We start from the raw sequence: 57477 nt of genomic DNA, 5'->3' as shown, positions 1-57477 counted from the left end.
CACGTCGCCCGCCTTGACCGCCTGTCCGGGCGCGACGGCAAGCGCCGATACGACGCCGGGCATCGGCGCGCCGACATGCCCCTCATTGCCGGGTTCGGCCTTGCGGCGCGCCTTGGCGGCGGAAGCGCCATGCGCCCTGTCCGGCACCTTGAAGCGGCGTGGCTGGCCGTTGAGCTCGAAGAACACGGTGACCATGCCCTTGTCGTCGACCTCGCCGAACGCCTGGCAGCGAACCACCAGCGTCTTGCCCTTCTCGATGTCGAGGAAGATCTCGTCTTCCGGCTTCATGCCGTAGAAATAGGTTGGCGTCGGCAGCACGCTGACAGGCCCGTAGGTCTCCTGCGCCGCCGCGAAGTCGGTGAACACCTTCGGATACATCAGCCAGGAGGCGAATTCATACTCCGAGAGCTTGCGGTCGAGCTTGCCCTCGATGTCCTTGCGGCTCGCCTTGAGGTCGGCGGGCTTCAACAGCGAGCCCGGTCGAACCGTAATCGGCTTCTCGCCCTTCAGCGCCTTCTTCTGCAGCGCAGCCGGCCAGCCGCCGGGCGACTGGCCGAGATCGCCGCGCAGCATCGACACGACGGAGTCCGGGAAGGCGATGTCCTTGGCCGGGTTCTCGACATCGGCGACGGTGAGATCCTGGCTGACCATCATCAGCGCCATGTCGCCAACCACCTTGGACGAGGGCGTCACCTTGACGATGTCGCCGAACATCAGGTTGACGTCGTGATAGGCCTGCGCCACCTCATGCCAGCGCGTCTCGAGCCCGAGCGAGCGCGCCTGTTCCTTGAGGTTGGTGAACTGGCCGCCCGGCATCTCGTGCAGGTAGACCTCCGAGGCAGGTCCCTTGAGATCGCTCTCGAAGGCTGCGTACTGGTTGCGCACCGCTTCCCAGTAGAAGGAAATGCGGCGGATCCATTGCGGATCGAGACCGGGGTCGCGCTCGGTGCCCTTCAGAGCCTCGACGATCGAGCCGAGGCAGGGCTGCGAGGTGTTGCCGGAGAAGGAATCCATCGCTGCGTCGATAGCGTCGGCGCCGCTCTCCACCGCCGCCAGCACCGTCGCCGCCGACAGCCCTGACGTGTCGTGCGTGTGGAAATGGATCGGCAGGTCGGTCGCCTCGCGCAGCGCCTTGAACAGCACGCGCGCCGCGGCCGGCTTCAACAGGCCGGCCATGTCCTTGACGGCGATGATATGCGCGCCGGCCGCCTCCAGCTCCTTGGCCAGCCCGACGTAGTATTTGAGGTCGTATTTCGCCCGGGCCGGATCGAGGATGTCGCCGGTGTAGCACATCGCCGCTTCGACCAGCTTGCCCTCGGCGCCGACCGCATCCATGGCGACGCGCATGTTCTCGACCCAGTTAAGGCAGTCGAAGACGCGGAACAGATCGACGCCGCCGGCCGCCGCTTGGGCGACGAAATGCTGGACGACATTGTCGGGATAATTGGTGTAGCCGACGCCGTTGGCGCCGCGCAAAAGCATCTGCAGCAGAAGGTTGGGCGCCGCCTCGCGCACTTTGCTCAGCCGCTCCCACGGATCCTCGGTGAGGAAGCGCATGGCGACGTCGAACGTCGCGCCGCCCCAGCATTCCAGCGAGAGCAATTGCGGCAGCGCCCGCGCATAGGTGCCGGCGATGCCGGCGATGTCATAGGTGCGCATACGCGTGGCGAGCAGCGACTGGTGGCCGTCGCGCATCGTCGTGTCGGTGACCAGCACCTGGCGCTCTCCGCGCATCCAGGCCGCGAACTTCTCGGGACCGAGCGCGTCGAGCCTCTGCTTGCTGCCGTCCGAAATATGGCCGTCGAGATAGGGCACCACGGGTGCCGCCGCATTCGCCTTCGGCATCGGCCGGCCGCGCGTCTCCGGATGACCGTTGACGCTGACATCAGCCAGGTAGTTGAGCAGCTTGGTGGCGCGGTCCTGCCGCTTCACCTGCTCGAACAGTTCCGGCGTCGTGTCGATGAACCTGGTCGTGTAGGAATTGTCGGCGAAGCGCGGGTGGTTGATGATCGCTTCGAGGAAGGTGAGGTTGGTCGCGACGCCGCGGATGCGGAACTCGCGCAGCGCCCGGTTCATGCGCGAGATCGCCTCGCCGGGCGTCGGCGCCCAGGCCGTCACCTTTTCGAGCAGCGGATCGTAGAAGCGGGTGATGACCGCGCCCGAATAGGCGGTGCCGCCGTCGAGCCGGATGCCGAAGCCGGCCGCCTCGCGATAGGCGGTGATGCGGCCATAATCCGGGATGAAATTGTGCTCCGGATCCTCGGTGGTGATGCGGCACTGCAGCGCGTGGCCGTTCAGCCTGATGTCCTTCTGCGCCGGCACGCCCGATTGCTTCGTGCCGATGGCGAAGCCGTCGAGGATGTGGATCTGCGCCTTGACGATGTCGATGCCGGTCACCTGCTCGGTGACGGTGTGCTCGACCTGGATGCGCGGATTGACCTCGATGAAATAGAACTTGCCGGTGTCGGCGTCCTGCAGAAACTCGACCGTGCCGGCGCCGATATAGCTGGTCTCGCGCGCGATCTTGAGCGCATAGCCGCAAAGCTCCTGGCGCAGCTCCTCGCTGAGATAGGGCGCCGGCGCACGCTCCACGACCTTCTGGTTGCGGCGCTGGATCGAGCAGTCGCGCTCGAACAGATGCACGGCATTGCCATGGGTGTCGCCCAGCACCTGCACCTCGACATGACGGGCGCGCTCGATCAGCTTTTCGAGATAGACCTCGTCCTTGCCGAAGGCGGCTTTGGCCTCGCGCTTGCCTTCCATCACCTCGCGCGCGAGGTCGGCCTCGGCGCGAATGGCGCGCATGCCGCGGCCGCCGCCGCCCCACGAGGCCTTGAGCATCACCGGATAGCCTATTTGGGCGGCGAGCTTCTTGACCTCGTCCATGTCGTCCGGCAGCGGATCGGTTGCCGGGACGACCGGGACGCCGACTTCAATCGCCAGGTTCCGCGCGGCGACCTTGTTGCCGAGCCGGCGCATCGTTTCCGGCTTCGGGCCGATGAAGGTGACGCCGGCCTCGGCGCAGGCCTCGGCGAATTCCGGGCTCTCCGACAGCAGGCCGTAGCCGGGATGGATGGCGTCGGCGCCCGACAGCCTGGCGACCCGGATCACCTCCTCGATCGACAGGTAGCTCTCGATCGGACCCATGTCCTTGGCCAGATGCGGTCCGCGGCCGACCTGATAGCTCTCGTCGGCCTTGAAGCGGTGCAGCGAATATTTGTCCTCCTCCGCCCAGATCGCCACGGTTTTGAGGCCGAGCTCGTTGGCCGCGCGGAACACGCGGATGGCGATTTCGGACCGGTTGGCGACGAGGATCTTCGTGATGGCCAAGGAGTAGGCTCCAGCAGCGGAAGGGAGATGAACCGGCGCAATGATTAACGTGAAAATGCTGCAGCGCAAACAAATTTGCGCGACAGCTAAAACGATTTAAGTCGCCTGTTTGCGCCAAATCGTCATTGCTGTTCTTCGAACACGGATCATGGGTGGTGGACGGGTATTGCCCGAGGCGCGGCGCGAGCTTCCGGTTGGCCTCGCCCGCAAACGAAAATGCCCGGCGCGAGCGCCGGGCATCCCCGAAAAGTCGGCTCGAGTTTGCCGGCTTATTTCTCGAAGTAGCTGTACTTGCCGTCGTCGCCCTTCTTCCATTCATAGATGACATAGTCAGGACGGGTGATGTCGCCCTTGCTGTCGTAGCCGATGTCACCGATGGCGGTCTTCCAGGTGTTGGCCCTGATCGTCTCCGCAACCTTCTGCGCGTCGTCGGCCGAGCCGGTCTTGGCGATGGCCTGGGCGATGATCTGCACCGCGGCATAGGAGTAGAGCGTGTAAGCTTCCGGCTCGAAGCCGTTGGCGCGGAACTTCTCGACCACTTCCTTGGCGGCCGGATTCTTGCGCGGATCCGGAGCGAAGGTATTGAGCGTGCCGGCAACGGCGTCGCCCGCGATCGAGGCCAGTTCGTTGGAGACGATGCCGTCGCCCGAGAACAGCGGCGCCTTCAGGCCCTGATCGGCCGACTGACGGATGATCAGGCCGGCTTCGGTGTGCAGGCCGCCCCAGTAGATGAGCGTGACGCCGTTTTCCTTCATCTTGGCGATGAGGGCCGAGAAGTCCTTGTCGCCGACATTCACGCCTTCGTACAACACTTCCGTGATGCCGTTGGCGTTGAGGTTCTTCTTGGTCTCGTCGGCGAGGCCCTGACCATAAGGCGTCTTGTCGTGGATGATGGCGATCTTGGCATCCTTGAAGTTCTTGGCGATGTAGTCGCCGGCCACCTTGCCCTGCTGGTCGTCACGACCGCAGGTGCGGAAGGTGTTCCACATGCCGCGCTCGGTGAACTTCGGGTTGGTCGCGGCCGGCGTGATCTCGAGCATGCCGTTTTCCTGGTAGACTTCCGAGGCTGGGATCGACACGCCGGAGTTGAAGTGGCCGTCGACGAACTTGACGCCGTCGGCGACGAACTTGTTGGCGACCGAGATGCCCTGCTTGGGATCGGAGACATCGTCACCGATCTCGAGCTTGAGCTGCTGGCCGAGGATGCCGCCCGCCGCGTTGATGTCGGCGACTGCCTGTTCCGCGCCCTTCTGCAACTGCGCGCCGAAGGCGGCGTTCGGGCCGGTGATCGGACCGGCGACGCCGATCAGGATGTCGGCCCACGCGCTGCCGCTGAACGCGACGAACGCGGTCAGCGCCACGGCGGACAAAAGTGATTTTTTCATTGAAACGCTCCCATTTACGGAGTGGGCGTGGATGATACTTTCATGCGATGCCCACCCTTATCGCAGAAAGCATAGAATGCCGATTTTCAGGCACTTGTCACGCCGATTCATCCCCGAAAACGGCGTAATGGTGAACGTCAACCTTTCGGTTTCCAGCTTAACAAGGAAGCTCTTTCATAGAGCCAGTTATACTGCGTGACCATTTGGTTGGTGCGCGTGTATTGATAGCCGAGGAAGCCCAGTATCATCAGGACGATGGTGTCGACGATATAGTAATGCAGCGAGAACATCGTGCCGCCGAACAAGGCGTGATGGATGAATCTGACGCCGATACCGAGTCCGAGCAGGAAGAAAAACAGCCGCAGATACGTGCTCCAGGTCTGAGCCGCCGCTTTGCCTGTCATCCATGCCGCCCCGCCGCCAAGCAGGCCTGTGACGAACAGAAACTGCCAGATCGAGGCTTCTTCGTAGATAATGCCCTGCATGATCGATGTCCCCAGATCTTAGCATGATCCCGAAAAGTTGCAGACTTTTCGGAGAAGATCATGCTTCAAGAACAAAACCTTAGAGCGAGATGGCGATCCTGGGAAAGTCATCGCGCTCTAATGATGTCCGCCTTCGAGATAGGCGGCGCGCACTTCCGGATTGGCGAGCAATTCCTTGCCGGTGCCGCTCATCGTCACATTGCCGTTGACCATGACATAACCGCGCGTGGCCAGCTTGAGCGCGCCGAAGGCGTTCTGCTCGACCAGGAACACGGTCAGCCCCTGCGTCTTGTTGAGCTCGCGGATGGCGTCGAAGATCTGCTTGACGATCAGCGGAGCGAGGCCCAGCGAGGGCTCGTCCAGCAACAAAAGCTTCGGCCGCGCCATCAGCGCGCGCCCGATCGACAGCATCTGCTGCTCGCCGCCCGACAGCGTGCCGCCGCGCTGGGCGATGCGCTCTTTCAGCCGCGGGAACAGCGTGAACACCCTCTCGACGTCCTCGTCATAATGCTTGAGGTTGTCGAGGCTGGCGCCCATCTGCAGATTTTCCATCACCGTCATGCGCGGAAAGATGCGTCTGCCTTCCGGGGATTGCGCGATGCGCAGGCGTGCGATCTCATGCGTCGGCATCTTGGTGATGTCGGTACCGGCGAAGGTGATGGTGCCGGTGCGGGCGCGCGGCGCGCCGAAGATGGTCATCATCAGCGTCGATTTGCCGGCGCCGTTGGCACCGATCAGTGCCACGATCTCACCCTGGTTGACGCTGACATCGACGCCGTTCAGCGCCCGGATGTTGCCGTAGTAAGTCTCGACACCCTTGATGTCGAGCAGCGTTGTGCCGGCCATTATTTACGCCCTCCACGCGTCGCGGGCTTGGCCGCTGCTTCTTTCGCCAGCGTCTTCGCCTGGCCGATCCAGTCTTCGCGGGCAATGCGCCCGTCAAAGGCGAGATAGGCTTCCGCGGCCTCGATGTCGGCCTTCTTCCAAGCCGCTATCTGGTCGAAATGGAAGATGCCGTGCTCGTTGAGCTTGCGCTCGTTGACCGGGCCGATGCCTTTGATGCGGATCAGGCTGTCCGCCTTGCCGCCGCGCGGCGCGTCGAGGCGATTGGAGATGCCGCCGGCTTTCGCCGGCGCCTTGCCGGGCGCCTTCTTTGCAGGGGCTTTCGCCGTCGGCTTGCCTTTCGCGGCGGCCGACTTTGTCGCTGGCGCTGGAACCGGTTTGCTGGCTATCGATGCGGCGCGCGCGTCGACTTGCGCCGCCTTCGAGGCGCCCTTCGACACCGTGACCCGCTCGCCCTCATTACCATGTTCGACCGAATCGGAAACCGGCCCCGCCATCATCGAGGCGGAATTTCCCGGCCCATGCGCGGAATCGGGGCCGGTATCGAGCTGCTCGATCACGTCCTCGTCGCCGACCTCGGTCAGCACCGTCTCGACCTCCTCGTCGTCGACGCCGAGATAGGCCGCGATGACGCGCGGATCGGTGCGGACCGACGCCGGATTGCCGTCGGAGATCTTGCGGCCGTATTCGAGCACGACGACATGGTCGGAGATCTGCATCACCACCGACATATCGTGCTCGATGAGCAGGATCGACGTGCCGGTGCTCTTGATGCCCATCAACAGCTCGTTGAGCGCCGCAGATTCCTTCGGATTGAGGCCGGCGGCCGGTTCGTCGAGGCACAGAAGCTCCGGCCCCGTGCACATGGCGCGCGCGATTTCCAGGCGCCGCTGCGCGCCATAGGGCAGGTCGCCGGCCGGATCGTCGGCGCGATCGACAAGATCGGCCTTCTCCAGCCAGTGCCTGGCGAGCTCGATCGACTCGGCCGAGGCCTGGCGATAGCTCGGAAAGCCGAACAGGCCGAGGAGAGTATAGCCCGAAGCCTTCATCAGCTTGTTGTGCTGCGCGACCAGGAGGTTCTCCAGCAGCGTCATGCCCGAGAACAGGCGGATGTTCTGGAAGGTGCGCGCCACCTTGGCGCGGGCCGGGATCTCGTGGTTGGGCAGGCGCTCGAGCAGATAGGTCGAGCCATCCCCCCGGTTCAGCGTGATCATGCCTTCAGACGGCTTATAGAAGCCGGTGATGCAGTTGAACACCGTGGTCTTGCCGGCGCCGTTCGGGCCGATCAGCGCGGTGATCTCGCCGCGCCTGGCCTGGAACGACAGGTCGCCGATGGCGACCAGACCGCCGAACTTCATCGACAGATGCTCGACCTGCAGGATGAAATCGTTCGAGGAAGGGGTCGCGTTCATCAGCCGTGCCCCTCCTTGGTGAAGGAGCTTGAAACCGCTCTTCGCTCCTTCAGGAAGGCCGTCGGCTCGCGGCTGCCGACGAAGCCGCGCGGCTTCCACAGCATGACGATGACCATGGCCATGCCGAAAAGCAGCATGCGGTAGAGTTCAGGCGTGAAATCGGGACCGAAGACCCGCTTCAGGAAGTCGAGCTCCCGCAACGCTTCGGTGCCGCCGATCATCACCAGCGCCGCTACGGCGATGCCGACCAACGAACCCATGCCGCCGAGCACGACGATGGCGAGGACAATCGCCGATTCCAGGAAGACGAAGGATTCGGGGCTGACGAAACCTTGCCTTGCGGCGAAGAACGAGCCGGCGAAGCCGCCGAACATGGCGCCGGTGGCGAACGCCGTCAGCTTGGTGGTGGTGGTGTTGATGCCGAGCGAGCGGCAGGCGATCTCGTCCTCGCGCAGCGCTTCCCACGCCCTGCCGACCGGCAACCGGCGCAGCCTGATGGTAACGAAGGCGGTCAAAAGACAGAGTCCGAGGATCAGATAGTAAAGGAAGATCTTGTAATAGGCGCTCGATGTGGCGATGTGCAGCACCTTGGCGATGTAGTTCGGATCCGAGACGTTGAACGACATCAGGCCGAAGAAGGAGACCTTTGGAATGCCGGAAATGCCGGCCGAACCGTTTGTCACCTCGCGCCAGTTGATCAGGACGAGGCGGATGATCTCGCCAAAGGCAAGGGTGACGATCGCCAGATAGTCGCCGCGCAGCCGCAACACGGGGAAGCCGAGCATGACGCCCCAGAAGGCGGCCATGCAGCCGGCGGCCGGGAGCAGGATCCAGAAGGACAGGCCGAAATGCGTGCCGAGCAGCGCGTAGGCATACGCGCCGACGGCATAGAAGGCGACGTAGCCGAGATCGAGCAGGCCGGCGAGGCCGATGACGATGTTCAGCCCCCAGGCCAGCATCACATAGATCAGGATCTGGATGCCGAAATTGTCGACCCACTTCAGAGAGCCCTGAAACCCTCCCGCTATCGATCCTGTTACCAGCGCAAGCACCAGCACGACGATGATCGGATAGAGCGCCAGCGCGCTGATGCCCAACGCCGAGAAGTGGGCGTGGATGAAGGCCCGAAAATAATACATTACCCAGGCGACGGCATAAATGATCGCCAGCGCCCGCACAAAGCGCGCGTAGCCGGCAAGGTCGGGTCCGAGCAGCCCGTCAAGCGAGCCCGCCAGCACGAACAGCAGGGCTGCGACAACGACCGCGGCTACGAAATAAGGCATCCTGAAGAAGCGTGCCGCCATGGTGTCGGGCAGCAGGCCTGTGTCGATGTCGGCGATCTTCAGGCTGGCCACGAAGGGCTGGCCATAGGCGACATACAGGAAGCGGCCCCCGGCGGTGGCGATGACCACCAGGGCGAGCAGGCCCCAGCGCTGCACCAGAATCAGTTCGTTGGAGATATTCTGGTCGGTCCTGAGACCGATAAACAGCACGAACAGGCCGAGCGCGATGGCGCCTGCATAGAGCGCTTCGCGAAAAGCGCGCTGGACTGGAGTAGCGACGGCATCGCGCTCCGAAGACACGGTAACGGCCATCAGGATCAGACCTTTTCGACTTCAGGCCGGCCGAGGATGCCGGAGGGCAGGAAGATGAGCACGATCGCCAGGATCGAGAAAGCGGCGACGTCCTTGTAGTCGATCGAGAAATAGGCCGACCACATGCTCTCGATGAAGCCGATCAGCAGTCCGCCGAGCACGGCGCCGGGCAGCGAGCCGATGCCGCCGAGCACGGCCGCCGTGAAGGCTTTCACGCCCGGCACGAAGCCGTCCGAGAACACCACGACGCCGTAATACATCAGGAACAGCGTGCCGGCGACGGCGGCAAGGGCCGCGCCCATAATGAAGGTGATGGAGATGGTGCGGTCGACGTCGACACCGAGTAGTGCTGCCATCTTGCGATCTTGCTCGCAGGCGCGTTGCGCCCGCCCGAGCGCTGTCCGGTTGACGAGATACCAGAAAATCGCCAGCAGCACGATGGTGACGATCACGATGAGGATCTGCTTCAGCGAAACGCTCACACCATCAACAGTGTAGACTTGGCTGACCAGCGGCGGGATCGGCTTGTTGCGCGGGCCTTGCGTGACCTGGACGAAGTTGGACAGCGCGATCGACATGCCGATGGCGGTGATCAGCGGCGCCAAGCGGAACGAGCCGCGCAGCGGCCGGTAGGCTACCTTCTCGATCGTCCAGTTGTAGAGGCTGGTGAGAAGCATCGCCACGATCATCATGATCAGGAGCGCCACCACGACCGGCACCGAATAGAACAGCGCGCCAAGGATCAGGAAGACGATGAGGGCGGTGAAGGCGCCGACCATGAAGATATCGCCATGGGCGAAATTGATCATGCCGATGATGCCGTAGACCATCGTGTAGCCGATTGCGATCAGGCCATAGATAGATCCCAGCGTCAGCCCATTGATAAGCTGCTGGACGAAATACTGCATATTTACGCGGCTCCCCTGGAATGTCGCCCGTTTCCGGGTCGCACTCCTTTTCGTATTTCCCCTAGTCGTAAAGTCTCGAGCCCGGATTGCAACGTGATTTTTCAATCGCCGGGCGTGTTTTGGAAGCACGCCGCCCGATTGTCCGTTTTTCGTACCCGGCCCCCTGGACTATCGCGGACCCTATCATTGGCACAACGCAATGTCTTTGACGATTCGACCTTATGACGAGCTTCATGTCGAAGAAATCGGCGTCAAAACAAGTTGATGAGAAGAATCCTTGCAATGATCGGGCTGGGTCGTTTCGGATCGCCACACATTCCGCGAGGTCAGGATTCCGTCGCGTGTGACGGCCATGTGACGGCGAGGCGACACCGTTTGACATCCGCGCCGGGCTCAGTTCCAGATCGTCGACCGCAGGAAGGGCGGCACATCATCGAGCGCCGGGAAAACCGCGTTCGGGGTGTAGTCGGGCAGCGGTTTGCGGCCGGTTCCCCTGTCGATCCAGATGCAGCGGAAGCCGAGGTCGCGGGCGGCGGCGAGATCGAGATGCGGACTGGCACAAATATGCACGACGTCGCCCCGACCGACGCCAAGCGCATTGTGCGCAAAATCGAAGATCTGCCGCGCGGGCTTGTAGGCGCCGGCCTGCTGCGCGGTGACGACGCGGTCTATATGTCCGCCGAGTTGGGCGACATTGCCGGCGATGATGTCATCGTCAGTGTTTGAAATGATGCAAAGCTTGAAACCCTGGGCCTTCAGCGCGCCGAGCGCGGGGACAACCTCGGGGAATGGCGGCATTCGGGAGATGCTCCCGGTCAGCACCTCGATGTCGTCCGGCGAACGGGCGAGCTTCAGCTCCTCCATCGCCAGCCCCAGCCCCTCGCCGGCCACGCTGCGGAAGGATTTGTGAGGCCGCGCGGTCTCGAGCGCGTGCTCGTGCTTGTCGTAGACGCGGATCAGCGTCTGGGGTTCGATATTGGAGGCTGGGTGATTGGCGAGGATCGTGTTGACGGCGGCAAGCAGACCTTCATCCCACTGGATGAGGGTGCCGTAGCAATCGAAGGTCAGCCATTCGGGTTTTGGGCCGGAAAGCATCGATTATCCTTTCTTGACGATCTGATGGAAGGGACCGCTGAACGGGTCGCCTCGCATTGTTTCAGAACCCTGGCATGACCACTCTCGGACGTCAGGCCGATTGGCTGTTGCCGACAATTTGAGCGAGCCCGATACCGGCTTCGACCGGCTGAGGCCGCGAGGCTTATGTGACGATGAATCCATGCGCGAACGGATCGCGGTCGTCGATGAAGATGGTGTTCAGGCCCGTCATCCGTGCCCAGCCGCCGATCGAGGGGATGATCGCCGGCTTGCCGGCCACGCTGACCTCCTTTTCGACCCTGCCTTTGAACAGCGAGCCGATGATCGATTCATGGACGAAACTGTCGCCGGGCTTGAGCTTGCCCTTGGCATGGAGCTGCGCCATGCGTGCCGAGGTGCCCGTGCCGCAAGGCGAGCGGTCGATCGCCTTGTCGCCATAGAAGACGGCGTTGCGCGCATCGGCCTCGGCATGTTTCGGCTTGCCCGTCCACAGCAGATGGGACAGCCGGTTGATGCCGGGGTTCTCCGGATGCACGAAGGAGTATTTCTCATTGAGGCGCTGGCGCACCACCGGGCTCCAGGCGATGAGGTCGCCCGCCGAATGATCGGCCATGTCCCGGTAATTTTGCTGCGGCTCGACGATGGCGTAGAAATTGCCGCCATAGGCGACGTCGACGCTGATCTCGCCAAGCACCGGGCAGTCGACGGTCAAGCCTTCGGCATAGAGGAAGGACGGCACGTTGGTGATGCGCACCTCCTCGACATATTCGCCGACCTGTTTGTATTCGGCGATGACCAGGCCGGCCGGCGTGTCGAGCCTGAGCACGCCCGGCGTCTTCGGCTTCACCAACCCGTGCTCGATGGCCATGGTGACGGTGCCGATCGTGCCATGCCCGCACATCGGCAGGCAGCCCGAGGTCTCGATGAACAGGATGGCGATATCGCAGTCCTCGCGCGTCGGCGGGTAGAGGATCGAGCCCGACATCACGTCGTGGCCGCGCGGCTCGAACATCAGTCCGGTGCGGATCCAGTCATATTCGGCGAGGAAATGCGCCCGCCGCTCCATCATCGTCGCGCCCTCGAGCAACGGCCCGCCGCCGGCGACCAGGCGCACCGGATTGCCGCAGGTGTGGCCGTCGATGCAGAAGAAGGATTTTTTCGCCATGATGGACTCTTTTTCAGAAACGCTGCGGACTGAAGGGCGTGAGATCGAGCGGCGGAGTCTGCCCGAGAACGAGATCGCGGATCAAGCGGCCGGTCGCCGCCGACTGGGTCAGGCCGAGATGGCCGTGGCCGAAGGCATAATAGACGTTCGGCGCGCGTGCCGTGCCGATGACCGGCAATGAATCCGGCAGCGACGGACGATAGCCCATCCACTCGCGGCCGCCGGACGGGTCGAGCCCGGGCAGGAAACGCTTCGCCTTCTCCAGCATCGCCTTGGAACGGGCGAAATTCGGCGGCCGCTCGATGCCGCCGAGCTCGACGGCGCCGCCGACGCGCAAGCCGGTCTCAAGCGGCGTGATGACGAAGCCATGGCCGGAAAAGATCAGCTGCCGCCTCACGTCGAAAGCCGACACAGGCAGCGTCGTGTTATAGCCGCGTTCGGTTTCGAGCGGGATGCGGTCGCCGATATCCCTTGCCAGGAGATGCGACCAGGCGCCGGCGGCGATCAGGACCTTCTTGGCCGTGCGCCTGCTGCCGTCGGCCAGGATGATCGTCGCGCCGTTTGCGGCCGCTTCCACGCGCTCCACCCGCGCATGCTCGAAACGGGCGCCGATCTTTTCCGCATAGGCCCAGACCGCCTTGCCGAGCAGCTTCGGATCGGCGACCGTCTTCCAGCCCGGCACGAAGGTGGCCTTGACGAAGCGCGGCGAAAGACCCGGCTGCAGCGCGGCCATCTCTTCGCCCTCGACATGGCGGAAGCCGATGCCGAAACGCTGGCGTTCGGCCCAGCCGGGCAGTGATGCGCGGAACTCCGCCTCGCTCTCATAGAATTCCAGCGAACCGTCCTCGCGTAGCATTGGCCGCGTGCCAGAGCGGTCGAGCAGCCCCATCCATTCGGCTTCGGCCAACCTCATCATGCCGGCCTGCGTGGAAAGGCTCGCCTCGTAGTGCTTGGGCGCACCGGCCCGCCAGAAGCGGATCAGCCAGGGCAGGAGTTTCGGCAGATAGGCCGGCGGAATGGTCAAAGGCCCGAGCGGGTCGGCGAGCCATTTCGGCAATTGCCGGATCATCCCCTTATGCGCCAGCGGCAGCACGTCGGAGAAGGCGAAGGCGGCGGCATTGCCTGAGCTCGTCTCCTCGCAGATGCCGGTGCGGTCAAAGACGGTGACGCTGCACCCCGCTTCCGAGAGCAGGGTCGCAGCGCAGATGCCGATGATGCCGCCGCCGATGATGGCGATGTCTTCCGCTTCTCCCCGCGCACCGGCAGAAGATGCCCCGGTGGCTGAGCGCCGCTCCTGTTCCCAGGATTTGGAATTTCGTTGCACGTCAGGGCTGTCCCTTATTCGGCCGCCACCATCTGCTTCGTCGATCGAGGAGACGTCTGCAGCGGCGGCAGCTTCGGCCGCATCGCCAGCGCATCCCGGACGATCTTTTCGACCGCCTTGCGGCGTTCACCCGACAGCGGCTGGCGCGGCATGCGCACGCGATCATTGGTACCGATCGCCAGCACTTCGGCAAGCTTGATGTTTTGGACCAGATAGGTCGAGACATCGAGGTCGAGCAAGGGCCGGAACCAGCGGTAGATCGCCAACGCCTCGTCGCGTCGGCCCTGCTGCATCAACTGGTAGATCGCGACCGTCTCGCGCGGGAAGGCGGTGACGAGGCCGGCGACCCAGCCGATGGCGCCGACCGACAGCGCCTCGAAGGCAAGGTTGTCGACGCCGGTGAAGAGGTCGTAGCGGTCGCCGAACCGGTTGATGATCTCGGTCGATCGGCGGATGTCGTCGGAGGATTCCTTGATGGCGACGAAACGCTTGTCCGACGCCAACTCCTCCATCAGGTCGACGGTGACGTCGACGCGATAGGCGAGCCGGTTGGAATAGATCATCACCGGCAGGTCGCCTGCTTCGGCGACGGCGCGAAGGGCGGCGACCGTCTCTTGCGGGTCGGTGTGATAGATCGGGCTCGGCACCACCATCAGGCCGTCGGCGCCTTCCTTGGCAGCGCGTTTGGCGATAGCAGCCGCCTCACGCGTGCCGGGCTCGTTGACGGTCAAAAGCACCGGCTTCTTGCCGGCAACCTTCTGCGCCGCCTTCAGCACCTCGATCTTCTCGTCAGGCGACAGCATGGGGCCTTCGCCGAGCGAGCCGCACACGATGATGCCGTCGCAGCCGGCCTCCATCTGCAGCCCGTAGCAGCGCTCCATCTCGGCATGGTCGAGACGGTCGTCGGCGGTGAATTTGGTCGTGACGGCGGGGAAAACTCCGGCCCACATGGCTACTTCTCCTCTGATATATCAGTGGTATATCTATTAGGAATTAGCCTGTCAACGCTGAATCACTTATGATATATGAAAAATATATCAGGAGCCCGCCATTGATCTCCCCGCTGATATCCATCGAGGCGAACGCGACTTTTGAGCCGGCGGCGACCAAGGCCTATCGCGCGCTTGAGCATATGATCGTCACGCTCGAGCTGGCGCCGTCGGGCTTCGTCACCGAAGGCGCGCTGATCGAGCGGCTGGGTCTCGGACGCACCCCCGTGCGCGAGGCTATCCAGCGGCTCGCCTGGGAAGGGCTTCTCGACATCAGACCTCGGGCCGGCATCGCGGTCGCACCGCTTCACGCCGGCGACTGGCTGCGGGTGCTGGATGCGCGGCGCGGCATCGAGGTGGTGCTCGCCCGCTCGGCCGCCCGCTTCGTCACCCGCGAGGCCGCCGACCTGTTCCATGAAGCGGCCCTGGCCATGCAGAAGGCGGTGATCTCGAGCAATGTGCTTGCCTTCATCCAGGCCGACAAGGCGCTCGACGAAGCGCTGGCCATCGCCGCCGACAACCCGTTCGCGGCGCGTGTGGCGGCCCCCTTGCAGACCCACAGCCGCCGCTTCTGGTATCGCTACAAGGCCGACACCGGTCTCGCCGAATCGGCCGAGCACCACGTGGCGCTGATCCGTTCCATCCTCGACGGCGACGAGGAAGCCGCCGCCAAGGACGCCAAGAAGCTGATAGCGCTGCTGCGCGGTCATGCCGAGGTGGCCGCCACGCGCTGAGCAGGACCAGCGCCTGCTCGAGGCGTCTCAGCCACCCGGCTGCCCGACCGCGGTGGCCAGCGTGTCTTCCCACCCCTCGCCGGCGGCCAGGATGCAGCTCTGGCCTTTGACGTCCGTCATCAGGATAGTCCAGGTTCCGCCTGCCGAGACGAACACCTCGAAGATGGCGACTTGTCCGGCCACGCCGTAGCCCAGCCGCTTCTCCTCGAATGCCTCCGCCAGCCTCGCGACCAGATAGTCATGGCCGCCGCAGATGACTTGGGCCCGCGCCGGAACTGCCGACAGCGCCATCATGGCGCCAACGGCCGCAAGCTTGACCCATCGAAACGAAAATTCGCGTGCCATGGGGCACCTCCTTTGCCGTCGCATTCCGGCAAAGGGAGGCACATTCGGCCGCCTCAGTGTGCCGGAAGGCTCCAGGCCGGATTGGACGTCTTCATCGCGTCACTCCTTCTGGCTTCCGGTCTGTCGTCGGGAGATCATGACTCCCTGGGATTCGATATGGTGAAGCTCCGCTCCGTAAACAAGCGGCGCCGCGGAGGGCGCCTTGCTTGGCGCCACTTGACGCCCGACCGTGGGAGCCGTTGTGGCGCGCACCCCGGCTCCCTGCCGGTTTCAGGCGCCCGGCATCGCCGCGGTGATCGTCGGGCTGTCCCAGCCCTCGCCGACGGAAAGCACGCAGCTCTGGCCTTTGGTATCGGAGGCGAGCACCGTCCAGCTTCCCTGGTCGGAGACGAATATCTCGAGCACGACGTTCGGATTGATCAGGCCGCGCCCGGCCTCGGTTTCGTGGAACTTGTCGCCAAGCGCCTTGATGATGTCGGCGCGCGCCGCGCATTGCGCCGCCGCGCTCGCCGGCACGGCTCCAACGGTCATCGCCGTCGCCGCCAATATTGCCGCCACAACAAATCGTGTCATCTGACACCTCCTCGCGCCAGACGAGAACCCCGGCTTGAACCGGCGCTGCTTGGTTGCCTGCACGCATGGCAGGAATAAAGCCTAAGGCAGATGGTGGTCTGTTGGTTCCATCACACGGCGATGGAATTATTAGAATATGCGGACGCACGCATGACGCGATGCGCCGGAATTCATGCGCCTGAAGTTGTGCTTCGCCTTCGTTCATAAAAAGAAAGCGCGGCTCGCGCCGCGCCTTCTCAATGTTGGTTTGGACGACCGTTCGGGCTAGTTCATCGTCGGGATGACGAACTCGGCGCCGTCCTTGATGCCCGACGGCCAACGCGAGGTGACCGTCTTGGTCTTGGTGTAGAAGCGGAACGCGTCCGGACCGTGCTGGTTGAGGTCGCCGAAGGACGACGCCTTCCAGCCGCCGAACGTGTAATAGGCGATCGGAACCGGGATCGGCACGTTGACGCCGACCATGCCGACCTGAACGCGGCTGGCGAAATCACGCGCGGCGTCGCCGTCGCGGGTGAAGATGGCGACGCCGTTGCCCATCTCGTGGTCATTGGCGAGCTTGATGGCGTCCTCGTAGCGCGGCGCGCGCACCACCGAGAGCACCGGCCCGAAGATCTCTTCCTTGTAGATGCGCATGTCGGCGGTCACGTTGTCGAACAGGCAGCCGCCCATATAGTAGCCGTTCTCATAGCCCTGCATCTTAAAGCCGCGGCCGTCGACGACGAGCTTGGCGCCTTCCTTGACGCCGATATCGACGTAACCCTTGACGCGCTCCAGCGCCTGCGCGGTCACCAGCGGACCGAAATCGGCGGAAGAGTCGGTCGAGGGGCCGACCTTGAGGCTCTCGACGCGAGGCACCAGCTTTTCCATCAGACGGTTGGCGGTGTCGTTGCCGACCGGGACAGCCACCGAGATCGCCATGCAGCGTTCGCCGGCCGAGCCGTAGCCGGCGCCGATCAGCGCATCGACAGTCTGGTCCATGTCGGCATCGGGCATGATGATCATGTGGTTCTTGGCGCCGCCGAAGCACTGCACGCGCTTGCCCGATGCCGTGCCGCGCGAATAGATATAGTGCGCGATCGGCGTCGAGCCGACGAAGCCGATGGCCTTGATGTCCGGATCGTCGAGGATGGCGTCGACAACTTCCTTGTCGCCATTGACGACGTTGAGGATGCCGGCCGGCAGGCCGGCCTCGATGAACAGTTCGGCAATGCGGATCGGCACGCCCGGATCGCGCTCCGACGGCTTCAGGATGAAGGCATTGCCGCAGGCGATGGCCGGCGCGATCTTCCACAGCGGGATCATGGCCGGGAAGTTGAACGGCGTGATGCCGGCGACGACGCCGAGCGGCTGGCGCATCGAATAGACGTCGATGCCGGGGCCGGCGCCGTCCGTGAACTCGCCCTTCATCATATGCGGCGCGCCGATGCAGACCTCGACCACTTCGAGGCCGCGCTGGATGTCGCCGCGCGCATCGGCGATGGTCTTGCCGTGCTCGCGCGCCAGGATGTCGGCCAGCTCGTCATAGTCGCGGGCGACCAGCTCGAGGAATTTCATCAGCACGCGCACGCGGCGCTGCGGGTTGGTGGCTGCCCATTTCGGCTGCGCCGCCTTGGCGTTCTCGACCGCGGCGCGCAGCTCCGCCTGCGAGGCCAAAGCCACCGTGCCGCGCACGGAGCCGTCCATCGGCTGCATCACATCCTGCTTGCGCCCGCTGGTGCCGGCGACACGCTTGCCGCCGATGAAATGACCGTATTCGATCATGCTTTTCTCTCCCTGTTCTGGTGATGACCCATTGTCCGCCTTTGCGGCAGCGATGGCAACGCGAGCCAAAACGCAACCGTTGTGCGGAAAATAGACAACGATCCCGAGGTGTGCATTAATTGCCGCAAATGATGGATTGCCTGCCGTGAAGGATTTCATAGGTTGAGTTTTGTCGCGCCCCCCTCTGTCCTGCCGGACATCTCCCCCTCTTGGGGGGAGATTAGCAGCTTCACCGACAGCGCTTTCGGCGGTTGGCGAAATCCGCCGCGACATCTGATCTCCCCCCTAGAGGGGGAGATGGCCGGCAGGCCAGAGGGGGGCGCGAAGGAACGCAGCGTTGACAATCACAGAGCGGACCACTCCCATGAACTGGGATGACGTCCGCATCTTCCTTGCAGTCGCCCGCGCCGGCCAGATTCTCGGTGCGGCCAAGCGCCTGGAGCTCAACCACGCCACCGTCTCGCGCCGCATCGCCGCGCTCGAGGAGGCGCTCCGCACAAAGCTCTTCCGCCGCCTGACCACCGGCAGCGAGCTGACGCCGGCCGGCGAGCGCTTCCTCGACATAGCCGAGCGCATGGAGAGCGACATGATCGCCGCGCGCTCGACCATTGCCGGCGAGGGCGACGACGTTTCGGGCACGGTGCGCATCGGCGCGCCGGACGGATTTGGCGTCGCCTTCCTGGCAAAGCGGCTGGGCGAGCTGACTGCGCTGCACCGCGAGCTCACCATCCAGCTGGTGCCGGTGCCGCGCTCCTTCTCGCTGTCCAGGCGCGAGGCCGATATTGCGATCACCGTCGAGCGGCCGAGCGAAGGGCGGCTGGTGGCGGGCAAGCTGGTCGACTATACGCTCGGCCTCTTCGCCTCCCGCGCCTATGCCGAAGCCAACGGCCTGCCGAAAGCGCCGGCCGAGCTCGGCCGGCACACGCTGATCGGCTATGTGCCGGACCTCATCGTCAGCCCCTCGCTGGACTATGCCGCCGAGTTCAGCCCCGAATGGCGCACCAGCTTCGCCATCTCCTCGGCGCTCGGCCAGGCCGAAGCGGTGCGCTCCGGCGCGGGCATCGGCATCCTCCACACGTTCGTCGCCCGTTCGATGCCGGAGCTGGTGCCGGTCGACATCGTCGCGCCCATCCGCCGCGCCTACTGGCTGGTCTATCATGAATCGGTGCGGCCGCTGCGCCGCGTGCAGCTGGTCGCCAACTTCATCACCAAGGCCGTGGAACGCGAGCGCGGCCTTTTTGTCTAATCCGCGTCGAGCACGAACGAGCTCACGATCTTCTCGGCCTCGTCCGCAAGCGGCGCCCATTTGCGCTCTACCTCTTCGGAGTTGTCGCCCGCGACCCCGCAATCGACGAAGCCGTAATGCGAGCTGCGCAGCGTCAGCGCGATGCGGGAATGGCCGTAGAAGCTGACATTCTCGTCGGCATAGTGGAAATCCATCTCGGCTGTGCGCACCGGATAGCCGTCCGGAAAATGCGCCAACCTGTCCTGGCGGAAGGCGGCCGACTGATAGGCGACGCCGACCATGGTCTGCCAGTTGCTCACCTTCCAGTCTTCCTCCATGAACGCCCTGACATCGGGCGGATTGTCGGGAGCGGTCGGATCATAGGCATTTTCCGACACGCGGCAGGTGAGCCCTCCTTCGCCGGATTTGATCTTGAGCCGAATGGTGTTGTCAAAGGCGGTTTCGCTCGCCCATTGCTCGGGATAGGTCAGCGAAAAGCCGTGCTCCTTGTCGTGAACGGTTTTGTCCGCTGCCAGCGCCGCCGGGGCGCAGATCAGACAGGCGGCCGCCGCAAAAAGAAAAAGACGCATCCGAAGTCCCCTCGCTGCGGCCGACTTTATCACAGGCAGTTGGTCGCCGCCGCCTTGCCGGCGCCAGGCTCTACCGGCTGCTGTTCGGCGACAGCTGAGTCAGGGAGGCGTTCTGAGCCGAGCCCGCCGAAGCAGATGCAAAGCCCCTCAGATAGGTTTGAGATACCGCTCCGGGCTGAGGTCGCGCGCGTTGATCTCCGGCACCCGGTTGGACATGATGTCGGCGAGCACCTTGGCCGAGCCGCAGGCCATGGTCCAGCCGAGCGTGCCGTGGCCGGTGTTGAGATAGAGGTTGGCAACCTCGCTTTGCCCGATCAAGGGCGGTCCATCCGGCGTCATCGGCCGCAAGCCGCACCAGAAGCTCGCCGCCTTGAGGTCGCCGCCCCCGGGGAAGAGATCGCCGACCGAGTGTTCGAGCGTGCGGCGGCGCGATTCCTGCAGGCGAAGGTCATAGCCCGAAATCTCCGCCGTGCCGCCGACCCGGATGCGGTCGCCGAGCCGGGTGATCGCCACCTTGTAGGTCTCGTCCATGACGGTCGACACAGGCGCGGCCTCGACATTGTCGATCGGCACGGTGATCGAATAGCCCTTGACCGGATAGACCGGTATCGGCCGCCCCAGCGAGCGCATGAACTGCGCCGAATAGCTGCCCATCGCCATCACGAAGGCGTCCGCGGATTTCCATCCGCCCTCCGTGAGGACGTTGGTGAGGCGATTGCGGTTCCTGACGATGCGCCGGATGGTCGAGCCATATTCGAAGGTCACGCCGCGCGCCACGCACAGTTCCGCGAGCTTGTCGGTGAACATCTTGCAGTCGCCGGTCTCGTCGCCCGGAAGCCTGAGGCCGCCGACGAATTTCTCGCGCACCGCCGCAAGGGCCGGCTCGGCGGCGATACAGCCGTCGCGGTCGAGGATCTCGTAAGGCACACCGTATTTCTTCAGCACCTCGACGTCGCCGCCGGTGCCGTCGAGCTGCTTTTGCTTGCGGAACAGCTGCAGCGTGCCTTTGGTCCGTTCGTCGTAGGTGATGCCGGTCGCCTCGCGCAGCGCCTTCAGCGTGTCGCGGCTGTATTCGGCAAGCGGCACCATGCGCGACTTGTTGAGCGCGTAGCGCTCGGCCGTGCAGTTGCGCAGCATCTTGAGGAGCCAGGTCCACATGTTCGGGTCGAAGGCCGGCCGCACGACCAGCGGGCCGTACTTCATCAACAGCCATTTGACGGCTTTGACCGGGATACCGGGCCCGGCCCAGGGCGAGGCATAGCCCGGCGATACTTCGCCGGCATTGGCGAAGCTGGTTTCGAGCGCCGGCCCCGGCTGGCGATCGTAGACGGTCACTTCATGACCAGCCTCGGCGAGGAAGTAGGCGGTGGTCACCCCGATCACGCCGCCGCCCAGCACGATAACTTTCATTCAAGGCTCCCTCAAAGGCCGATCATGCCGCCCGAGGCATGGCCATTCCCTGTCTGCCGGATTTTGCAGCACTCGCCAAGGGCTGCGTTATCCGCCGATGTAACGGCGGTGAAAGCGCGCGCCCAGACTAGTCAATATCTCGTAGCCGATGGTGCCGGCATGGCCGGCCGCGTCGTCGACGCTTTGCGACGGACCGATGAGCTCGACGAGGTCGCCTTCGCCGAGCCGACCTGCCGGAAGCCCCGAAATGTCGAGGATGATCGAGTCCATCGACACGCGCCCGACGAAGGGCAATCGCACGCCTTCGAACCAGGCGGCCGAAGCGGCGCGCCGGTGCCAGCCGTCGCCATAGCCCAGCGAAATGGTCGCGAGATCGAGCGGTCCATCCGCCTGGTGGGTATGGCCATAGCCGATGCCGGCGCCGGCGCCGACCTGTCGCGTCTGCGCCACCTTGGCTTGCAGTCGTATGACCGGCAGCATCGGATTGGGCGCGGCGGGCGTCGGGTTGACGCCGTAAAGCGCGGCTCCCGGGCGGGCCAGATCATAGTGATAGGCCGGCCCGAGAAAGATGCCGGACGAGTTGGCCAAGGAGACGGGCGCCGCGGGCAGCATCCTGCGCAGCCTTTCGAATTCGTGCCGCTGCCTCTCGTTCGCCGCCTGTTGCGGCTCGTCGGCGCGGGCGAGATGGCTCATGACGAACCGAATGTCGACGCCGTCGAAGGCGCCGGTCTCCCCCGCGACCGCCTCGACTTCCGCCGGTGCCATACCGAGCCGGGCCATGCCGCTGTCGACCTGGATGGCGGCAGGCAGGCTCTGGCCCATGCCCCGCGCGGTCTCACGCCAGGCCTTCAGTTGCGTGGTGCTGTTGATGACCGGGCAAAGTCCGGCCGCCGCGGCTTCCGGTTCCGAGCCGGGCGGCAGTCCGTTCAACACGAAGATGTCAGGCCCTGGCCCGATCGCCTTGCGCAGCGCGATGCCCTCGCCGAGCAGCGCGACGAAGAAGATGTCGCAGCCCTCTTTCGCCAGCGCCGATGCCACTTGCGCGGCGCCAAGTCCGTATCCGTCAGCCTTGAGCACGCCGGCACAGCGGACGCCGCTCAGCCGCGCCTTCAGCCGGCGGTAGTTTTCGCGGATGGCCCCGAGGTCGATCGTCAGGATCGCGCCGGCGGCGGCCTCGCTGACCGTCGAGCCACTCCTTGCATCATGTGCCGGAAACCCGCGTCCCGTGCCGTCGCTCATGGCGACCCCCGCTCATTGCATCGGCAATCAATACGGCCATGGGGCGGCCACGACAACCGGGACAGATGGCGGCCGCTCAGGGGACGAGATGCTGGAACGCCGCCACAACCTGCTCATAGACCTTGCGTTTGAACGGCACGATCAGGTCGGGCAGCTCCCGCATCGGCCGCCAGGCCCATTCATCGAACTCGGCCTTATGGCCACCGGGAGGCGGATTGATCTCGATCTCGCCTTCGTCGCCCTCGAAGCGGTAGGCGAACCATTTCTGCGTCTGGCCGCGATAGCGGCCCTTGAAGGCGACGCCGACCAGATGCTCCGGCAGGTCGTAGTTGATCCAGCGCGGCGCCTCGGCCAGCAGCGACACGCTGCGCATGCCGGTCTCCTCGTAGAGCTCGCGCCCGGCGGCCTCGATCGGCTCCTCGCCCTTGTCGATGCCGCCTTGCGGCATCTGCCAAAGCTGCGTCGTGTCGGCGAACTCGCTGTCCGGTTCGGCGATGCGGTGCCCAACCCAGACCAGACCTGCTTTGTTGAGTATCATCAGCCCGACGCACGGACGGTAAGGCAGCGTTTCGGGATCGATCTTTTTGGCCATGGGGGCAGCGTTCCGTGTGAGTAGTGAGTGGTGAATGGTGAATGGTGAATGGTGACGGCATCAAAAACCGTGGCGCGGCACTGAAAATCTACTACTACTTACTACTTACTACTTACTACTTACTACTTACTATTCACCACTGACCATTCACCCAGCTAGCCTTTTTGCGGATCGATCGCCACAGCCGAGATCGGCACGATCTCAATGCCGCGCTTCTTCGCTTCGGCAATCCACGACGTCACCGTGTCGACGGTGATATCGAAGGCCGAACCGATGCCGACGGCGCTGCCCTTGGCCCGTGCCGTGGCTTCGAGGCTGTCCAGCTTCTTGAGGATTTCGCCGCGATCCTGCACGGCATCGATCGCCATGTCGCCAGCAACGAACGGCACACCGTCTTTCAACGCCAGGTCGGGCGCCACACTGCGCGAGGACGAGCCGTCATCGATATAGGCAAGCCCCCGCTTGCCGAGCTCGGCCATGAACGGCTCCATCGCCGCGGCGTCGGCCGAGAAGCGCGCGCCCATATAGTTCATGACCCCGGTATAGTTGGTCGTGCGCGACAGGGCCCAGTGAAGGCTCTTCAGGTTCTCGTCCGGGCTGGCCGCGACAGTCAGCGTGTTTCGGCCGGGATTGACGTTGGGATAATCGAACGGCTCGAGCGGCACCTGCATGACGATCTCATGCCCGCTTTGCCTTGCCGTCTGCATCCAGCGGCCGATACTGTTGCCTTGCGGCGCGAAGGCCAACGTCACTTCGGCCGGCAGCTTGGCGATCGCCGCTTGCGTGCCGGTCTGCGAGACGGCAAGTCCGCCGATGACGATCGCCACCCGCGCCCCGCGCGCGCCTGACCAAGGCCGCGCATAAACGTCGAACGGCCGCCGGCCGTCGGCGCTGCGGATCGGCAGCGGTCCGGTGTCGGTGGCCTCGATCAGCGCCCTGTCCGGGATATGGGCAACCTTCAGGTTCTGGCCGAGCGTCGACGGATCGCGAATCACGATAGCGGCCTTCGGCGGGCCGTCGCCTTCTTCGGTCTGGACGTGGATGATCTGCGGGCCGCCGCTCTTCATCGGCGTGCTGGCCTGTGGCGCCGCCGCCGCCATCGGAGCCGGCGCGGGCGCCGCTGTCGCGGCAGGAGCAGCCTCGGCGGTGACCTTCGGCGTGGAAACGGCGACTTCTTCCGGCTTGCGGAACGGCCTTTCACGCAGCGCAATAGCGCCGGAAACACCGATCACGCCAAGCACGGCCAGCACAGCGATGAGCGAGCCGGAGCCGATGCCGCGCGAGGCCTTGCGCTGAGGCCGGATCGTCTGTCCGAGCGGGCGTTCGATGTCCTTGCCGATCTCAGCCAAGTCGTGTTTCCCCGGAAGCACGCCAGGGTCACGTTTTTCGTGACATCTCGCGTGAACTTCGCAATCGCCGGCGCGATACCCACAAGCGTGGCGCCCCGACCGCTGTCCCCGAATCAAACTGCCGGAACCTCGCGGCCCCGGCAGCATTGCATTGCTTCTCGCAGCCGGCCAGAGCCGGACCACCGCATTACTGGTTCAGCACGGCCTTGTCCGGGTTCGGCGGGAACGACGGATCGGTCTTTTCGCCGCGCAGAAGCTGCTCGGCATAGATCAGCTGCAGGTCGTTCTTCGGATCCGGCGGCACATAGGCGGCCGAGCCCGAGCCGGTGGAGCTCTCGTCGGCGCCCTTGATATGGCCCTTGAGGTCGGATTCACCGCGGGTCAGGTCGCGGCCCTGCAGATCCGGGGGCAACGGCTGGTCGACCTTGATGTCTGGCGTGATGCCCTTGCCCTGGATCGACTTGCCCGACGGCGTGTAATAGAGCGCCGTCGTCAGCCTGAGCGCGCCGTTCTCGCCGAGCGGGATGATGGTCTGCACCGAGCCCTTGCCGAAGGACTGCGTGCCGACCACCGTGACGCGGCGCAGATCCTGCAGCGCGCCGGCGACGATTTCCGAGGCGCTTGCCGAACCGCCATTGACCAGCACGATCATCGGCTTGCCGTTGATGTCGTCGACCTGCTTCGGCTTGGCATCGAAGCGGGTGACGTCCTTCGGATCGCGGCCGCGCGTCGAGACGATCTCGCCGCGCTTGAGGAAGGCGTCCGACACGCTGACCGCCTGGTCGAGCAGGCCGCCCGGATTGAGGCGCAGGTCGAGCACATAGCCCTTCAGCTTGTCGTTCGGCACCTGCTTCTTGATGTTCTCGATGGCGTTCTCGAGATCGTCATAGGTCTTCTCGGTGAAGGAGGTGATCTTCATGTAGCCGATGTCGTTCTCGACCCGGTACTTCACCGCCTTGACCTTGATGATGTCGCGCACCACCGTCAGCTCGATCGGCTTGTCGGCGCCCTGGCGCAGGATGGTGAGCTTGATCGGCGTGTTGACCGGCCCGCGCATCTTCTCGACCGCGTCGTTGAGGGTGAGGCCGCGAACCTCCTCGCCGTCGATCTTGGCGATGTAATCGCCGGAAAGCACTCCCGCCTTGGCGGCCGGCGTGTCGTCGATCGGCGTGATCACCTTGACGAGGTCGTTTTCCATGGTGACCTCGATGCCGAGGCCGCCGAACTCGCCCTTTGTCTGCACGCGCATGTCCTGCGCCTGCTCGGCATTCATGTAGGAGGAGTGCGGGTCGAGCGAGGACAGCATGCCGTTGATGGCGTTCTCGACCAGCGATTTATCGTCCGGCGGCGTCACATAATTGGCGCGCACGCGTTCGAAGATGTCGCCGAAGATCGCCAGCTGCTTGTAGGTTTCCGAACCCGCAGCATTCGCCGCCGAACCCGGTGCGCCGTAGACCAGGCTCATTGCCGATGCGCCCATCAGCGCGCCGGCAAACAGAAGCGACAGTTTCCGCATCATTTCACGTCCTTCCAGAAAATCGGTCCGCCCACCATGGGGCCGGATCGACGGGTTTTCCATCCTTGCGGAACTCAACATAGAGTTCCAGCGCCGCATTTCCATTTCGCGAGGCCGAGGTGCTTGCCACCCGGGCCTCTCCCATCGCGCCGATCGGCTCTCCTGCGAGCACCGACTGTCCGGTCGCGACGCTGATTCTGCTCATCCCCGCCAGAACGACATGATACCCGTCGCCTGCGTTGAGGATCAAGAGTTGACCATAGGAGCGAAACGGCCCCGCATAAAGCACGTTTCCATCCGCCGGCGCTGTGACGATGGCTCCCGATTGTGTCGCAACCATGTCGCCTTGCATCGCCGCGCCATTGCCGTCGTCGGCGCCGAAACGCAGTTTGATCTTACCGATGACCGGCAGCGCGATCTGGCCTTGCAATGCCGAAAACGGCGCCGATCCCGTGAGACGGTTCGCTTCCGGGACCGGCAGCGCGGCGAGCTCGGTGGTCGAGGCTGTGGTGTCGTTGTCCGCCGATTTGCGCTCGCCCGCCTTGGCCTGGTCCTGCGCCTTGCGCGCCTTGTCGGCTTCCAGTGAGGCGATCAGGTCCTTGAGGCTGCTCGCCTTCGCCGCCAGCTGCTGCGAGTGCTGCTGCTCGGCCGCCATCGCGGCCTGGGTATCGGCCTGCAGTTTTTTCTTGGCCTCGAGCAGCATGGTGAGCCGCTTTTTTTCCGCCGTCTGGTCGGTGACGGCGGCGGTGAGCCTGGCCCGCTCGGCCTCGATCGATGCCGTTACACGCGTCTGCTCCTTGAGGTCGGCCATCAGCCGGTCGGTCTGCTGGCGCAGTTCCGGCACCACGGCGCCGAGCAGGATGGCGCTGCGCACCGACGACAGCGCATCCTCGGGCTTGACCAGGATCGCCGGCGGCGGATTGAGCCCCATGCGCTGCAATGCGCCGAGCACTTCGGCCAGCACGTCGCGCCGCGCCATGAGCGAGGCGCGCAGCTTATTTTGCTCGGCCTTCAGCCCTTCGAGCTTGGCGCCGATGTCCTCGATGTCCTGACCGAGCTTCTGCTCCGTCATCGCCGACTGGATGAGCGCCGCGGTGATCGAAGCATAGTCCTTGCGCACCGAAGCGATGTCGGCGGCGAGCTTGCCCAGCCGCTCCGACGAGAGCGTGATCTCCTTGGAAACCTGCTCATATTCGGCCCGGCTCTGATCCGGGTCGGGCGCAAGGTCGAGCGAATTTTCGGCCGCCTGGGCCGGACCGAGCGCGACCAGGGCGGCGACAAGGGTCAAGCCGCAGCGGACGCGCCAGGCGCGCGTAATCGGGTACCAGCCTTCAGACATCAGGCCTCTAACCTATCCGCCGCTTCGTTAACGAACCATCAACCATGTTGGAAGCGCCGCTCAGAGCAATTCCAGGAAAAGTGCGTAACGGTTCTCCGTCCGGGATTGCGTAAAACAGAATACCCGTTGCCGCGCGATTGAGGCAGAAATCCTGGCGTGGGCCGGCAATCCCCAGCTTCTTGGCCGTCGAGCCGTATCACGATCGATGATACGGATGACCCGCCAGGATCGTTGCGATCCGGTAAAGCTGCTCGCCCAGCATGACGCGCACCAGTTGGTGCGGCCAGGTCAGCGCGCCGAAGGACAGCACCAGGTCGGCCTGCTCGCGCAGGGATCTGTCATGGCCGTCGGCACCGCCGATCGCGACGACCAGCGCCTTGCGGCCGCCGTCGCGCAACTGGCCGATGCGGGCGGCCAGGTCTTCCGAGGAAAGCGACTTGCCGCGTTCGTCGAGCAGGATGAGAACAGCGCCCGACTGCAACTGCGCCTGCAGCTTCTGGCCTTCCTCGCGGCGGCGCTCGTCGGCGCTCTGTCCGCGGCTCTCGGGGACCTCGACAATGCCGGCAAATTCCAGCCCGACCGCGGGCCCGCTCTTGGCGAAGCGCTCGAAATAGTGGTCGGCGAGTTCTCTCTCGGGACCGGTTTTCATCCGGCCCACGGCATGAACGGTAATCTTCATCCTCGCCCCGGCGAGCTTGTCCTAATGCGTACCGTGACGGTTCACGGCAGGCGGATCAAGGCTCAGTGCAAGGTCTCTTCCTCCAGGTCCGGCGCCTGCCACATCTTTTCGAGATTGTAGAACTCGCGGACTTCGGGGCGGAAGACATGGACGATGATGTCGCCCGAATCGATCAGGACCCAGTCGGCGCTGGCCAGCCCCTCGACGCGCGCGTTGCCGAGGCCGGCATCCTTCAGCGCCTTGAGGAGATGATCGGCGACAGCCGAGACATGACGGTGCGATCGGCCCGAGGCGATGACCATATAGTCGCCGAGGCTCGATTTTCCCTGGATGTCGATTGAGACGATGTTTTCGGCCTTGGAGTCTTCCAGACTGGCAAGGACTGTGTCGATGGCGAGGGACGCGGCGTCGTTTCCGCTGATCCCTGCCGGCGAAGGCATGATGTCAGCCTTCTTCCGCAGTGCTGTTCTCAGTGTGTTTCCTTTCCCAACAAGAACAACCAAATCACCAGGCAAATCAGGTGACACCACTTAGATAGGCAGAGTTCCGTTGCAGTTTCAAGACGGGCGCCTTCGAAGCGTGATCTCCGCGCGATCTTGAGGAGGCGCTCCGCCAAGCCGCAAAAGGCGGGAACCGATGCCAGGCGCACGGGTTATCGGCGCATTGACCAACGGGATACCCGCCATGCCCACCGACCCGCAAAGCGCCCTCATCACCATCCAGGCCGGGCTTGCGCAGCTGAGCACGCTGATCGTCTCCTATTCCTTCTCGGCCGTCGGCGCCGTCATCCTCCTGGTTGTCGGGTATCTCGTGGCCGGGCTTGCCGAGCGCTCGATCTATGCCGGCCTCGGCCACATCCACGGCTTCGATGAGACCTTGCGGCATTTCTTCTCGCAGGTCGTGCGTTACGCCATCCTGATCCTTGTCGTCATCATGGTGCTCGGCCAATTCGGCGTGCAGACCGCCTCCATCATTGCGGCAATAGGCGCTGCCGGCCTGGCCATCGGGCTGGCGCTGCAAGGCACGCTGCAGAACATCGCCGCCGGCATCATGCTTCTGGCGCTCAGGCCCTTCCGCATCGGCGAATATGTCGAGGTCGGCGCGATTGCCGGCACCATCGAGGAGATCGGTCTCTTCGCCACCAAGCTGCGCTCCGTCGACGGTGTCTATGTGATGGCGCCCAATTCGACGCTGTGGAACCAGCCGGTGCGCAATTTCACCCGCAACGGCGTGCGGCGCACCGACGTCACCTTGAGCATCGGCTCGTGGAATGACATCGACCGCGCGCAAAAGACGCTGCTTGCCATCGCCGCCGCCGAAAAGCGCATCCGGCGCGAACCGGCGCCGATCGCCTTCGTGGCCAGTCTCGGCGACACCACCGTTTCACTCACCTTGCGCTACTGGACGTCGGCCGCCGACTATTTCTCGACCCAGATCGACATGACCAAGCGCGCCAAGCAGGCTTTCGATACCGAGGGCATCTCGATCCCGCTGCCGCCTCCGGAAATGCCGGCGCCGGAGGCGCGCAAGCAATAGTCTCACCGGTTCTTCAGTGCCGGTTCTTCACTTGGAAGTGACCGACTCATCCTGCGCGAAGGCAAGCTCCACCGGCAGGGGCGTCTGCGCCGACATCGGCGCGAAACTGCCGCTTATGGCCGCAGGTGTCGGCCGGCCGGCCATCACGCGCCACAGCACGAACAGGCAGAAGGCCGATGCGATGACGATGCCGACATAGATGAAGGTCGCGGTGCCGAAGACGGCGGAAAGCGCCGTCACGATGCCGGGCACGATGAAGCCGGCCAGCGACCAGGCGAACAGCATCGAGCTCGACAGCGCCAGAAGCTCGTCCTTGCCGGCGCGGTCAGCGGCATGCGCGCTGGAGAGCGCGTAGATCGATTCCGACGCTCCGTCCCAGATGAGATAGATCACCACCAGCGCCATCAGCGCGCCGCCGTCGAAGACGATGGCAAGCACGCTGGCGATCGCCGCGAGCGCCGCCGCGCCCGCCAGCACGTAGCGCCGGTCGGTGCGGTCGGATATCCAGCCGAGCGGAATCTGCAGGATCAGCGTGCCGACCGGCATCGCCGACAACAGCAGCGCGATGTCGGCCTGGCTGTAGCCCTTGGCGGTGGCATGGATCGGCGCGAAGCCGGAGACGATCATCGACAGGCCGCCTACGGCGAGCATGCCGGCGACACCGACCGGCGAGATGCGCCAGGCACGGCGAAGCGCCACCGATGCGGCCTGCGGCGCCGGCGGCTGCGCCAGCCGCGTCATGCCGACCGGCAGGATGGAAAGCGCCGTGAAGGTGATGCCGATCAGCGCCGCCGCGGCCGTATGGATGTCGATCGCGGCAAGCGCCGCGTACCCCACGCCTAGCCCGCCTATATAGGCGACATAGAACACCGCCATCACCCGGCCGCGGATCGAATTCGGCAAGGCATCGTTCAGCCAGCTCTGCGCGACGATGAACAGCCCGCAGATGGCGAAGCCGTAAAGCGCCCGCGCGGCGATCCATAAAAGCGGTATCGGCCCGGCGCCGATCGCCGCATTGGAAAGCGCGATCAGCGCCGAAAGCACCATGAAGGCGCGGGCGTGACCCACTCGCTTGACGAGCGGCCCGGTCAGGATGCAGCCGGCCAGCCCGCCGGCCGAAAGCCCGGTGACGATCAGCCCGGCCCAGGTCGGGTCGAACCCGTCGGCGCCGAGGCGCACCGGGATATAGGCGAACATCAGTCCATTGCCGATCGCGATCAGCGCCATCGACACGATGACGCTGGCAATGGCGATCAGCGGCGCCGATTGCGCGGCGCGAGCGGGTTCGGTTGTGGTGGGGTTCTGCTTCAGCATGTCCGCACAGCTTGGTCTACGGACAGGAAAAAAGCCGCCGTAAAAGCGACATGGCCGGACTTCTCTCCCCCCTTGTGGGGGAAGGTGGATTGCCGCGAAGCGGCAAGACGGATGAGGGGTGTTCCAGCGGAGTGAGACGTCGGCGACCTCGTCGCTAGACAAAACGGTGTCGCCAAGCTGGAACACCCCTCATCCGTCTCGGCGCTATCGCGCCGATCCACCTTCTCCCACAAGGGGAGAAGGGGAAGCTCATCTATCCTTCGCCGCCTTGCGGAGCGCGGTGGAGGAGAGGGAGGAGCGCGGACCGTGGATGAAGGTCCAGGCCGGCGCCGGCATGCGGGCAAGCAGCGGCGCGTCGCCCTCGTCGATACGGGCATAGTCGAAGGTCTTGGCGACCACCGACGACAGGAAGGAGAGCGTGGCGCCCGGGCGATCGATGACCGCGATCGGGAAGGTCAGCACGATCTCGCGCCAGCGCTGCCAGCGGTGGAAGTCGCGCAATGAGTCCGCGCCCATGATCCAGACGAAATCCACGCCCGGGTTGCGCGCCTTGACCAGGGCAAGCGTGTCGGCGGTGTAGCGCGCATGCTGCGCCGCCTCGAAGGCGGTTACCTTGATCTTCGGGTTCCTGGCGATCTTTTCGGACAGCTCGACACGCTCGGCGAGCGGCGCCAGTTCGCGCGCGCTTTTCAGCGGATTGCCGGGCGTCACCATCCACCAAAGCTGGTCGAGCGCGAGCCTTCTCAACGCGATCTCGGCGACCAGCGCATGACCGGCATGCGGCGGATTGAACGAACCGCCGAACAGCCCCACCGTCAGCCCTCTGGCGGCGTGCGGCATGCGGAGGTAGCGGGCGGGGACTGGCTGCTCAGCTTGGGAAAGCATGGTGCTAGCCCCCCCTCTCTGGCCTGCCGGCCATCTCCCCCTCAAGGGGGGAGATCAGATGTCGCCGCGACTTTCGCCAATCGCCGGCGTTGCAAGCCGAGCGCCGGCGCCGAAGCTGCCAATCTCCCCCCTTGAGGGGGAGATGGCCGGCAGGCCAGAGGGGGCGGCCTGGGCGCAAAGCCTCACACTCTAGCGGCAAGCGTCAAGGCCTCACCTGTCCAGACCCGCGCACGCGGTATTTGAACGAGGTGAGCTGCTCGACACCGACCGGTCCGCGTGCATGCATCTTGCCGGTGGCGATGCCGATCTCGGCGCCCATGCCGAACTCACCGCCATCGGCGAACTGCGTCGAGGCATTGTGCAGCAGGATCGCCGAGTCGATCTCGTTGAAAAAGCGCTCAACCGCAGCCGTATCCTCGGCGACGATCGCCTCGGTGTGGTGCGAGGAAAACGTCTCGATATGCTCGATCGCGCCGGCGATGCCGTCGACCAGCTTCACCGCGATGACGGCGTCGAGATATTCCGTCACCCAGTCGGCATCGGTCGCCGGGCTGGCGTCGGCGAAAGCCTTCATCACCTCGGCGTCGGCGTGGATCTCGCAGCCGGCAGCGCGCAGCGCTTCCAGGATCGGCACCAGATGCGTGGAGGCCGCCGCGCGGTCGACCAGCAAGGTCTCGGCCGCGCCGCACACGCCTGTGCGCCGCATCTTGGCGTTGACGGCGATATTGACCGCCATGTCGAGATCGGCCGAGCGGTCGACATAGAGATGGCAGATGCCTTCCAGATGCGCGAAGACCGGCACACGCGCCTCGGTCTGCACGCGTCCGACCAGGCTTTTGCCGCCGCGCGGGATGATGACGTCGAGATTGCCGCCGAGACCTTTCAGCATCTCGCCGACGGCGGCGCGGTCGGTGGTCTGCACCAGCTGGATGGATTCCTGCGGCAGGCCGGCGGCCTTCAGCCCTTCGACCATGCAGGCATGGATCGCGGCCGAAGAATTGAGCGAGTCCGAACCGCCGCGCAGGATCACCGGATTGCCGGCCTTTAAGCAGAGCGCGCCGGCGTCCGCCGTCACATTCGGGCGGCTCTCATAGATGACGCCGATGACGCCGAGCGGCGTGCGCACGCGTTCGATGCGGAGCCCATTCGGCCGGTCCCACGCCGCAATGGTTTCGCCGACCGGATCCTTGAGCGCGGCGATCTCGCGAATGCCCTCGGCCATCGCCTTGATGCGCGAGGGATTGAGCTTCAGTCGGTCCATGAACGAACCCGACAAGCCGGCCTCCTCGCCATTCGACGTATCGATGGCGTTGGCGTCGAGAATGGCCTGCTCGTTGCGCAGGATGGCTTCGGCCATGGCAACCAGCGCATCGTTCTTTGCCCTGGTGGAAGCGACGGCCAACGGTCGGGCGGCGGCGCGAGCGCGACGGCCGATATCGGCCATGAGTGCCACAGTGTCTTCGCCGGACTTTTCATGCAGCTTCAGCATGGTTCATCCCTCCGCCCCATCTAGTCGTCGGCCAATACTTGGTCGCCGGCAAGGCTTACCACAAGGTCGTCGCGATGGATCATCGCCGAACGCGCCTCGTAGCCGAGCACGTTTTCGATCTCGGCCGTCTTCAGACCTGCGATCCTTACGGCATCGGCGGCATCGTAGGCAACCAGGCCGCGCGCGATCTCGCGGCCCTCCGGCGACAGGATCGCCACCGTATCGCCGCGCGAGAAATTGCCGCTGACCAGCTTGACGCCGGCAGCCAGCAGCGACTTGCCCGACATGAGCGCACCGACGGCGCCGGCATCGACGGTGAGCCGGCCGGCCGGTTCGAGCTGCCCGGCGATCCAGGTCTTGTAACCCTTCACCGGATTGGCGCTCGGCCTGAAAAAGGTCGAGCGTTCGCCGCGTTCGATCGCCATCAGCGGCGACAGCCTGGTGCCGGACGTGATGATCATGGCGGTGCCGGCGGCGTTGGCGATCTTGCCGGCATCGAGCTTAGTGCGCATGCCGCCGCGCGACAACTCGGATGCGGCCGCGCCCGCCATCGCCTCGATGTCCGGCGTGATGCGGTCGACCACCGGGATGAACTTCGCTCGCGGGTCCTTGGCCGGCGGCGCCGTGTAGAGCCCGTCAATGTCGGAAAGCAGCACCAGCAGGTCGGCGCCCATCATGGTCGCCACCCGCGCCGCCAGCCGGTCATTGTCGCCATAGCGGATTTCGGAGGTCGCCACCGTGTCGTTCTCGTTGATGACCGGCACCGCCTTCATCTTGAGCAGGGTCGAGATCGTCGCGCGCGCATTGAGGTAGCGGCGGCGTTCCTCCGTATCGCCGAGGGTCAAAAGGATCTGGCCCGATTTCAGCCCGTCCTTGCCGAGCGCGTCCGACCAGGCGCCGGCAAGCGCGATCTGGCCGACGGCGGCCGCCGCCTGGCTCTCCTCGAGCTTCAGCGCGCGTTTGCCGAGGCCGAGAATGGTGCGCCCGAGCGCGATGGCTCCCGAGGAGACGACGAGCACTTCCGCGCCCGCATCGGCAAGCACCGCAATGTCGCCGGCAAGCGAGGTCAGCCAGTCGCGCTTCAAACCTGTCGCGCGGTCGACGAGCAGCGCCGAACCGATCTTCACTGTGATGCGCCGGTATGATTTCAGCGATTTCATGGGTCTTATCGCCAGCGCGTGTCGACAGGAGCCGCAACGGCATCGCGCGCTTCTGCGACCACCGCCATCAGCGCGCGCAGCACGGTCTCGACGCCTTCGCCGGTGACGGCCGAAAGCAGCATCGGCGCGCGGCCGGCGGCGCGCTTCAGCGAGGCCGCCTTCTTCTTGCGGGCGTCCGCGTCGAGGATGTCGACCTGGCTGAGCGCCACGATCTCGACCTTGTCCGTCAACCCATGGCCATAGGCATCGAGCTCGGCGCGAACCGTCTTATAGGCTTTGCCCGGGTTTTCCTCCTGCGCGGAGACGAGGTGGAGCAGCACGCGCGTGCGCTCGACATGGCCGAGAAAGCGGTCGCCGATGCCCACCCCCTCATGCGCCCCCTCGATCAGGCCGGGAATGTCGGCGAGCACGAACTCGCGGCCGTCGATGCGGGCGACGCCGAGGCCGGGATAGAGCGTGGTGAACGGATAGTCGGCGATCTTCGGCTTGGCCGCGGTGACGGCCGCAAGGAAGGTCGACTTGCCGGCGTTGGGCAGGCCGACCAAGCCGGCGTCGGCGATCAGCTTGAGCCGGAGCCAGATGCTCAGCTCCTCGCCCGGCAGGCCGGGATTTGCGCGCCGCGGCGCCTGGTTGGTCGAGGTCTTGAAATGCTGGTTGCCGAAGCCGCCATTGCCGCCCTTGGCAAGCAGGAAGCGTTGGCCGACGACGGTCAGATCGCAGATCAGCGTCTCATTGTCCTCGGCAAAGATCTGCGTGCCGGCCGGCACTTTCAGCGTGATGTCGGCGCCCTTGGCCCCTGTCATGTTGCGGCCCATGCCGTGCATGCCGGTCTTGGCCTTGAAATGCTGCTGGTAACGATAGTCGATCAGCGTGTTCAGCCCGTCGACCGCTTCCGCCCACACATCGCCGCCGCGCCCGCCGTCGCCGCCATCCGGCCCGCCGAACTCGATGAATTTTTCACGCCGGAACGACACCGAACCGGCACCGCCGTCGCCGGAACGGATGTAAACCTTGGCTTGGTCGAGGAATTTCATCGTTTCAAGTTTCTGCTATTGCACTTGCGGGATTGCTCTAAACCAAGGCAGGGCCGAGGGCGAGGCCGAATTGCGACTAAAGCGCCGGATGCCCTTTCGGCGCGCACGCGGTAGCACTGGCGGGGACTAAAGGGGCGCGGGAATGAAGATCGTTTCCTACAACATCCAGTACGGCATCGGCCTCGACGGCAAATACGATGTCGGCCGCATCGCCGACGCCGTGCGCGGCGCCGACGTGATCGCGCTGCAGGAAGTGACCCGCAACAACCCGCGCAACGGCGACCGCGACATGGTGGCCGAGATCAGCGAGGCGCTGCCCGATTATTTTGCCGCCTATGGCAGCAATTTCGAGGTCAATATCGGCTCGCGCCTGGAGAACGGCCGCGCCATCTCGACTTCCTTCCAGCTCGGCAACATGGTGCTGTCGAAGACGCCCATTCATCTGTCGCGCAATCTCCTTTTGCCGCGCAGCCGCAGCCTCGAGGCCATGAACTTCCAGCGCGGCGCGCTCGAGGCGCTGATCGAGACGCCGCTCGGCTTCATCCGCTTCTATTCCACCCATCTCGACCACCGCAGCCCGGTCGAGCGCCAGAGCCAGATCCGCTTCCTGCGCCAGCGCCTCTTGAACTATGCGCTCGAAGGCGGCGGGCTGTCGGGCATTCCCGAGATCGGCCTGCCGGATCTACCCTATCCGGAAGCCTTCATCGTCATGGGCGACTTCAACATGCTGCCGGGCTCCCCCGAATATGTCGAGCTCGCCGGCCGCCCGGATCATGAGTTCGGTATGCCGCTGACCGCCGATCTTGCCGTCGACGTCGCCCAGCGCCTTGCCGTCGCCGACCTCGTCACCTGGGTCGACCCCGACCGCCCAGACGACAAAAACCGCTACAAACGCATCGACTACATCTTCACCAGCGCCTCGCTGGCCAGATCGCTGAAGCGTCTATGGTCCGACCGGGACGCCGTCGGCTCCGATCACCTGCCGCTCTGGGCCGAGCTGGGCTGAACTCTGAACTCTGAACTCCCCATCATCTGGCCGCTACGCGGCCACCTTCTCCCCGAGGGCAGAAGAGATTGGCGCCGGCGCTTACCTGCTCCTCTCCTCTTGGGAGAGGTCGATTGCCAGCCGAATTGCCCCTCGCAATTCGGCTGGCAATCCGGGTGAGGGGGCGCTTGCCCAGCCCTGTGAAGCAATCGTCAAAAATGAATCCAATTCCTCAGGCTGGTCCAGGTCTTCCTGTCGAGCCTGTAGCGCTCGACCGGCACCTGGCCCGCGACGATCGAGTTCAGCATGCCCTGGCCGGCATACTGGAAGCCGCATTTGTGAATGACCCGGCGTGAGGCCGGATTGATCACCCTTGTCGAAGCATGCAGCACCTGGATCGAGGTCCGCTGGAAGGCGAGGTCGACCAGAGCGTGCGCGGCCTCGGTCGCATAGCCGCGCTTCCAGTAAGGCTCGCCGATCCAGTAGCCCAGTTCCAGGCCGCGATCGGTGGTGTTGAGCCCGGCGCAGCCGACGAAGATGCCGGTATCCTTGAGCGTCAGGGCATAGACGATGCCGGCGCGGCGCGACGCCGCCATGGCGAGGAAGGTGCGGCCCTCGGCTTCGCCATAAGGATGCGGCATGCGGGCCAGCATTTCGGCGACATGCCGGTTGTCGGCCAGCGTGACGAGTTGCTCGAGATCGCTCTCGCGCGGGGCGCGCATGCCCAGTCGCTCGGTGGCCAGCTCCGGGCAATCGATCACGTAACTTTCGTCTTCGGTGTCTTCCGCTTCGGCAACCATTTTAGTCCTCCAGGGCAAGAAAAAATGAAAAAGGAGAGAGGGCAAACCCATCTCTCCTGATCCTTTTCCTGGCCTGGCCAGACACCGGTTCCCGAGATGGGCGCCGGTGTTATGGTGCGGAACCGGCTACTCCGCTGCTTTGGTAATCGGGTTCACCGATACGTAGGTTCGGCCGTTGGCTTTCTTGTTGAAGGTGACTGCGCCGGCTTCGAGCGCAAAAAGGGTGTGGTCCGTGCCCATGCCAACATTGGTGCCCGGATGCCATTGCGTGCCGCGCTGACGAATGATGATGTTGCCGGCGATGACGGCTTCGCCGCCGAACTTCTTCACGCCGAGACGCTTGGAGTGCGAATCGCGACCGTTGCGCGACGAACCGCCAGCTTTCTTGTGTGCCATTTGACTAACTCCGATGCGCCCTGAGGCGCTTGAATGGTCTTATGAACGCGTTCGCGTTCCGTTTCAAGTGCGCACCGGCGACGATTGTCGCCGGGCCATCTTATTTCAACCTGCCTTACTTCTTCGCCAGTTCCTTGGCCTGCTCGCGCCAGTCCTTGATCTGGTCGGCGCTGAACGGCATGTGCTCGTCGATCTTGGCGACATCCTTGTCGGTGAGCTTGGCGAGCTGCGCGAAGGTGACGATGCCCTGTTCGGCGAGGTCCTTCGCCGCGACCGGGCCGATGCCCTTGATCACGGTCAGGTCATCCGGCTCGCCCTTCGGCGCCTTGAACAGCGGCGCGGCCTTTGCCTCTTCGCCGGAAGTAGCCTCAGACTTGGGCTCCTTCTTGGCCTTGGCCTCCTTCGGAGCGGCTTCGGCCTTTGCCTCGGCGGCGACTTCCGCCTTGGCTTCGGGGGCCTTGGCCTCTGCCTTGGCGGCGGCCTTCTTCGACGGCTTGGCGCCGCCCAGCAGGATCTCGGCGATCCTGACGGTGGTCAAAAGCTGGCGGTGGCCGATCTTGCGGCGCGAATTCTGGCGGCGGCGCTTCTTGAAAGCGATGACGGTGCGGTTCTTGCCCTGCTCGACGACTTCCGCCGTGACCAGAGCGCCATCGACGAACGGCGCGCCGAAGGTGACATTCTCTCCCTCGCCATGCGCGAGCACATTGCCGATCTCGACGATATCGCCGACCTTGGCTTCGAGTTTCTCGATCTTCAGGAGATCGTTGGCGGCGACGCGATACTGCTTGCCGCCCGTTTTGATGACTGCGAACATTTTTTGCCTTTCGCTGTTCGGTCGGCCTCGATGAACCGCCTCGGGCGGTTCGGCCGTCTTTTTGTCAGTCTGCGGGTTCAAAAAACAAGCGGCGCGGAAGAGCCTCCACGCCGAATGCGGGCTGTCCCTAACCGAAGGTTGCGCCGGAGTCAAGGCAAGCGGCTTGTCCTTGGAGAGGCCGCGAGCGACGTTGCCGGCAAATATCGGTCCGTCCCGTCGCAATCGCTTTTTGCGGAAGCTGGAAATCGGGCGAATAGGGCCTTGTAACCGGAGCAGTCAGCCGTTATCTAGTGCGCCGCGCCGGCAACGGCCGACCATGACCTCGCGGAGAGGTGGCAGAGTGGTCGAATGCACCGCACTCGAAATGCGGCATACTCGCAAGGGTATCGGGGGTTCGAATCCCTCCCTCTCCGCCATTTAGCTTCCATAAAAATCCTTTCCTTTCAAAAGCTTCCTTGTTGCGCTTGACCAGCACGAAGCGAAACATATCTTAGACTGTGTAACAAACTGTGTAACATTAGAGAAAGATAATGCGACGTTCCGCAGCGCCAAAGCCGCATAAACGTGAAGGCATCTGGTATCTCGTCCGCAGGGTGCCGAAGGAATTCGCGGCGTTTGATCGCCGCTGCCTAGTACGCATTTCCACGGGCGTCGCCGTGGCTGACGATCCCCGCGGTGTACGGGCGCGAGATGCAGTGCAAAGCCTCGGCGCGGGGCTGGAGGCGTATTGGCGTAGACTGCGGGAAGGCCAATCCGCCGAGGCGGGGCTGCGTTTCGAAGCCGCGAGGAAGCGCGCGCGGTCATTTGGATTGGCCTATCGCACTAACGAGGAACTAGCAGCGGGGCCGCTCGACGAACTCATGGCCCGTATCAAGCTGCTCCTCGACAAAAAATCGATCGAGGACGCGCAGGACGTCTCGGCCGTCATGGGTGGGGAGAAGCGGCCAGCGGTCCGCCTGAGCGGTCTTATCAAGGAATTCGAGACGATCGAGCAACAGAACTTGCTGACCATGTCGCCCAACCAAATCAAGAAATGGCGTAACCCCAAAAAGCGCGCAGTTGCCAATCTGGTTGGAGTCATTGGCGACAAGGAGATCGCAAGCCTCACTCGGGACGACGCAATCGCGTTCCGCGAGTGGTGGCAAAAGCGGATCGTTGAGGATGGACTTGATATCGGTACGGCCAACAAGGACATCGGCCATGTTTCGAAAATGCTGCGCGTCGTCGATCTGACTCACCAGCTCAAGCTGGAGCCGGTTTTTCGAAACCTGCGTCTTTCCGGCGCCGTCCCCGGGCAACGCGCTGCGTTCACAGCGGAGTTCATTCAGGAGAAGATACTCGCTGAAGGCGCGCTCGACGGACTCAATGACGAAGCCCGCCATCTAATCTATGTGATTGCCGATACCGGACTCAGGCTTTCTGAAGCGGCAAACCTCACCACCGAAACAATCCACCTCGATCGAGAAATCCCGCATGTGCGGGTGCGCCCCAATGGCCGTCGCTTGAAGACCGGTCATTCAGCCCGTGACATTCCCTTGGTTGGCGGCGCACTTGCAGCCATCAAGCTCCATCCGGACGGCTTTCCTCGTTATCGCGACAAGGCCGCGTCACTTTCAGCGCTCGTCAACAAGGTGCTCGCCAGCAAGGAACTTCTGCCGACTTCCGAGCATAGTCTTTATAGCCTGCGACACACTTTCGAGGACCGGCTGACGGCAGTTGAGGCGCCGGAGAAGGTAATTGCTTCTCTGATGGGCCACAAATGGATCCGGCCCAAATACGGCGCGGGACCTTCGTTAGCGCAAAAGCGCGAGTGGCTCCAAAAAATCGCTTTTACCCCGCCCGGGCGAATGTGATTGCGGCGCCATCCAGGCCTTGAGAACCAACCTCACGGCTCCAGCTGTCCGAGCCATTTAGGTTGAGCGTGGCCAGCACGCGCTGCGCTCGCTCGCGATTTCCGAGCTTCCGCCGCATTTGTTCGACCTCGTATTCCAGCCTTTCGAAGGTCGGTATATAGGCATCTCCATGCCGGATGACCAAGTAGGCGGCAACAGCTAGACACCATTCTAGCTCCGTGGCCGATGGATCGGAAAAAGGGGCGACGCCATACCAAGACGAGCAACGCCTCTCGAGGGCTTCCGAACTAGGCAAACGGCCAGCATGTGGCATGGGAAAGAAACCTATGCCTGATCGACGAACCTAAAGTGCTCACGAAGCTTGACCGGTACGCGGGCCATCGGAGGGTTCTGCCTAAAACCGCCAAAAATTTTGAAACACCCATTCATCCGGCTCGAATTCAAAGGGATCGGCGATTTTTGGGTTATGGCTTGCAAGCATAGTTCAGCCCAGACAAGAACGCCTGATATCTTGTCGTGCACTGTCACCCTGCCAAATATGGTGCCGGCGACAACGGCAGTTTGGCGAGCAGAAGAATTCCCGAGACTGAGACGTTCTACGGCTTGGCCCATGTTCGCGCTCCTCCTCGATTGGAGACAGGATGGGCCATATGGAAGCGAATAAAAGGAGGTTGGTGACGAGTCTCGGTAGTGGAGTAGAAACGGGTGGAAAAGCTTGCGCTATTCGCCATCGGCGCCGCTAAGCGCATTTGAGAGAAGGGGCAGCGATCGCCAAGAGATGACGTCCGATCGCAAGCCGGCTAGAAATGCGACAGTGACGCGCCTTTTTTGGCACGACCTTAGCACCCGATCGGGCCTCAGCTGGTCGTCGTTGCGCAGCCGATCGGGTGCGATTTTTATAAAGCTCTCTTGGCTTTAGCTTTGAGAGCCCGTCATCGAGACAAATGCAAGGGAACGGTCCGCCCCCTGGGGACATTCGACATGCCGTGGCAGCTTCCTATGGTGAGCCAGCGCATTCCGATACACGTTTTCCGCGCTCTACCGTTGCTCCAGCACCTGTGCTGAGGCTGAGCGCTTGATCAGGACCCGACCGCTGCTGTTGCGGGATGGTGACTGGGTTGAGGTCGCGAAGACCTTGACCGCGGGTACGTTGTTCATCCCGATGAGCGCTGAGCCGAGAAGCAGCCAAGAACGCTTCCCGTAATCGAATCCTACGGGAACCGCGAAACCAGCGTCCAAAGGACGCAATTCTCCGACGTCGTTCACTCAAGCTCATCTCGCAACTTGAACGCTTGTATGAAGCCGCTGCATGTGCGCCGGTGGACCGGATTGCTGCTATCCAAACCACGTGCTCAGTTTCGCCCCCGTAATAACTCTACCGTCCGAAACGGCTTTCGCGCGTCAGGTCCACCCCACATGAAAGTTCCGCGAGCAGCACGGACGGAGAGGCCGGTCACAACTCCTTCGCGTGCTCTTTTACTACCGAATCAAGTGCCAAATGGAGAGGCACTGCCTTAGAGAACAGGAAGCCCTGCGCGGTTCTGCAGCCAAGCTTGTACAGAGTTTGCCGATCTGCCTCTGTTTCAACGCCCTCGGCCATGACCTCGATCCCGAGCGTCCTACCAAGATCAATCACCGCTTTGACAAGCAGCCGATTCTCCCGGGACTTGGCTAAGCCGCGAACGAAGCCCTGATCTATTTTCACCTTCCTGATCCGACTGTCCTTGAGCGATGCCAACGTCGAAAAACCGGTGCCGAAGTCATCGAGCGCGATAGAAATGCCAGCATGTGAAAGCCGGGCGAGCTTTTCATCCACTCTGTCCGGATCCACTGGGGCTTCTTCGGTAATCTCGATGTCGAACATCGTTGCAGGGAGGTCTTTTGCCGCCAGACCATTAAGAATCATCTCGTCAATATCGCCAGCTTCCAACTCGCACGGTGAAACATTCATCGCCACACGAACATCACGACGGTCAGCTTTGACCAAGCCCTCGATAAGAGCGCAACAGTCGGCGAATACCGTTTGAGTTAGCAGCTGAAGCATTCCAGTTTCGCGTGCCGCTGTCATGATCTCGGGCGGAGAAATGGGACCGTGAAGCGGGTGAGACCATCTTAGCAAGGCTTCAAAACTGACGACGGCTTCAGTTTCGAGTCTTACGATTGGCTGAAACCAAGCGACCAAGCTTCTCATCGTTATCGCCGAATGAAGATCGCGTTCGATTGACTGGCGGCGTTGCAACTCCCGGGCTAGCTCGGCATCGAACAGACAAAATTCATTCCTGCCGCGGCGCTTAGCTGTGTAAAGGGCGATGTCGGCCCGCAACAACATTTCCGTTAGTCCGGGGTTTTCAGCCAAGTAGATTCCTATAGACGCTCCAATGCGGACTGATGCGATCCCAGGATAGGGGCGAGCAAGCTTGGCTATGAGATTGGACGCGAGATTGGTGGGAGAAGGAGAATTCTTTCGCGAAGAAAAAACCAGCACGAATTCATCCCCACCGATGCGGGCGAGCGTTGAGCCCTCCGGTGCTTCTTCCTCTATTCGGCGGGCGATCCTGGCAAGCAGCTCGTCACCCGTTCTGTGACCGTAGGTATCGTTGACAGATTTGAACCCGTCCAGATCAATCAGCATGGCCACAAAGGGTCCATCGGTGTTCTCAAACTGATCGATTGCATGTTCGAGGCCCCGCCTGTTGAGGAGCGCGGTAAGATGGTCCTCCCTGGAATTGCGCTCCATTTCCGCGGCAAGCCGCTCGGCTTGATGTCTCAGGCGGCTCGCGTCACGGAAGCGCGCTTGTCCAACGAACGAGGATCGAACCAGGCCGCCCTCGAAAAGCAGGACGGCAAAAGCCAGAATGTAGTTTTCCGGGGCTCCCTTCGTCAGCAAACATGCGGCGGCAATGAGGAGTGGCGGTGTGATGAAGCATATCGCTGCCGCAGCATATGAGCTGCCGTACGTGACCGCGCCAGCTGAAATGCCCGCCAGAATTATTAGATGCAGCGATGCTTGAGACGTCGTGTATCCAGCCGTTAGGACGGCAAGGAATGACCAGGTGAATCCCGCCAGAAGAGCAAGCCTGCCAAACCAGCGAAGCCGCAGCCAAACCCGTGTCAGATCATCCTGGACTCCGGGTTCCTTCAGCTGATGACGGGCGAGTGCAAGGCGGGCGGCATTTATCGCATTAACGACCGAAAACCAGGCCGCGCCAGCAAGACCGTTCCCGGAAAGGGCCTGCACGGTCAAAATCAGCCCGGACAGCACAATGCTTATCGGCATTGAGACGAAAAGGCCTGCCCTCAGATCAGCGAGCTGGTCCTGAAGGATTCTCGCCTCCAGCGGATCTTCTTTTTCCAAGGCTGGACGGGTCAGCTTGCTTACTCCTGCTTGTCCGCAGCCTATGCAGCCCCCCTGAAGGACGGGTTAATTCTTCAATCGGAGATCAGCGTCGGGGAGCAGGATTACTCCGGTGCATCATGCACTCTCTCATCGCTCGCCCAGCACGCGCAAAAATGCGACTGCTGGTGCAGTATCACCGCTGGAGCTCCGCCGAAATCCCATGCCGGACAAGGGGAACATGTTGGGCAAAGCGAAGCCCCAGATGCCTTGCAAGCCGTGCCGCCAGGTGGTCTCTGGAGTAGAGTCCAACCAATATGTTCGTTGCATGGTAGAGCGGCGCCGCCGACAGGCGCAGCCGCCTTTCGTATATATGCAGCATGTCGGGGTCGCCAACATTGCGGCCGTCGCGGCACGCAGTCATGATTCCACGGGCGAGTTGCTTCTGGCTGCTGAGACCGATGTTGAATCCGTGAGCGGTCACCGGGTGCATGCCGATGGCAGCGTCGCCGATGAGTGCGGCGCTCGGCGCCCGGAATTTGTGCGCCCAGGTCGTGACCAGCGGATAGGTGTGGCGCTTGCTTGCCAAGGTCATTTTTCCAAGGCGCCCTCGACACCGTTTCGTCAACTCCGACAGGAACAAATCATCATCGAAGGCAAGCAGTCTATAGGCCTCGTTTGAGCGCAATGTGAGCAGCAGCGACGACATGCCCTCCGCGAGGGGCAATATCGCTATCGTCTGATGGTGATCGAACCATTCGATGGCGATCTGGTGGTGGGCGCGCTCGTGCCTCACTCGGCAAATCAGCATCGAGTGGCCAAGCCGGTTGATATCGGCGCCGATGCCTAGCAGATCACGCGTGGCGGACAAACGCGAATCCGCGGCAACAACCAGCCGAGCAGTTAAACGCGCGCCATTAGAGAGCGTTACGACTGCTCCTTCTTGGCTGTTTGTTGCATCGACGACCGAGTGGCCGCACAACAGCCGGGCGCGATCCTGCAAGCGGACGATTTTGAACAGCGCCTCGCGGATCCGGCAATTTGGAACCAAAACCCCCAGCGGTTCTCCAGAGTTGCTGGGAGGATCGAAACGAAGAGCGAATGCGCTCGAGCCGTTGAGCACGCGCGCGCCTTGAAGTGCTGATTTGTCCGAAGCCGGGATGACATCCCAGGCGCCGAGCTCGCGAAGGGTTCTGATCGAAGCGTTGGTCAGCGCGATTTCGCGACCATCGAAAGCCGGATTCGCCAGACTATCGAATGTGTTCTGTTCAACAACTGCCACCTTGAGTTCGCTTTGGGCAAGCGACGCAGCGAACGAAAGGCCGACCGGGCCGGCTCCAACGACAACGATGTCAAAATTATCGTCAGAGCCCATCAGCGTGCCGCCATCCGGTCGCCTATCCTCGTGTAACGGTGGAACTGAGCCGAGTGACATGAGCTCCGTGCCCGCCGCATTGCCTAAAGGCGCTGGGCCGGGAGATTCGCATCGATCGGCAACGAAGCACTCAAAGCGCTCAGAGGTGGATGCGGCTAACCGATCCCGCCCTTTCGCCGCGCAGCCGCGCAGATCGCCGCCAGCAAGCGAGACACTCGCGACGCTGGTCAGCGACGGCCGCGCCGCATCGATCGCCACATTCCACCTGGAACCCTTGCGCATACTACTCACGCTCCACGACGTCGAAGCGGGCTCTCTTGCGAGGGTGAGGGTATCGAACGTAGCGCTCTCTCTCGTCATCCCAGCCAAGGTAGCGGAAACTTTTATCCACGACCGCGCATATCTCATCAAGAACCTGCTGCATGGCTTCGATGTCGATGTCCTTGCAATTCAGTCGCCGATAGAGCAAAGCCCACGCGGCGACATAGTCGTCGAAATAGCGCGCGTCACTCGAACCAATGATCAACTTCGGACGGTTGATCGATTTCGAAAACGCACGTCCCAACCCCGATGATGCTCCGCAGCACGTTGACATCACGAGGATCTTCGGCGCTGGATGCGAGCCCTGGAACATTTTTACGAAGTCAGCCCAAAGAAGGCCACTTCGCCCACTGGACGAAGCGATCCCGTCACCATTGCCGTGCCCGGCGATGTGAAGCACGTCGCACTCCGCCTCCATCGCTCGTACTACAGCCTCACCAAATTTCGTTCGGTTCAACGCCATTTGGAGCTCCGCGCGGATGTTGACAGCCTTTAACAAGTGCTGCACGATCGGTCCCTCTTGCCTGTCGGCGAAGTAGTCATTTGCATTGTGGCAGTCGATGATGTGTACGGTGTTCATGGTACTCCAGCCGCTTGTTCGTTCATCGTCGTGACGAGCGGACACCACGCGCGCGGAACCGCGTGACGTGCGCTGGGTTCCGGTACCGTCGCATAGCCTCAAGGCGCGGGCCGGGAATCGGGATGGATCGGCAACGACGCACACAACCCATCAAAGGCGAAAGCTGTTGATCGGCCCCCTGTCCGCGCAAGCCACGCGGATGGTCAGCCAGCAAGCGAGATACACACGACGCCGGTCAGCTAATGGCTGCGCCGTAAGCACAAGGCATGGCCGACCACACGACAGAAAACCCAGAACCGTGAAGGTGCTGATAATGACGACCAATCTTTCCGTAAGTCATGCATTTCTCCGTCGAAGACTGGTCAATAGACCACGCCGATGAGTATGACCCTGATCTGGATCAGCCAGACATGACCAATCGGCACTGGCGGTTCACGGTCAGGTGATCGACCGTGACGTTCCACTTTGGAACCCGTGCGCACATTGCCAAGCTCTCGTCCGGCCACGCGAGGTACTCTCGTGGCATCACACGCCTCATACTGGGTGCAATGGGAGGCAGTCCTTCGCACGACAGAGGCTTTTCACAAATGTAGTGTGCAGCTTAGGTCAAGATGGTCATGGAGCATGGAGCATGGAGCATGGAGCATGGAGCATGGACAGCTTGTTCCCGACCGAGCCGGCTCGACTGACGAGCGCGATCCGCGCATCTTATGCACAGCGGATTGAAATCAGCGTTCCGGTTTGTCGTCCCGATCAATTAGTATCCGCTCGGCGGCTCCGTCGAGATCTTCGTATTGACCGCTTCGCAATGCCCAGACGAAGCCGGACACACCCAGTGCACCCAGAAAAAGGGCCACTGGTATGAGATAGAGCAACGTCGTCACGAGGATTATGCCGAATAGCTGACTGCGGAGCGTCCGACTTTTTGAATAACTTGCAGCGTCGCATTCGCCCCGAAGCCGTGCAAGCGCAATGCGTTTCCAATAACAAGCACCGATGAGGCAGACATGGCAATCGCCGCTAACAAAGGCGTGGCGTGGCCCAGGATGGCGATCGGCACGGCGACGGCATTGTAGACGATCGCAATCGCGATGTTCTGGCGGATCAGGTGTCCCGCCTTGCGCGAGACGTCCAGCGCGAGAGGCACTGCCAGAAGGCTTTCGCGCAGGAATACGAAGTCGGCGGCATTGCGGCCAATGTCGGCGGCGGTGGCCGGAGCGATCGAGACATGCGCCGCGCTCAGCGCCGGCGTGTCGTTGAGGCCGTCGCCAACCATCAGAACCTTGTGTCCGTCTTTCGCCAGGGTCTCGATGCGCTCGACCTTGCCCGACGGCAGCAGGCACGGAACGAAGTCCTCGACACCCAGCATTCTTGCAACTTCACCGCAGGCACCTGCGGTATCGCCCGACAGCATTTGCATCGACACCCCAGTATCGTTCAATCGCTTGATCGCCGCCGCCGCGTCGGCGCGCAGCGCATCCTCGAAATCGAAGGTCGCGACAATGAACCCGTCTTTTGTCAGCACCGTTCCGCCATAGCCATGGTTGCCTTCACCACCGGTCCGGGCCTTCCATCCAGCCCATCCGCGTCGACCCAGCCGCCAGATGCTTCCGGCGACAGTGGCTTCGATCCCGAACCCCGGATGCTCTGTGACGGCATCGAATTTGTGTTGCCCGCCAGGAGCGGCAAAGCCGGTTATGGCCTTTGAAAACGGGTGACGCGAGTGCGCGGCCATGTCTGCCGCGATTGCCAGCATGGCCGGATCGATCGACGATGCATTGAGGAGCCGGGGTTGTCCGAGCGTGAGCGTTCCGGTCTTGTCGAACACTGCGTTATCAATCGTCGCCAGGCGCTCCATGGCCGAACCGTCCTTGACCATGATGCCGTTCTCGAACAGACGCCGCGCGGCGACCACCTGAACGATCGGTACGGCGAGGCCGAGCGCGCACGGGCAGGTGATGATCAGAACGGCAATGGCGATCGTCATCGCCCGGTGCCAGTCGCCCGTCGCCGCCATCCAACCCAGGAATGTCACGAAGGCGGTGAGATGAACCACGGGCGCGTAGAGTGCCGACACGCGATCAGCGATGCGGCGATAGTGCGCGCGACCGCCCTCTGCGGCTTCCATCAGCCGAACCATTTCGGCGAGGAACGAATCCTTCGCGGCGGCGGTCGCCTCGATCGTCAGCGGGCCGGTAAGATTGAGCACGCCGGCCTGCACGGCTTCGCCCGGCGCCACGTTTTTCGGCGCGCTTTCGCCTGAGGCCAGCGAGCAGTCGAGATCAGACGCTCCGTGGATGATCTTGCCGTCGACGGGGATCCTTTCACCGGCCGCGATCAGCAGCTGCATCCCCGGTTCGATCTCGCCAACCGGCAGATAGTCGCGCGCGCCATCGCCGCGCAGCACCATGGCGCCGCGTGCGGCCAGCTGCGACAGGCCTTTCACCGCGGTGCGGGCACGTTCGCGCATCACGTGATCCAGCGTCCTGCCGATCAAAAGGAAAAAAAGCAGCGAAACCGACGCGTCGAAATAGGCGTGGTCGCCATGGTTGATCGTCTCATAGAGGCTCATGGCGTAAGCGAGCGACACTCCGACCGCGATCGGCACGTCCATGTTCATGCGGCCGTGGCGCAGTGCATTCCAGGCCGAGCGGAAGAAGATGCCGCCGGCGAAGGCGAGCGCTGGGATGGCGATCAATGCGGAGACCCAGTGAAACAGGTCGCGGGTAGCCCCTTCGGCCCCGGACCAGACAGAGACCGAAAGCAGCATGATATTGCCCGCCGCGAACCCGGCAACCGCGACGGCGCGGATCAACTCCGAAAGCGTCCTGTCCTTTTCATCAATCTCGGGGGCGAAGAGATGCGCCTGGTAGCCGAGCCGTCCAAGCGCGGCGACGAACGGTGGAACCTCGTCGCCACGCCAGCGGACCGAGACCCGTTTCGTCGACAGGTTGACGCGGGCGCTCTCGACGCGATCGAGCGTTCCCAACGCCGTCTCGATCGTCTGGATACAAGCTGCGCAATGAACGCTCGGCACCGAAAGATCGGTTTGGCGGAGATCATCTCCAAGCGATCGGCTCGCCAGCCTGATCTCTTGACTAGACGGCAGGACCGACGTGGTGCTGCCCAGATCAAGCGCCATTTCGGCGCCCGGTGCACAACAACTCATTTCAGCGCTCCATGGGAAATCATGATCCTGCGGACTTCGCGGTAGGGCTCGGCCAGACCGGCGTCAGCGTCGACTTCGACGATCCAGACGCCATCCTTCGGCATGTGCTGGGCTGCGAATTCCTGGCCGGAGGCGAGGGCGAGGTTGACCGCCTTGTCCTCTTTCTCGTAGGCGGGATGGCGAAACAGCACCTTGACGCCATGCAAGGCAATCGGCTTGCCGACGGCGTCGGTAAGGCTATAGCGGACCTCGCCCCATGCGATGGTCAGCTTGCCGGTCCAGCCGAGCGCTGCCTGCGCCCGCCCCTCCTCGGCCTTCTTGTTGAACTGCTGGCTCGCCACATAGGTGTTTTCGACGACAAGGCCGGTCCAGCTCGTGTTGGCGAGCGTTGCCATCGTCAGATTGACCGCGATGACCACCCCGAAAAAGGCTAGGATGATGGCCAGCATGTGCCTGCCGGTGAATACGCGGGGTTTTTCAGCGTTAGCGGTCATCTGGCAGTCTCCGGCGCGTTGAAGGTGGCGGTGTATTCGTCCGCCTCGAAGCTCGCCTTGTCCTCGACACGGAACTTGAAGGTCTGCGCTGTGCCCTGGATTTGATCCGCCGGCTGGCGCACGAAGACCTTCAGCATTTTCAGGCGGTCGGGTTCGACCGGAATGGCAAAAGAACGGCCTTCCGGGATGTCGTCGCCGACCACGCTCATCTCGGCGCCCTGCAAGCCTTGAATCGCGACAACGATCGTCCTTGGCTCGGGGATCATGTTGAGCAGCTTGACGGTGTAGCCGTTGCGGATCGAGCCGTCGGACAGCGTGACAAATTGCGGATTGCGATCATGCAGCACGTTGACTTCGAGCCGATCGCGCGTCAGCAGCGAATAGAGCAGACCCAGGCCGATCAGCGACCAGATACCCATGTAGACGTAGGTGCGTGGCCGAAAGATCTTGCGGATATGGAAATGCGCCACCTTGTCGGAGAACAGGCCATCAGCGGTCCTGACCTGCGACGGGTTGACTGAACTGGAGCCGCCCGCGGTCGCCAGCATCATGTTGGCGTTGTAGTCGGACAGTGTCGCATAGGAGATCAGCCCGCGCTCCTTGCCGAGCTTGTCCATGACCCCGTCGCAGGCGTCTATGCACAGCGCGCAGGTGATGCATTCCATCTGCTGGCCATCGCGGATGTCGATCCCCATCGGGCAGACCGCGACGCAGGCATTGCAGTCGACGCAGTCACCGACCGGCAGCCCTGCGGCAAGGACCTTCTTGGCGTGGCGAGAACGCGGTTCGCCGCGCCAGTCATTGTAGGTGACGGTGAGAGAACTTTCGTCGAGCATCGCTGCCTGGATGCGCGGCCATGGGCACATGTAGGTGCAGACCTGCTCGCGCATCAGACCGCCGAACGTGTAGGTGGTAGCCGTCAGCACGGCGACAGTGATGTAGGCGACGGGTGGCGCGGTGCCGGTGAAGAGTTCGCCAACCAGCGTCGGCGCATCGGCAAAATAGAAAATCCAGGCGCCGCCGGTCGCCGCACCGATGACCAGCCAGACGGCGTGCTTCGATAAGCGCAGCATCAGCTTGCGGGCGGTCCAGGGGCCTGCATCGAGTTTCATGCGAGCGTTACGGTCGCCCTCTATCGCACGTTCGACGACGAGGAACAGATCGACCCACACCGTCTGAGGGCATGCATAGCCGCACCAGGCACGGCCGACAGTCGAGGTGATCAGGAAAAGACCGACGCCCGCCATGACCAGGAGGCCGGCCACATAGAAGAATTCCTGGGGCCATATCTCGATGAAGAAGAAGTAGAAGCGCCGGTTCGCGAGATCGAGCAGGACTGCCTGGTCCGGGGCAAATGGACCGCGAGCCCAAGGCAGCCACGCAGCCAGGTAATAGATGCCAAGTGTGATCGTCATCACCAGCCATTTGAAGCGACGAAAGTTGCCCGAGGCGCGCTTCGGAAAGATCTTTTGACGCGCGGCATAAAGCGGCTTGCGGGTTTTGGCGGAATTGACAGTTTCTGTTTCGAGCCCTGTCAACTGCGTCTTGTCACGCATGTGCAACTCCACTTTCCCAGCCAATGTCAGGGGCACCTGTCGTAAAGCCTCGCCGTAGGATAGCCTTGCCGGGTTGTGCAGATCGCATTAGGGATGGTGTCGAGGCCCGGCTCACGCCGGGCCTCGTCCGCTTGGCAGGGGGGACCGAAGAATAGGACCTTCCATTCCTATTCTCCGCCGCCAAGCGAATGGACATAAACTGCAAGTTCCTTGACCTTGATCTCGCCGAGACGGCCAACCCAGGCCGGCATGACGCCCTGTTTTGGCGCACGGACCTGTGCGGCGATGGCTGTCTCACCGGATCCATAGAGCCAGATCGCATCGGTCAGGTCGGGGGCGCCGAATTCCCTGTTGCCTTTTGCATTGTCGCCGTGACAGGCCACGCAATTCTCGGCAAAGACCTTGGCGCCGGGTTGGATCAGACTTGCATCGCGGACCTTGCCGGAAAGGCTGGCCACGTAGGCGCTGACTTGTGCGATCTGGTCGGCGGTAATGATGTCGCCGAAGGCCGGCATTTCCGACAGGCGCGTGTCCGGATCGGATGCGAAGCGGATGCCGTGCGTAATCGTCTGCTGGATCTGCTCGGCCTTGCCGCCCCACAGCCAGTCGTCGTCGTTGAGATTGGGAAAGCCCTTGGAACCCTGGGCGCCGGAGCCATGACATTGTACGCAATTGACCTTGAAAGCGGCGCCACCGGCGGCGATTGCGAATTCGCGCAGGCCGTCGTCCGCGGCGATTTCCGAGACGCTCTTGGACTCCACCGCCGAGATATATTTGCCCTTGGCGGCCTCAGCCGCGGTCAGCTCGTTCCTGACCTCGTTGCGGCTGGAATAGCCGAGCACACCCGTTGTCGCCGAGTGCAACAGAGGCCATGCTGGATAGGCAATGGTGTAGCCTATCGCCCAGACAATGGTGACGTAAAAAGTGATAACCCACCATCTGGGAAGCGGGTTGTTCAGCTCCCGGATACCATCCCATTCGTGGCCGGTGGTCGAGACGCCAGAGATTTCATCGATATGCTCGTCGCTCATGATCACTCGTCCTCGAGCGGAATGCGGGCCGCTTCGTCGGCCAGCCTTCGGCTGCCGGGGCGTAGGGCAAAGGCGATGCACCCCACGAAGAACAGCGCCATCGCAACCAGGCCCCAGCTGTCGGCAAACGCCCGCATCAAATTGTAGGTCATCAGCGTTCTCCTCAGCGGTAGCCGGCGGCTTCGTCGTAATTTTTGAAGTCGACCAGTGTGCCAAGCATCTGCAGGTAGGCGAGCAGGGCATCCATTTCGGTGACCTGTTGCGGGTTGCCGTCGAAGTCGCCGATCTTGGCTTTTGGGTAACGCGCCTCAAGGCCTGATGTGTCGGCATTGGGATCGGCCTGCGCCGCCAGATCCGCATTGGCGTGGGCGATCATGTCATCGGTGTAAGGGACGGCTACAAGCCTGTTGGCGACCAGATGCGTCGAGAAATCCTTCACGTCGATCGGCGTGTCTTTCAGGAACCCATAGCTCGGCATGATCGATTCCGGCACCACCGAGCGCGGGTCGGTAAGATGCGCGACATGCCATGCATTCGAGTAGCGGTCGCCAACTCTGGCGAGATCCGGCCCGGTGCGCTTCGATCCCCACTGGAAGGGGTGATCGTACATGGACTCGGCAGCCAGGCTGTAGTGGCCATAGCGCTCAACTTCGTCGCGGAACGGCCTGATCATCTGGCTATGACAGAGGTAGCAGCCCTCGCGCATATAGATGTTGCGCCCGACAAGTTCGAGCGGCGAATAGGGGCGCATGCCTTCCACCTTCTCGATCGTGTTGTCGAGATAGAAGAGAGGCGCGATCTCGACGATGCCGCCGACCGTCACCACGAGCAGCGAGCCAACGAGAAGAAGCGTGGCGTTCTTCTCGATGATTGCGTGTTTGTCCATCAAGCCCATTACCTGGCTCCTGATCGCGCAGGTCGGATGGCGACGGGGCTCGGCATCGGCTCCTCCTCGCGCTGGTGGCCGAGGATGGTCCTGGTGATGTTCCAGGCCATGATCAGGGCGCCGGAGAGGTACATGGCGCCGCCGATGGCGCGCAGGACATAGTAGGGGTGCATGGCGGCGACGGTTTCGGCGAAGGAGTAGACCAGGAAGCCCTGCTCGCCATATTCGCGCCACATCAGGCCCTGCATGATGCCGGACACCCACATCACCGCGGCGTAGACGACGATCCCGAGTGTCGCCAGCCAGAAGTGCCAGGTGACGAGCCTCAGCGAGTAGAGCCGTTGACGGTTCCAGAGCTTCGGGACCATGTAGTAGATCGCGCCGAACGAGATCATGCCGACCCAGCCGAGCGCACCCGAATGGACGTGCCCGATGGTCCAGTCGGTATAATGCGACAGCGAATTGACCGCCCGGATCGCCATGATGGGGCCTTCGAAGGTCGACATGCCATAGAAGGCGACGGCCATCACCATCATGCGGATGATCGGATCGGTGCGCAGCTTGTCCCAGGCGCCGGACAGCGTCATCAGGCCGTTGATCATGCCGCCCCAGGACGGCATCCACAGCATGATCGAGAACACCATGCCGAGCGTCTGCGCCCAATCGGGCAAGGCGGTGTAGTGCAGGTGATGCGGCCCGGCCCAGATGTAGAGAAAGATGATAGCCCAGAAATGGACGATCGACAGCCGGTACGAATAGACTGGCCGGTTCGCCTGCTTGGGCACGAAATAATACATCATGCCGAGGAAGCCGGCGGTGAGAAAGAAGCCGACCGCGTTGTGGCCGTACCACCATTGCGTCAAGGCGTCCTGGACCCCTGAAAAGGCGGAGTAGCTCTTGGAGCCCGGGAACGAGACTGGTATGGACAGGTTGTTGACCACATGCAGCATCGCGATGGTCACGATGAACGACAGGTAGAACCAGTTGGCCACGTAGATATGCGGTTCCTTGCGCTTCAGGATCGTGCCAAGGAACAGAATGAGGTAGGCGACCCAGACGATGGTCAGCCAGACATCCACATACCATTCGGGTTCGGCGTACTCGCGGCCCTCGGTGATGCCGAGCAGGTAGCCGGTCGCGGCCATGACGATGAACAGCTGGTAGCCCCAGAAGACGAACCAGGCGAGATCACGGCCGAAGAGGCGCGCGCGGCAGGTGCGCTGCACGACATACAGAGACGTGCAAAGCAGCGCGTTGCCGCCGAAGGCGAAAACGACACCGGATGTGTGCAACGGCCGCAAACGACCGAAATTGAACCAGGGCTGGATGTTGAGATCGGGGTAGGCGAGCTGCAGCGCGATCACCACGCCGACCAGCATGCCGACGACACCCCAGAACACGGTGGCGATCGCGCCGTAGCGGATCGGACCATCCATGTAAGCGGATGGGTCAATCGGAGCTGCTGGCCTGAACTCCGTGTTGCGCAACAGGATCGCAGTGAAACCAGCCACTGCGAAGAACAACACCCACATGTGTCGGCGGAAAGGTTCATCCACGCCGAAGCCGGCGGCCACCAGGGCCGCAAAAGCGAACACGCTTAGAAGGACGATCTCTGTGCCGAATTTCATTGCAGATCCCGATCTCGAATCTGGTGGATGCCAAATCCGCAGCGCACTAATCGCGCAGCCGCCGCCCCCTCGCCCTGATCTATGTCAGGCCGCACGATTTTGTGCGGCGCAATCAGCAGGTGGCGAATGAACGAGGAACGCAGCGCGGGCTCACTCCCTCATGGAAGGCGTTCCCTGGGTTGGGCGGGCGCAGACGCGATCGCTGAGGCGAAAGCTGAGGCTCTGCGCGCGTTGGATGCTATTGCCGATGCCCTGCCAAACGTTGTTCGGATCCCATTGGAAACGAACGCGATCGTTCCGCCGAGCCGTGGCAGATTAAGGACCATGCTTCGCCGGTATGTGCCGAAACACACCTGGCGATTGGTCACGTTCCTATCAAAGCCCGAAAGCTGTTTGTCTCGACAACCGTGACGCCGCTTCGTCGAAGGCGCGGCGACATCGCATTAAAAGGCAAACACGGCCCGCCCCGGAGTCATGCGACATGGCCTCGCCGCTTAGGGCCGCTCGCGTCCGCCGCCACAGCGCTTCTCCAGACGGCTTATGCTGTCCACCGTCACATGGCGTGCGTTCTCAATCCGAATCACCCCGTCAGCCCGCAATCGCGTCAGTTGGCGGCTCACGGTCTCGCTGGTGATTCCAAGGAAATCAGACATTTCGGCACGCGTCAGCGGCAGATCGAAGGAGGCCGACCCGGAAGCCGCATCGAGACTGGAATCGATATTCCGGGCCATCATGAGGAGAAAAGTCGCCACCTTTTCCGGAGCTGTCTTGCGCCCCAGCGTCACCATCCACTCGCGCGCCTCATCGAGTTCATTCAGCGTCTGTTTGAGCAGGCGATGCTCGAATTCCCGTGACGCCTTCATCATCCGTTCGACGGCCGCTCGCGGAAACGAACACAGCGTGACTGCTGTTGCCGCTTCCGCATTGATCGAGCTTTCCTCCTTGAAAGGACGTCCCAGAAAATCCGGTGCAAACTGGAGACCGACGATCTGCTGGCGCCCATCCGACAGGCTCTTTGATAGCTTTACCACGCCTGAAAGCACGTTGGAGTAGCTGTCGACGTTCTGTGCCTCGCCGGTCAACTCCATTCCTGACTCGATCCGGCGACGCGAGCAAGTCTTGGCGAGCCCAACCAAATTGTCTGGATCGAGCGCACCGCAGACACCGCGACGCCGTGCCTCGCAAGGGAAGCAAAGAACAGGAATGCCGGAACTATGAATGTCTTGCCGAAAGGTCATGCGTTCGCCTTACCCGATCCTAACTGCCGGCAGGATACCCATCCAGGGTAGAGAAATCCTGCGGCGGTTTGTCCATGAGCGCGGCTGATCGAGATCAGGGTCTGCTTCAGCGATGCGTGCAGTGTTCCGGCGGGCAACACGGTGAACGCGAGATGCAATCGGAAATAGCTGTCAAACTCAGCGAGAACGTCCCACGCTACACCAGCTATCCGACGGCGCCGCATTTCCATTCGGGGATCGATGCTGCCATTTACCGTGGCTGGTTGGAGACGCTGGAAAGCGGCGACGAAATCTCGCTGTACCTGCACATTCCTTACTGCGACAAGCTCTGCTGGTTCTGCGCCTGCCACACCAAGCAGACGCACCAATATGAGCCGGTGGCCGCTTATCTGCGCTCGCTGAATGCCGAAATCGTCACGATTGCCGGTCTGGTGAGCGGCAAGGCACATGTCCGTGCAATCCACTTCGGTGGCGGTTCGCCAACTATTCTGAGGCCCGATGATATGGTTGCTCTTGGAGCGGCCTTGCGGGACAGCTTCGACCTTCTCCCGGATGCTACGGTCAGCATCGAAATCGAAACCAACGACATGGACAAGGCGCGCCTTGATGCACTTGCTCAAATCGGCGTAACGCGGGCGAGCCTCGGCGTGCAGGATTTCGATCCGCAAGTGCAAAAAGCAATTAATCGTGAGCAGAGTTTTTTGCAGACCAAGGCAGTCGTCGACGGGGTTCGTTCGCGGGGCGTCGAATCGGTCAATCTGGACCTGCTCTACGGGCTCCCGAATCAGACACGCGAGACGATCTGTTCCACGGTGGCGCAGGCACTGACCTTGGAGCCAGACCGGATGGCCCTGTTCGGCTACGCACATGTGCCCTGGTTCAAGAAGCATCAGACGATGATCGACGAGGCATGGCTGCCGAGTCCCACTGAGCGTTTCGCCCAATCTCAACTCGCGGCGCGGGCAATTGTCGCCAAGGGATATGAGGCAATAGGACTCGATCATTTCGCGAAGCCCGACGATGCGCTGGCCATAGCGGCCCGCGCAGGGGTTTTGCATCGCAATTTTCAGGGCTACACTGAGGATCGCTGCCCGACACTGATCGGACTTGGCCCTTCGTCCATCGGTCGTTTTCGCCAAGGCTACGTGCAGAACATGGCTTCGACTGCCGGGTACGGGCGCATGGTTGCGGATGGCGGGTTGGCTGCCGTCCGCGGCGTTGCCCTTTCCGACGACGATCGCGTCCGTGGCTGGATCATCGAGCGGCTGATGTGTGATTTTGCCTTCTCGGCAGTCGACCTGGTGGAGCGGTTCGGCAAAGCCGGCGAGCAGCTCCTTCATCGCTCGAGGTCCATCGCACTCCACGATCCTGCCCGAGCGCTTGAATTCGATGGTGACAGTTTCCTCGTACGGACTGAAAGTCGCCCCTTCATTCGAACCATCGCGGCCAAGTTCGATACATATTTCAAAGGGGGAACGGCGAGGCACTCGGTGGCGGTCTGAGCAAAGCACAGTGCGCTCGCCGTTTGGTCGATCGGCGAACCAGCTGCGTTCGTTTTGACCGCTCATAGGCGACTACCGCATCAAATCGTCGACCGTGAACAATCCGAGCCCTAAGCGGCGACCGGCTTCGGCCGGATTTGAAGCAGGGCAATCAAGAGCGACAAAAACCCCTTCAGCCACCTGAGCAGGAGGGAGAAGTTGTAGCCGGCGGCGG

General features: G+C 62.9%; 49 protein-coding genes and 1 tRNA gene (1 of these 50 only partly in view). 7 read left to right on the top strand and 43 right to left on the bottom strand.

Annotated features, from left to right (window positions below; translation table 11 throughout):
• The 11 genes from pyc to CK219_RS13280 form a co-directional block, all read right to left on the bottom strand.
• On the bottom strand, positions 1-3330 hold the 5' portion of the coding sequence (gene pyc / locus CK219_RS13330; protein WP_095767238.1) for a pyruvate carboxylase. It extends 129 nt beyond the left edge of the window; only the first 3330 of its 3459 coding nucleotides appear in the window; its start codon is at positions 3328-3330; its stop codon lies off the left edge, out of view.
• Positions 3331-3599: 269 nt separating this feature from the next.
• A complete protein-coding gene (locus CK219_RS13325) occupies positions 3600-4715 on the bottom strand; it encodes a branched-chain amino acid ABC transporter substrate-binding protein (protein ID WP_095767237.1) in 1116 nt (371 codons plus the stop codon).
• Between the two features lie 137 nt (positions 4716-4852).
• Complete coding sequence (locus tag CK219_RS13320; protein ID WP_095767236.1) at positions 4853-5200, bottom strand: DUF6867 family protein; 348 nt, start codon at positions 5198-5200, stop codon at positions 4853-4855.
• 117 nt (positions 5201-5317) lie between these two features.
• Positions 5318-6046, bottom strand: a complete 729-nt coding sequence (locus CK219_RS13315; RefSeq protein ID WP_095767235.1) for an ABC transporter ATP-binding protein — start codon at positions 6044-6046, stop codon at positions 5318-5320.
• A complete protein-coding gene (locus tag CK219_RS13310) occupies positions 6046-7455 on the bottom strand; it encodes an ATP-binding cassette domain-containing protein (protein ID WP_095767234.1) in 1410 nt (469 codons plus the stop codon). The genes CK219_RS13315 and CK219_RS13310 overlap by 1 nt, the downstream gene beginning before the upstream one ends.
• Entirely contained in the window at positions 7455-9050 is a 1596-nt protein-coding gene (livM, locus tag CK219_RS13305) for a high-affinity branched-chain amino acid ABC transporter permease LivM (RefSeq protein WP_095767233.1), read from the bottom strand. Before livM ends, CK219_RS13310 begins: the two co-directional genes overlap by 1 nt.
• A gap of 5 nt (positions 9051-9055) precedes the next feature.
• A complete protein-coding gene (locus CK219_RS13300; RefSeq protein WP_095767232.1) occupies positions 9056-9958 on the bottom strand; it encodes a branched-chain amino acid ABC transporter permease LivH in 903 nt (300 codons plus the stop codon).
• A gap of 393 nt (positions 9959-10351) precedes the next feature.
• Complete coding sequence (locus CK219_RS13295) at positions 10352-11053, bottom strand: haloacid dehalogenase type II (RefSeq protein WP_095767231.1); 702 nt, start codon at positions 11051-11053, stop codon at positions 10352-10354.
• A gap of 163 nt (positions 11054-11216) precedes the next feature.
• Positions 11217-12218 carry a 4-hydroxyproline epimerase gene (locus tag CK219_RS13290; RefSeq protein ID WP_095767230.1) on the bottom strand — a complete coding sequence of 334 codons (1002 nt, stop codon included), beginning with the start codon at positions 12216-12218 and terminating at the stop codon, positions 11217-11219.
• 13 nt (positions 12219-12231) lie between these two features.
• Positions 12232-13542, bottom strand: a complete 1311-nt coding sequence (locus CK219_RS13285) for an FAD-binding oxidoreductase (RefSeq protein WP_095767229.1) — start codon at positions 13540-13542, stop codon at positions 12232-12234.
• Between the two features lie 14 nt (positions 13543-13556).
• Positions 13557-14492 (bottom strand): dihydrodipicolinate synthase family protein, encoded by a 936-nt coding sequence (locus CK219_RS13280; protein ID WP_095767228.1) that lies wholly within the window; start codon positions 14490-14492, stop codon positions 13557-13559.
• Between the two features lie 68 nt (positions 14493-14560).
• Here CK219_RS13280 and CK219_RS13275 point away from each other — a divergent pair, with 68 nt between their 5' ends.
• Positions 14561-15265 (top strand): GntR family transcriptional regulator, encoded by a 705-nt coding sequence (locus CK219_RS13275; RefSeq protein ID WP_245340471.1) that lies wholly within the window; start codon positions 14561-14563, stop codon positions 15263-15265.
• 27 nt (positions 15266-15292) lie between these two features.
• On the opposite strand, the gene CK219_RS13270 is transcribed toward CK219_RS13275, so the two are convergent.
• The 3 genes from CK219_RS13270 to CK219_RS13260 all read right to left on the bottom strand — a co-directional run bounded on the left by CK219_RS13270 (position 15293) and on the right by CK219_RS13260 (position 17944).
• Positions 15293-15610 (bottom strand): hypothetical protein, encoded by a 318-nt coding sequence (locus tag CK219_RS13270; RefSeq protein WP_095767227.1) that lies wholly within the window; start codon positions 15608-15610, stop codon positions 15293-15295.
• Between the two features lie 270 nt (positions 15611-15880).
• The gene (locus CK219_RS13265; protein WP_095767226.1) at positions 15881-16183 is read right to left on the bottom strand and encodes a hypothetical protein; all 303 of its coding nucleotides are present in this window, start codon (positions 16181-16183) and stop codon (positions 15881-15883) included.
• A gap of 264 nt (positions 16184-16447) precedes the next feature.
• Positions 16448-17944 carry a CoA-acylating methylmalonate-semialdehyde dehydrogenase gene (locus tag CK219_RS13260; protein ID WP_095767225.1) on the bottom strand — a complete coding sequence of 499 codons (1497 nt, stop codon included), beginning with the start codon at positions 17942-17944 and terminating at the stop codon, positions 16448-16450.
• 364 nt (positions 17945-18308) lie between these two features.
• Here CK219_RS13260 and CK219_RS13250 point away from each other — a divergent pair, with 364 nt between their 5' ends.
• A complete protein-coding gene (locus tag CK219_RS13250; protein ID WP_095767223.1) occupies positions 18309-19190 on the top strand; it encodes a LysR family transcriptional regulator in 882 nt (293 codons plus the stop codon).
• On the opposite strand, the gene CK219_RS13245 is transcribed toward CK219_RS13250, so the two are convergent.
• From CK219_RS13245 to rsfS, 9 genes are all read right to left on the bottom strand, one after another.
• The gene (locus CK219_RS13245) at positions 19187-19759 is read right to left on the bottom strand and encodes a hypothetical protein (protein ID WP_095767222.1); all 573 of its coding nucleotides are present in this window, start codon (positions 19757-19759) and stop codon (positions 19187-19189) included. The two genes, CK219_RS13250 and CK219_RS13245, sit on opposite strands and share 4 nt — an antisense overlap.
• A 147-nt stretch (positions 19760-19906) precedes the next feature.
• Positions 19907-21169 (bottom strand): D-amino acid dehydrogenase, encoded by a 1263-nt coding sequence (locus CK219_RS13240; RefSeq protein WP_095767221.1) that lies wholly within the window; start codon positions 21167-21169, stop codon positions 19907-19909.
• A gap of 87 nt (positions 21170-21256) precedes the next feature.
• Positions 21257-22408, bottom strand: coding sequence for an alanine racemase (gene alr, locus CK219_RS13235; protein ID WP_095767220.1), 1152 nt, complete (start codon positions 22406-22408; stop codon positions 21257-21259).
• A gap of 76 nt (positions 22409-22484) precedes the next feature.
• Complete coding sequence (locus CK219_RS13230; protein WP_095767219.1) at positions 22485-23000, bottom strand: RNA pyrophosphohydrolase; 516 nt, start codon at positions 22998-23000, stop codon at positions 22485-22487.
• A 155-nt stretch (positions 23001-23155) separates the two neighbouring features.
• Positions 23156-24349: a divergent polysaccharide deacetylase family protein gene (locus CK219_RS13225; protein ID WP_095767218.1), complete on the bottom strand. Its 1194-nt coding sequence runs from the start codon at positions 24347-24349 to the stop codon at positions 23156-23158.
• Positions 24350-24536: 187 nt separating this feature from the next.
• Positions 24537-25868 carry a S41 family peptidase gene (locus CK219_RS13220; RefSeq protein WP_176477009.1) on the bottom strand — a complete coding sequence of 444 codons (1332 nt, stop codon included), beginning with the start codon at positions 25866-25868 and terminating at the stop codon, positions 24537-24539.
• Position 25869: 1 nt separating this feature from the next.
• The gene (locus tag CK219_RS13215; protein WP_095767217.1) at positions 25870-27204 is read right to left on the bottom strand and encodes a murein hydrolase activator EnvC; all 1335 of its coding nucleotides are present in this window, start codon (positions 27202-27204) and stop codon (positions 25870-25872) included.
• A gap of 196 nt (positions 27205-27400) precedes the next feature.
• Positions 27401-27883, bottom strand: coding sequence for a 23S rRNA (pseudouridine(1915)-N(3))-methyltransferase RlmH (rlmH, locus tag CK219_RS13210; RefSeq protein ID WP_095767216.1), 483 nt, complete (start codon positions 27881-27883; stop codon positions 27401-27403).
• 62 nt (positions 27884-27945) lie between these two features.
• On the bottom strand, positions 27946-28323 hold the full coding sequence (gene rsfS / locus CK219_RS13205; RefSeq protein WP_095767215.1) for a ribosome silencing factor: 378 nt from the start codon (positions 28321-28323) through the stop codon (positions 27946-27948).
• Positions 28324-28567: 244 nt separating this feature from the next.
• On the opposite strand from rsfS, the gene CK219_RS13200 reads away from it, so the two are divergent.
• A complete protein-coding gene (locus CK219_RS13200) occupies positions 28568-29419 on the top strand; it encodes a mechanosensitive ion channel domain-containing protein (RefSeq protein WP_095767214.1) in 852 nt (283 codons plus the stop codon).
• A 27-nt stretch (positions 29420-29446) separates the two neighbouring features.
• On the opposite strand, the gene CK219_RS13195 is transcribed toward CK219_RS13200, so the two are convergent.
• From CK219_RS13195 to obgE, 5 genes are all read right to left on the bottom strand, one after another.
• Entirely contained in the window at positions 29447-30733 is a 1287-nt protein-coding gene (locus CK219_RS13195; protein ID WP_095767213.1) for an MFS transporter, read from the bottom strand.
• A gap of 249 nt (positions 30734-30982) precedes the next feature.
• Entirely contained in the window at positions 30983-31618 is a 636-nt protein-coding gene (locus CK219_RS13190) for a nicotinate-nucleotide adenylyltransferase (protein ID WP_176477008.1), read from the bottom strand.
• Positions 31619-31820: 202 nt separating this feature from the next.
• Positions 31821-33107, bottom strand: coding sequence for a glutamate-5-semialdehyde dehydrogenase (locus tag CK219_RS13180; protein WP_095767210.1), 1287 nt, complete (start codon positions 33105-33107; stop codon positions 31821-31823).
• A gap of 20 nt (positions 33108-33127) precedes the next feature.
• Positions 33128-34267, bottom strand: a complete 1140-nt coding sequence (gene proB / locus CK219_RS13175) for a glutamate 5-kinase (RefSeq protein ID WP_095767209.1) — start codon at positions 34265-34267, stop codon at positions 33128-33130.
• 5 nt (positions 34268-34272) lie between these two features.
• Entirely contained in the window at positions 34273-35301 is a 1029-nt protein-coding gene (gene obgE, locus CK219_RS13170; protein WP_095767208.1) for a GTPase ObgE, read from the bottom strand.
• Positions 35302-35443: 142 nt separating this feature from the next.
• Between obgE and CK219_RS13165 the strand changes: the two genes are divergently transcribed.
• The gene (locus CK219_RS13165; RefSeq protein ID WP_095767207.1) at positions 35444-36307 is read left to right on the top strand and encodes an endonuclease/exonuclease/phosphatase family protein; all 864 of its coding nucleotides are present in this window, start codon (positions 35444-35446) and stop codon (positions 36305-36307) included.
• A gap of 191 nt (positions 36308-36498) precedes the next feature.
• Here the strand turns inward: CK219_RS13165 and CK219_RS13160 are convergent, their stop codons facing one another.
• From CK219_RS13160 to CK219_RS13150, 3 genes are all read right to left on the bottom strand, one after another.
• Positions 36499-37086, bottom strand: a complete 588-nt coding sequence (locus tag CK219_RS13160) for a GNAT family N-acetyltransferase (protein WP_095767206.1) — start codon at positions 37084-37086, stop codon at positions 36499-36501.
• Between the two features lie 126 nt (positions 37087-37212).
• The gene (gene rpmA / locus CK219_RS13155; RefSeq protein ID WP_095767205.1) at positions 37213-37482 is read right to left on the bottom strand and encodes a 50S ribosomal protein L27; all 270 of its coding nucleotides are present in this window, start codon (positions 37480-37482) and stop codon (positions 37213-37215) included.
• A gap of 115 nt (positions 37483-37597) precedes the next feature.
• A complete protein-coding gene (locus CK219_RS13150; RefSeq protein ID WP_095767533.1) occupies positions 37598-38296 on the bottom strand; it encodes a 50S ribosomal protein L21 in 699 nt (232 codons plus the stop codon).
• 326 nt (positions 38297-38622) lie between these two features.
• Between CK219_RS13150 and CK219_RS13145 the strand changes: the two genes are divergently transcribed.
• Positions 38623-38712: transfer RNA gene (locus CK219_RS13145), tRNA-Ser, on the top strand.
• A 114-nt stretch (positions 38713-38826) separates the two neighbouring features.
• Positions 38827-40149, top strand: a complete 1323-nt coding sequence (locus CK219_RS13140; RefSeq protein ID WP_063169217.1) for an integrase — start codon at positions 38827-38829, stop codon at positions 40147-40149.
• 1453 nt (positions 40150-41602) lie between these two features.
• Here the strand turns inward: CK219_RS13140 and CK219_RS13135 are convergent.
• The 12 genes from CK219_RS13135 to CK219_RS13080 all read right to left on the bottom strand — a co-directional run bounded on the left by CK219_RS13135 (position 41603) and on the right by CK219_RS13080 (position 55761).
• Positions 41603-43504, bottom strand: a complete 1902-nt coding sequence (locus CK219_RS13135) for an EAL domain-containing protein (protein ID WP_082826564.1) — start codon at positions 43502-43504, stop codon at positions 41603-41605.
• Between the two features lie 175 nt (positions 43505-43679).
• Entirely contained in the window at positions 43680-44861 is a 1182-nt protein-coding gene (gene ubiM / locus CK219_RS13130) for a 5-demethoxyubiquinol-8 5-hydroxylase UbiM (RefSeq protein ID WP_024502870.1), read from the bottom strand.
• Between the two features lie 280 nt (positions 44862-45141).
• Positions 45142-45759, bottom strand: a complete 618-nt coding sequence (locus CK219_RS13125) for a hypothetical protein (RefSeq protein ID WP_063169219.1) — start codon at positions 45757-45759, stop codon at positions 45142-45144.
• Positions 45760-46487: 728 nt separating this feature from the next.
• A complete protein-coding gene (gene ccoS / locus CK219_RS13120) occupies positions 46488-46643 on the bottom strand; it encodes a cbb3-type cytochrome oxidase assembly protein CcoS (protein ID WP_081714250.1) in 156 nt (51 codons plus the stop codon).
• A 5-nt stretch (positions 46644-46648) separates the two neighbouring features.
• Positions 46649-48928 (bottom strand): cation-translocating P-type ATPase, encoded by a 2280-nt coding sequence (locus CK219_RS13115; protein WP_063169220.1) that lies wholly within the window; start codon positions 48926-48928, stop codon positions 46649-46651.
• Positions 48925-49422: a FixH family protein gene (locus CK219_RS13110; RefSeq protein ID WP_063169221.1), complete on the bottom strand. Its 498-nt coding sequence runs from the start codon at positions 49420-49422 to the stop codon at positions 48925-48927. The genes CK219_RS13115 and CK219_RS13110 overlap by 4 nt, the downstream gene beginning before the upstream one ends.
• Positions 49419-50978, bottom strand: a complete 1560-nt coding sequence (gene ccoG / locus CK219_RS13105; protein WP_063169222.1) for a cytochrome c oxidase accessory protein CcoG — start codon at positions 50976-50978, stop codon at positions 49419-49421. Before ccoG ends, CK219_RS13110 begins: the two co-directional genes overlap by 4 nt.
• 167 nt (positions 50979-51145) lie before the next feature.
• Entirely contained in the window at positions 51146-52009 is an 864-nt protein-coding gene (gene ccoP / locus CK219_RS13100) for a cytochrome-c oxidase, cbb3-type subunit III (protein ID WP_063169223.1), read from the bottom strand.
• Between the two features lie 2 nt (positions 52010-52011).
• The gene (locus CK219_RS13095) at positions 52012-52161 is read right to left on the bottom strand and encodes a cbb3-type cytochrome c oxidase subunit 3 (RefSeq protein WP_024502864.1); all 150 of its coding nucleotides are present in this window, start codon (positions 52159-52161) and stop codon (positions 52012-52014) included.
• Between the two features lie 11 nt (positions 52162-52172).
• A complete protein-coding gene (ccoO, locus tag CK219_RS13090) occupies positions 52173-52904 on the bottom strand; it encodes a cytochrome-c oxidase, cbb3-type subunit II (protein ID WP_063169224.1) in 732 nt (243 codons plus the stop codon).
• Positions 52904-54523, bottom strand: a complete 1620-nt coding sequence (gene ccoN / locus CK219_RS13085; protein ID WP_063169225.1) for a cytochrome-c oxidase, cbb3-type subunit I — start codon at positions 54521-54523, stop codon at positions 52904-52906. The genes ccoO and ccoN overlap by 1 nt, the downstream gene beginning before the upstream one ends.
• A 494-nt stretch (positions 54524-55017) precedes the next feature.
• Positions 55018-55761 (bottom strand): Crp/Fnr family transcriptional regulator, encoded by a 744-nt coding sequence (locus CK219_RS13080; RefSeq protein ID WP_024502861.1) that lies wholly within the window; start codon positions 55759-55761, stop codon positions 55018-55020.
• 152 nt (positions 55762-55913) lie between these two features.
• Between CK219_RS13080 and hemN the strand changes: the two genes are divergently transcribed.
• On the top strand, positions 55914-57263 hold the full coding sequence (gene hemN, locus CK219_RS13075; RefSeq protein WP_063169226.1) for an oxygen-independent coproporphyrinogen III oxidase: 1350 nt from the start codon (positions 55914-55916) through the stop codon (positions 57261-57263).
• Positions 57264-57477: the final 214 nt, after the last annotated feature.

Source organism: Mesorhizobium sp. WSM4313, assembly GCF_002294725.1.
Taxonomy (GTDB): Bacteria; Pseudomonadota; Alphaproteobacteria; order Rhizobiales; family Rhizobiaceae; genus Mesorhizobium.
This window is presented reverse-complemented; position numbering and strand designations above follow the sequence as displayed.

Excerpts from the sequence above, each read along its gene's own strand:
- CK219_RS13190 (WP_176477008.1), bottom strand. The coding sequence starts at position 31,618 with ATGCTTTCCCAAGCTGAGCAGCCAGTCCCCGCCCGCTACCTCCGCATG.
- rpmA (WP_095767205.1), bottom strand. The coding sequence starts at position 37,482 with ATGGCACACAAGAAAGCTGGCGGTTCGTCGCGCAACGGTCGCGATTCG.
- CK219_RS13160 (WP_095767206.1), bottom strand. The coding sequence starts at position 37,086 with ATGGTTGCCGAAGCGGAAGACACCGAAGACGAAAGTTACGTGATCGAT.
- CK219_RS13165 (WP_095767207.1), top strand. The coding sequence starts at position 35,444 with ATGAAGATCGTTTCCTACAACATCCAGTACGGCATCGGCCTCGACGGC.
- hemN (WP_063169226.1), top strand. The coding sequence starts at position 55,914 with ATGCAATCGGAAATAGCTGTCAAACTCAGCGAGAACGTCCCACGCTAC.
- CK219_RS13295 (WP_095767231.1), bottom strand. The coding sequence starts at position 11,053 with ATGCTTTCCGGCCCAAAACCCGAATGGCTGACCTTCGATTGCTACGGC.
- CK219_RS13230 (WP_095767219.1), bottom strand. The coding sequence starts at position 23,000 with ATGGCCAAAAAGATCGATCCCGAAACGCTGCCTTACCGTCCGTGCGTC.
- CK219_RS13320 (WP_095767236.1), bottom strand. The coding sequence starts at position 5,200 with ATGCAGGGCATTATCTACGAAGAAGCCTCGATCTGGCAGTTTCTGTTC.
- CK219_RS13220 (WP_176477009.1), bottom strand. The coding sequence starts at position 25,868 with ATGATGCGGAAACTGTCGCTTCTGTTTGCCGGCGCGCTGATGGGCGCA.
- obgE (WP_095767208.1), bottom strand. The coding sequence starts at position 35,301 with ATGAAATTCCTCGACCAAGCCAAGGTTTACATCCGTTCCGGCGACGGC.
- rlmH (WP_095767216.1), bottom strand. The coding sequence starts at position 27,883 with ATGAAGATTACCGTTCATGCCGTGGGCCGGATGAAAACCGGTCCCGAG.
- CK219_RS13290 (WP_095767230.1), bottom strand. The coding sequence starts at position 12,218 with ATGGCGAAAAAATCCTTCTTCTGCATCGACGGCCACACCTGCGGCAAT.
- CK219_RS13140 (WP_063169217.1), top strand. The coding sequence starts at position 38,827 with ATGCGACGTTCCGCAGCGCCAAAGCCGCATAAACGTGAAGGCATCTGG.
- livM (WP_095767233.1), bottom strand. The coding sequence starts at position 9,050 with ATGGCCGTTACCGTGTCTTCGGAGCGCGATGCCGTCGCTACTCCAGTC.
- ccoO (WP_063169224.1), bottom strand. The coding sequence starts at position 52,904 with ATGGGCTTGATGGACAAACACGCAATCATCGAGAAGAACGCCACGCTT.
- rsfS (WP_095767215.1), bottom strand. The coding sequence starts at position 28,323 with ATGCCTTCGCCGGCAGGGATCAGCGGAAACGACGCCGCGTCCCTCGCC.
- CK219_RS13180 (WP_095767210.1), bottom strand. The coding sequence starts at position 33,107 with ATGCTGAAGCTGCATGAAAAGTCCGGCGAAGACACTGTGGCACTCATG.
- ccoN (WP_063169225.1), bottom strand. The coding sequence starts at position 54,523 with ATGAAATTCGGCACAGAGATCGTCCTTCTAAGCGTGTTCGCTTTTGCG.
- CK219_RS13115 (WP_063169220.1), bottom strand. The coding sequence starts at position 48,928 with ATGAGTTGTTGTGCACCGGGCGCCGAAATGGCGCTTGATCTGGGCAGC.
- CK219_RS13080 (WP_024502861.1), bottom strand. The coding sequence starts at position 55,761 with ATGACCTTTCGGCAAGACATTCATAGTTCCGGCATTCCTGTTCTTTGC.
- proB (WP_095767209.1), bottom strand. The coding sequence starts at position 34,267 with ATGAAATCGCTGAAATCATACCGGCGCATCACAGTGAAGATCGGTTCG.
- CK219_RS13310 (WP_095767234.1), bottom strand. The coding sequence starts at position 7,455 with ATGAACGCGACCCCTTCCTCGAACGATTTCATCCTGCAGGTCGAGCAT.
- CK219_RS13325 (WP_095767237.1), bottom strand. The coding sequence starts at position 4,715 with ATGAAAAAATCACTTTTGTCCGCCGTGGCGCTGACCGCGTTCGTCGCG.
- CK219_RS13250 (WP_095767223.1), top strand. The coding sequence starts at position 18,309 with ATGAACTGGGATGACGTCCGCATCTTCCTTGCAGTCGCCCGCGCCGGC.
- CK219_RS13275 (WP_245340471.1), top strand. The coding sequence starts at position 14,561 with ATGATATATGAAAAATATATCAGGAGCCCGCCATTGATCTCCCCGCTG.
- CK219_RS13280 (WP_095767228.1), bottom strand. The coding sequence starts at position 14,492 with ATGTGGGCCGGAGTTTTCCCCGCCGTCACGACCAAATTCACCGCCGAC.
- CK219_RS13315 (WP_095767235.1), bottom strand. The coding sequence starts at position 6,046 with ATGGCCGGCACAACGCTGCTCGACATCAAGGGTGTCGAGACTTACTAC.
- CK219_RS13215 (WP_095767217.1), bottom strand. The coding sequence starts at position 27,204 with ATGTCTGAAGGCTGGTACCCGATTACGCGCGCCTGGCGCGTCCGCTGC.
- CK219_RS13095 (WP_024502864.1), bottom strand. The coding sequence starts at position 52,161 with ATGACCTACAATTTGATGCGGGCGTTTGCCGACAGCTGGGGCCTGGTT.
- ccoG (WP_063169222.1), bottom strand. The coding sequence starts at position 50,978 with ATGCGTGACAAGACGCAGTTGACAGGGCTCGAAACAGAAACTGTCAAT.
- CK219_RS13195 (WP_095767213.1), bottom strand. The coding sequence starts at position 30,733 with ATGCTGAAGCAGAACCCCACCACAACCGAACCCGCTCGCGCCGCGCAA.
- CK219_RS13110 (WP_063169221.1), bottom strand. The coding sequence starts at position 49,422 with ATGACCGCTAACGCTGAAAAACCCCGCGTATTCACCGGCAGGCACATG.
- ccoP (WP_063169223.1), bottom strand. The coding sequence starts at position 52,009 with ATGAGCGACGAGCATATCGATGAAATCTCTGGCGTCTCGACCACCGGC.
- alr (WP_095767220.1), bottom strand. The coding sequence starts at position 22,408 with ATGAGCGACGGCACGGGACGCGGGTTTCCGGCACATGATGCAAGGAGT.
- CK219_RS13300 (WP_095767232.1), bottom strand. The coding sequence starts at position 9,958 with ATGCAGTATTTCGTCCAGCAGCTTATCAATGGGCTGACGCTGGGATCT.
- CK219_RS13150 (WP_095767533.1), bottom strand. The coding sequence starts at position 38,296 with ATGTTCGCAGTCATCAAAACGGGCGGCAAGCAGTATCGCGTCGCCGCC.
- CK219_RS13270 (WP_095767227.1), bottom strand. The coding sequence starts at position 15,610 with ATGGCACGCGAATTTTCGTTTCGATGGGTCAAGCTTGCGGCCGTTGGC.
- CK219_RS13260 (WP_095767225.1), bottom strand. The coding sequence starts at position 17,944 with ATGATCGAATACGGTCATTTCATCGGCGGCAAGCGTGTCGCCGGCACC.
- CK219_RS13245 (WP_095767222.1), bottom strand. The coding sequence starts at position 19,759 with ATGCGTCTTTTTCTTTTTGCGGCGGCCGCCTGTCTGATCTGCGCCCCG.
- CK219_RS13265 (WP_095767226.1), bottom strand. The coding sequence starts at position 16,183 with ATGACACGATTTGTTGTGGCGGCAATATTGGCGGCGACGGCGATGACC.
- CK219_RS13240 (WP_095767221.1), bottom strand. The coding sequence starts at position 21,169 with ATGAAAGTTATCGTGCTGGGCGGCGGCGTGATCGGGGTGACCACCGCC.
- CK219_RS13200 (WP_095767214.1), top strand. The coding sequence starts at position 28,568 with ATGCCCACCGACCCGCAAAGCGCCCTCATCACCATCCAGGCCGGGCTT.
- CK219_RS13125 (WP_063169219.1), bottom strand. The coding sequence starts at position 45,759 with ATGAACACCGTACACATCATCGACTGCCACAATGCAAATGACTACTTC.